Annotated in this window: 55 protein-coding genes (1 of these 55 cut by a window edge); 18 read left to right on the forward strand and 37 right to left on the reverse strand. The window is 60.9% G+C overall.

Annotated features, from left to right (window positions below; translation table 11 throughout):
• Positions 1 to 104: 104 nt before the first annotated feature.
• The 4 genes from PZ897_RS00330 to PZ897_RS00345 form a co-directional block, all read right to left on the reverse strand.
• The gene (locus PZ897_RS00330; RefSeq protein WP_275748863.1) at positions 105 to 257 is read right to left on the reverse strand and encodes a hypothetical protein; all 153 of its coding nucleotides are present in this window, start codon (positions 255 to 257) and stop codon (positions 105 to 107) included.
• Between the two features lie 120 nt (positions 258 to 377).
• Entirely contained in the window at positions 378 to 767 is a 390-nt protein-coding gene (locus PZ897_RS00335) for a VOC family protein (RefSeq protein ID WP_275748864.1), read from the reverse strand.
• 255 nt (positions 768 to 1022) lie between these two features.
• The gene (locus PZ897_RS00340) at positions 1023 to 2951 is read right to left on the reverse strand and encodes a DUF2207 domain-containing protein (protein ID WP_275748865.1); all 1929 of its coding nucleotides are present in this window, start codon (positions 2949 to 2951) and stop codon (positions 1023 to 1025) included.
• 41 nt (positions 2952 to 2992) lie between these two features.
• Positions 2993 to 3553: a LemA family protein gene (locus PZ897_RS00345; RefSeq protein ID WP_275748866.1), complete on the reverse strand. Its 561-nt coding sequence runs from the start codon at positions 3551 to 3553 to the stop codon at positions 2993 to 2995.
• A 304-nt stretch (positions 3554 to 3857) separates the two neighbouring features.
• Between PZ897_RS00345 and PZ897_RS00350 the strand changes: the two genes are divergently transcribed.
• Positions 3858 to 5345: a sensor domain-containing diguanylate cyclase gene (locus PZ897_RS00350; protein ID WP_275748868.1), complete on the forward strand. Its 1488-nt coding sequence runs from the start codon at positions 3858 to 3860 to the stop codon at positions 5343 to 5345.
• Positions 5346 to 5533: 188 nt separating this feature from the next.
• Here PZ897_RS00350 and PZ897_RS00355 read toward each other — a convergent pair whose 3' ends face one another.
• The 5 genes from PZ897_RS00355 to PZ897_RS00375 form a co-directional block, all read right to left on the reverse strand.
• Positions 5534 to 6487: a glycine--tRNA ligase subunit alpha gene (locus PZ897_RS00355; protein WP_275748870.1), complete on the reverse strand. Its 954-nt coding sequence runs from the start codon at positions 6485 to 6487 to the stop codon at positions 5534 to 5536.
• 141 nt (positions 6488 to 6628) lie between these two features.
• Positions 6629 to 6820: a hypothetical protein gene (locus tag PZ897_RS00360; protein WP_275748872.1), complete on the reverse strand. Its 192-nt coding sequence runs from the start codon at positions 6818 to 6820 to the stop codon at positions 6629 to 6631.
• A 124-nt stretch (positions 6821 to 6944) separates the two neighbouring features.
• Complete coding sequence (locus PZ897_RS00365; RefSeq protein WP_275748874.1) at positions 6945 to 7802, reverse strand: S49 family peptidase; 858 nt, start codon at positions 7800 to 7802, stop codon at positions 6945 to 6947.
• Positions 7803 to 7909: 107 nt separating this feature from the next.
• Entirely contained in the window at positions 7910 to 8656 is a 747-nt protein-coding gene (locus PZ897_RS00370; RefSeq protein ID WP_275749293.1) for a methyltransferase, read from the reverse strand.
• Between the two features lie 85 nt (positions 8657 to 8741).
• Positions 8742 to 8981, reverse strand: coding sequence for a DUF2007 domain-containing protein (locus tag PZ897_RS00375; protein ID WP_275748876.1), 240 nt, complete (start codon positions 8979 to 8981; stop codon positions 8742 to 8744).
• 132 nt (positions 8982 to 9113) lie between these two features.
• On the opposite strand from PZ897_RS00375, the gene PZ897_RS00380 reads away from it, so the two are divergent.
• The 3 genes from PZ897_RS00380 to PZ897_RS00390 all read left to right on the forward strand — a co-directional run bounded on the left by PZ897_RS00380 (position 9114) and on the right by PZ897_RS00390 (position 12983).
• A complete protein-coding gene (locus tag PZ897_RS00380) occupies positions 9114 to 10130 on the forward strand; it encodes a polyprenyl synthetase family protein (RefSeq protein ID WP_275748878.1) in 1017 nt (338 codons plus the stop codon).
• Between the two features lie 146 nt (positions 10131 to 10276).
• Positions 10277 to 12127: a tetratricopeptide repeat protein gene (locus PZ897_RS00385; protein ID WP_275748879.1), complete on the forward strand. Its 1851-nt coding sequence runs from the start codon at positions 10277 to 10279 to the stop codon at positions 12125 to 12127.
• On the forward strand, positions 12114 to 12983 hold the full coding sequence (locus tag PZ897_RS00390) for a 4-(cytidine 5'-diphospho)-2-C-methyl-D-erythritol kinase (RefSeq protein ID WP_275748880.1): 870 nt from the start codon (positions 12114 to 12116) through the stop codon (positions 12981 to 12983). Before PZ897_RS00385 ends, PZ897_RS00390 begins: the two co-directional genes overlap by 14 nt.
• A gap of 90 nt (positions 12984 to 13073) precedes the next feature.
• Here the strand turns inward: PZ897_RS00390 and PZ897_RS00395 are convergent, their stop codons facing one another.
• Positions 13074 to 13592 (reverse strand): glycosyl transferase, encoded by a 519-nt coding sequence (locus tag PZ897_RS00395; RefSeq protein ID WP_275748882.1) that lies wholly within the window; start codon positions 13590 to 13592, stop codon positions 13074 to 13076.
• Positions 13593 to 13764: 172 nt separating this feature from the next.
• Between PZ897_RS00395 and PZ897_RS00400 the strand changes: the two genes are divergently transcribed.
• Together PZ897_RS00400 and PZ897_RS00405 are read left to right on the forward strand one after the other, a co-directional pair.
• Positions 13765 to 14922, forward strand: coding sequence for a PA0069 family radical SAM protein (locus tag PZ897_RS00400; protein WP_275748884.1), 1158 nt, complete (start codon positions 13765 to 13767; stop codon positions 14920 to 14922).
• Between the two features lie 182 nt (positions 14923 to 15104).
• Positions 15105 to 15749 (forward strand): ribonuclease HII, encoded by a 645-nt coding sequence (locus PZ897_RS00405; protein WP_275749294.1) that lies wholly within the window; start codon positions 15105 to 15107, stop codon positions 15747 to 15749.
• 155 nt (positions 15750 to 15904) lie between these two features.
• Here PZ897_RS00405 and PZ897_RS00410 read toward each other — a convergent pair whose 3' ends face one another.
• The 9 genes from PZ897_RS00410 to PZ897_RS00450 all read right to left on the reverse strand — a co-directional run bounded on the left by PZ897_RS00410 (position 15905) and on the right by PZ897_RS00450 (position 23325).
• Complete coding sequence (locus PZ897_RS00410) at positions 15905 to 16384, reverse strand: F0F1 ATP synthase subunit B (RefSeq protein WP_275748885.1); 480 nt, start codon at positions 16382 to 16384, stop codon at positions 15905 to 15907.
• A gap of 15 nt (positions 16385 to 16399) precedes the next feature.
• Entirely contained in the window at positions 16400 to 16984 is a 585-nt protein-coding gene (locus PZ897_RS00415; protein ID WP_275749296.1) for a F0F1 ATP synthase subunit B, read from the reverse strand.
• Between the two features lie 66 nt (positions 16985 to 17050).
• The gene (locus PZ897_RS00420) at positions 17051 to 17278 is read right to left on the reverse strand and encodes a F0F1 ATP synthase subunit C (RefSeq protein ID WP_045648097.1); all 228 of its coding nucleotides are present in this window, start codon (positions 17276 to 17278) and stop codon (positions 17051 to 17053) included.
• A gap of 65 nt (positions 17279 to 17343) precedes the next feature.
• The gene (locus tag PZ897_RS00425; RefSeq protein ID WP_275748888.1) at positions 17344 to 18093 is read right to left on the reverse strand and encodes a F0F1 ATP synthase subunit A; all 750 of its coding nucleotides are present in this window, start codon (positions 18091 to 18093) and stop codon (positions 17344 to 17346) included.
• A gap of 37 nt (positions 18094 to 18130) precedes the next feature.
• A complete protein-coding gene (locus tag PZ897_RS00430) occupies positions 18131 to 18484 on the reverse strand; it encodes an AtpZ/AtpI family protein (RefSeq protein WP_275749297.1) in 354 nt (117 codons plus the stop codon).
• A gap of 430 nt (positions 18485 to 18914) precedes the next feature.
• Complete coding sequence (locus PZ897_RS00435; protein WP_275748890.1) at positions 18915 to 20096, reverse strand: cell wall hydrolase; 1182 nt, start codon at positions 20094 to 20096, stop codon at positions 18915 to 18917.
• A 280-nt stretch (positions 20097 to 20376) separates the two neighbouring features.
• Entirely contained in the window at positions 20377 to 21882 is a 1506-nt protein-coding gene (gene der, locus PZ897_RS00440) for a ribosome biogenesis GTPase Der (RefSeq protein WP_275748892.1), read from the reverse strand.
• 49 nt (positions 21883 to 21931) lie between these two features.
• Positions 21932 to 22603 (reverse strand): tetratricopeptide repeat protein, encoded by a 672-nt coding sequence (locus PZ897_RS00445; protein WP_275748894.1) that lies wholly within the window; start codon positions 22601 to 22603, stop codon positions 21932 to 21934.
• A 131-nt stretch (positions 22604 to 22734) separates the two neighbouring features.
• Complete coding sequence (locus PZ897_RS00450; protein ID WP_343217431.1) at positions 22735 to 23325, reverse strand: NnrU family protein; 591 nt, start codon at positions 23323 to 23325, stop codon at positions 22735 to 22737.
• A gap of 129 nt (positions 23326 to 23454) precedes the next feature.
• Here PZ897_RS00450 and PZ897_RS00455 point away from each other — a divergent pair, with 129 nt between their 5' ends.
• Both PZ897_RS00455 and PZ897_RS00460 read left to right on the forward strand, forming a co-directional pair.
• On the forward strand, positions 23455 to 23790 hold the full coding sequence (locus PZ897_RS00455) for a TraR/DksA C4-type zinc finger protein (RefSeq protein ID WP_275748896.1): 336 nt from the start codon (positions 23455 to 23457) through the stop codon (positions 23788 to 23790).
• Between the two features lie 183 nt (positions 23791 to 23973).
• Positions 23974 to 24987 carry a polysaccharide deacetylase gene (locus PZ897_RS00460; RefSeq protein ID WP_275748897.1) on the forward strand — a complete coding sequence of 338 codons (1014 nt, stop codon included), beginning with the start codon at positions 23974 to 23976 and terminating at the stop codon, positions 24985 to 24987.
• An 11-nt stretch (positions 24988 to 24998) separates the two neighbouring features.
• On the opposite strand, the gene sbmA is transcribed toward PZ897_RS00460, so the two are convergent.
• The 3 genes from sbmA to PZ897_RS00475 all read right to left on the reverse strand — a co-directional run bounded on the left by sbmA (position 24999) and on the right by PZ897_RS00475 (position 29515).
• Positions 24999 to 26327: a peptide antibiotic transporter SbmA gene (sbmA, locus tag PZ897_RS00465; protein ID WP_275748899.1), complete on the reverse strand. Its 1329-nt coding sequence runs from the start codon at positions 26325 to 26327 to the stop codon at positions 24999 to 25001.
• 187 nt (positions 26328 to 26514) lie between these two features.
• Positions 26515 to 28125, reverse strand: a complete 1611-nt coding sequence (locus PZ897_RS00470) for a BCCT family transporter (protein WP_275748901.1) — start codon at positions 28123 to 28125, stop codon at positions 26515 to 26517.
• A 166-nt stretch (positions 28126 to 28291) separates the two neighbouring features.
• Positions 28292 to 29515: a YbfB/YjiJ family MFS transporter gene (locus PZ897_RS00475; RefSeq protein WP_275748903.1), complete on the reverse strand. Its 1224-nt coding sequence runs from the start codon at positions 29513 to 29515 to the stop codon at positions 28292 to 28294.
• 143 nt (positions 29516 to 29658) lie between these two features.
• Here PZ897_RS00475 and PZ897_RS00480 point away from each other — a divergent pair, with 143 nt between their 5' ends.
• The 5 genes from PZ897_RS00480 to xdhC all read left to right on the forward strand — a co-directional run bounded on the left by PZ897_RS00480 (position 29659) and on the right by xdhC (position 36300).
• Complete coding sequence (locus tag PZ897_RS00480) at positions 29659 to 30432, forward strand: 3-hydroxybutyrate dehydrogenase (RefSeq protein ID WP_275748905.1); 774 nt, start codon at positions 29659 to 29661, stop codon at positions 30430 to 30432.
• The gene (locus PZ897_RS00485) at positions 30429 to 31538 is read left to right on the forward strand and encodes a patatin-like phospholipase family protein (RefSeq protein WP_275748906.1); all 1110 of its coding nucleotides are present in this window, start codon (positions 30429 to 30431) and stop codon (positions 31536 to 31538) included. The genes PZ897_RS00480 and PZ897_RS00485 overlap by 4 nt, the downstream gene beginning before the upstream one ends.
• A gap of 98 nt (positions 31539 to 31636) precedes the next feature.
• Complete coding sequence (gene xdhA, locus PZ897_RS00490; RefSeq protein WP_275748908.1) at positions 31637 to 33121, forward strand: xanthine dehydrogenase small subunit; 1485 nt, start codon at positions 31637 to 31639, stop codon at positions 33119 to 33121.
• A 2-nt stretch (positions 33122 to 33123) separates the two neighbouring features.
• Entirely contained in the window at positions 33124 to 35481 is a 2358-nt protein-coding gene (gene xdhB / locus PZ897_RS00495; RefSeq protein WP_275748910.1) for a xanthine dehydrogenase molybdopterin binding subunit, read from the forward strand.
• A gap of 3 nt (positions 35482 to 35484) precedes the next feature.
• Positions 35485 to 36300, forward strand: a complete 816-nt coding sequence (gene xdhC / locus PZ897_RS00500; RefSeq protein ID WP_275748912.1) for a xanthine dehydrogenase accessory protein XdhC — start codon at positions 35485 to 35487, stop codon at positions 36298 to 36300.
• Between the two features lie 127 nt (positions 36301 to 36427).
• On the opposite strand, the gene ugpC is transcribed toward xdhC, so the two are convergent.
• From ugpC to ugpB, 4 genes are all read right to left on the reverse strand, one after another.
• Positions 36428 to 37450 carry a sn-glycerol-3-phosphate ABC transporter ATP-binding protein UgpC gene (ugpC, locus tag PZ897_RS00505; RefSeq protein WP_275748914.1) on the reverse strand — a complete coding sequence of 341 codons (1023 nt, stop codon included), beginning with the start codon at positions 37448 to 37450 and terminating at the stop codon, positions 36428 to 36430.
• Between the two features lie 6 nt (positions 37451 to 37456).
• Positions 37457 to 38293: a sn-glycerol-3-phosphate ABC transporter permease UgpE gene (gene ugpE / locus PZ897_RS00510; protein WP_275749301.1), complete on the reverse strand. Its 837-nt coding sequence runs from the start codon at positions 38291 to 38293 to the stop codon at positions 37457 to 37459.
• Between the two features lie 8 nt (positions 38294 to 38301).
• Positions 38302 to 39183: a sn-glycerol-3-phosphate ABC transporter permease UgpA gene (gene ugpA / locus PZ897_RS00515; RefSeq protein ID WP_275748916.1), complete on the reverse strand. Its 882-nt coding sequence runs from the start codon at positions 39181 to 39183 to the stop codon at positions 38302 to 38304.
• Positions 39184 to 39245: 62 nt separating this feature from the next.
• Complete coding sequence (gene ugpB, locus PZ897_RS00520; RefSeq protein WP_275748918.1) at positions 39246 to 40556, reverse strand: sn-glycerol-3-phosphate ABC transporter substrate-binding protein UgpB; 1311 nt, start codon at positions 40554 to 40556, stop codon at positions 39246 to 39248.
• Positions 40557 to 40843: 287 nt separating this feature from the next.
• Between ugpB and PZ897_RS00525 the strand changes: the two genes are divergently transcribed.
• Positions 40844 to 42082, forward strand: coding sequence for a urate hydroxylase PuuD (locus PZ897_RS00525; RefSeq protein WP_275748920.1), 1239 nt, complete (start codon positions 40844 to 40846; stop codon positions 42080 to 42082).
• A complete protein-coding gene (gene guaD / locus PZ897_RS00530; RefSeq protein ID WP_275748921.1) occupies positions 42079 to 43404 on the forward strand; it encodes a guanine deaminase in 1326 nt (441 codons plus the stop codon). Before PZ897_RS00525 ends, guaD begins: the two co-directional genes overlap by 4 nt.
• A gap of 188 nt (positions 43405 to 43592) precedes the next feature.
• Here the strand turns inward: guaD and uraH are convergent, their stop codons facing one another.
• From uraH to PZ897_RS00555, 5 genes are all read right to left on the reverse strand, one after another.
• Positions 43593 to 43967, reverse strand: coding sequence for a hydroxyisourate hydrolase (gene uraH, locus PZ897_RS00535; protein ID WP_275748923.1), 375 nt, complete (start codon positions 43965 to 43967; stop codon positions 43593 to 43595).
• A 27-nt stretch (positions 43968 to 43994) separates the two neighbouring features.
• Entirely contained in the window at positions 43995 to 44492 is a 498-nt protein-coding gene (locus tag PZ897_RS00540) for an ureidoglycolate lyase (RefSeq protein ID WP_275748925.1), read from the reverse strand.
• Between the two features lie 5 nt (positions 44493 to 44497).
• Positions 44498 to 44995, reverse strand: coding sequence for a 2-oxo-4-hydroxy-4-carboxy-5-ureidoimidazoline decarboxylase (gene uraD / locus PZ897_RS00545; protein ID WP_275748926.1), 498 nt, complete (start codon positions 44993 to 44995; stop codon positions 44498 to 44500).
• Positions 44992 to 45915 (reverse strand): allantoinase PuuE, encoded by a 924-nt coding sequence (gene puuE / locus PZ897_RS00550; RefSeq protein ID WP_275748927.1) that lies wholly within the window; start codon positions 45913 to 45915, stop codon positions 44992 to 44994. Before puuE ends, uraD begins: the two co-directional genes overlap by 4 nt.
• A gap of 96 nt (positions 45916 to 46011) precedes the next feature.
• On the reverse strand, positions 46012 to 47196 hold the full coding sequence (locus PZ897_RS00555; protein ID WP_275748929.1) for an FAD-dependent oxidoreductase: 1185 nt from the start codon (positions 47194 to 47196) through the stop codon (positions 46012 to 46014).
• Between PZ897_RS00555 and mnmD the strand changes: the two genes are divergently transcribed.
• The gene (gene mnmD, locus PZ897_RS00560) at positions 47195 to 47950 is read left to right on the forward strand and encodes a tRNA (5-methylaminomethyl-2-thiouridine)(34)-methyltransferase MnmD (RefSeq protein ID WP_275748931.1); all 756 of its coding nucleotides are present in this window, start codon (positions 47195 to 47197) and stop codon (positions 47948 to 47950) included. The genes PZ897_RS00555 and mnmD overlap by 2 nt on opposite strands.
• Here the strand turns inward: mnmD and PZ897_RS00565 are convergent.
• Entirely contained in the window at positions 47937 to 51452 is a 3516-nt protein-coding gene (locus PZ897_RS00565; RefSeq protein WP_275748933.1) for a PAS-domain containing protein, read from the reverse strand. The two genes, mnmD and PZ897_RS00565, sit on opposite strands and share 14 nt — an antisense overlap.
• A 162-nt stretch (positions 51453 to 51614) precedes the next feature.
• On the opposite strand from PZ897_RS00565, the gene PZ897_RS00570 reads away from it, so the two are divergent.
• Together PZ897_RS00570 and PZ897_RS00575 are read left to right on the forward strand one after the other, a co-directional pair.
• Positions 51615 to 51947 carry a hypothetical protein gene (locus tag PZ897_RS00570; protein WP_275748934.1) on the forward strand — a complete coding sequence of 111 codons (333 nt, stop codon included), beginning with the start codon at positions 51615 to 51617 and terminating at the stop codon, positions 51945 to 51947.
• 354 nt (positions 51948 to 52301) lie between these two features.
• Entirely contained in the window at positions 52302 to 53900 is a 1599-nt protein-coding gene (locus PZ897_RS00575; protein ID WP_275748935.1) for a trimethylamine methyltransferase family protein, read from the forward strand.
• Here PZ897_RS00575 and PZ897_RS00580 read toward each other — a convergent pair whose 3' ends face one another.
• The 5 genes from PZ897_RS00580 to PZ897_RS00600 all read right to left on the reverse strand — a co-directional run.
• The gene (locus tag PZ897_RS00580) at positions 53901 to 54788 is read right to left on the reverse strand and encodes a DMT family transporter (protein ID WP_275748937.1); all 888 of its coding nucleotides are present in this window, start codon (positions 54786 to 54788) and stop codon (positions 53901 to 53903) included.
• Positions 54789 to 55230: 442 nt separating this feature from the next.
• Positions 55231 to 55416 carry a hypothetical protein gene (locus PZ897_RS00585; RefSeq protein ID WP_275748938.1) on the reverse strand — a complete coding sequence of 62 codons (186 nt, stop codon included), beginning with the start codon at positions 55414 to 55416 and terminating at the stop codon, positions 55231 to 55233.
• Between the two features lie 158 nt (positions 55417 to 55574).
• Positions 55575 to 55994 (reverse strand): lysozyme inhibitor LprI family protein, encoded by a 420-nt coding sequence (locus PZ897_RS00590; RefSeq protein ID WP_275748939.1) that lies wholly within the window; start codon positions 55992 to 55994, stop codon positions 55575 to 55577.
• A 237-nt stretch (positions 55995 to 56231) separates the two neighbouring features.
• Complete coding sequence (locus PZ897_RS00595; protein ID WP_275748940.1) at positions 56232 to 57047, reverse strand: cyclase family protein; 816 nt, start codon at positions 57045 to 57047, stop codon at positions 56232 to 56234.
• Between the two features lie 186 nt (positions 57048 to 57233).
• Positions 57234 to 57253: the end of a hypothetical protein gene (locus PZ897_RS00600; protein ID WP_275748941.1), read on the reverse strand. It continues 439 nt past the right edge of the window; the window shows 20 of its 459 coding nt (coding positions 440–459); its start codon lies beyond the right edge, outside the window; the stop codon is at positions 57234 to 57236.

Genomic DNA, 57253 nt, shown 5'->3' on the forward strand with positions numbered 1-57253 from the left:
GCGCATGCGGTCTATGGTTTTGCCCGTCCTCGCGGTTGCACCGCTGCGGGCGAGCCGGCGGGCTGGCATCTCTTCGGAGCGGAGCTCAAGCAACAGGTCGGGCCTCAGGTCAACTCCACAAAGGTGCTGCGCATGCGGTCTATGGTTTTGCCCGTCCTCGCGGTTGCACCGCTGCGGGCGAGCGGGCGGGCGGGAATTTCCTCGGAGCGGAGCTCAAGCAACAGGTCGGGCATCAGGTCGGAGATCAGGTCGGGCATGGGGTCTCGCGCGGTCAATGGTGTGCTGAGCGCGGCTTAGCAAGGGCCGCGCGAAAAGTCACCTTCCATCGCCGCAAAAACAGCCACTGACGGGCATCACCGGCCCGTCACCTGGCAATCTCAGCCATCAAGGGTCTGACCAAAGGCAATATCGTGGCCGTCAAGATCCTGAATGCCGAACTCGAGAACGCCATAGGGCTTTTCGCCGAGGTGGTAATCAATGTCGGCTCCGGATGCCACCAGCTCGTCGTAGATCGCTTTTGCGTCATCGACCCAGAAATAGGCATCCCAGAGGAAGTCCTTGATTTTCCAGTTGGGTACGATGGCGTGACCAGCCGGCTTCTGGCTCAGCATCAACGCCACACCATCGCGGCGCAGGATGGCAAAATCGACCGGATCGCCCCATAAATGGGCCGAAAACCCGACCTTTTCAGTCCAGTAGGACACACTTGCAAGAATATCCGAGACCAGCAGCACCGGTGCCTGTCCGATCAGTTTGGCCTTGTCCATCAGCTTGCAACCGTCGTGCGCAAGCCGTCGCAAAACCACTGCTTGCCGGGCCGCCCGCGGGCGCTCTGGTCACAGCGTTTTCCGGTCAGAGCGCCGGTGCGATAGGGGGCAATTGCGGCCCTATGATCCTTGTTCATCGCGGGTCCTCAGTGGCTGGAGCACAGGCAACCACGATACAGGCCGGACCGACAACCGCAAGTGCGCAGGCCGGCAGCATCGTGGGAGTGTTTGATACAGCCTGGCCGGCGGTGCTGCCTACCAGCCGCCACCGCCACCGCCGCCACCGCCGCCGCCGGACGATCCGCCGCCCGACGATCCCGAAGAGCTCTTGGGTTGCGGCATCGAGGCTGCCATCGCCGCCGAAACTGCAGCGACCGAAGACGCCGCCGCCGCTCCGATGTTGCCGGGCGACCAGGAATTGCCTTGATACCAGTGCGGCTGGTAGTCCCGCTCACGATCGGGGGCGATCCGCGCCAGCTGCGCCGCCCAGGCTTCCGACCAGGGCTTTTCCACCCCAAGACCCGCGGCATAGGGCAGAAAGCGTTCAAACAGCTTTTCCGTCATTTCAGGCGCATCGCGCAGATTGAGACGATTGGTTTCGGCGGTCTCGAGATAGAGCTTGAATCCCTTGATGTCGGCGAGCACCTTGGCGCCTTTTTCCGTCGGCGCGCCCAGAAGGAACAGCATCAGGATCATGATCGCGATCCCGCTTATCAGCAGGGCACCCGCAATCTGGTAGACCGGCACGTCTCCAGGAACCAGAACGACGAGAACGCCGACCAGAAACACAACGCCGCCAAGCAGGGCCAGCCCTGCGCTGCCGATGCGGTTGATCCAGCCTCCGCCCGGCTTGTTCCAGAGCGAGCGGCCGGCAATCCACAGGCCGCCGCCAAACAGCGAGGTCATCAGGATCGGGATCAGATAAAGCAGGCCGTCGTCCGGCGGATCCTGAAGGATCAGGCCGATGATGAAGGTGGCAATGCCGAGCACCACGCCGGGGATGTACCAGCCGATGTTGGCCCGGTAGAACCTGCCTTCATATTCGGAGGTAATGGCCTTGCGCAGACCAGCCACCGCAGATTGCAATGCAGGCCCATTGTGCTTGTCGAGAACCATCTCCGCACGTGACGTCAACAGTCTGGAGAACAGGGCATTTTCTCCGCCAGGCAGCGGTTGGCGGGCTTTCTTGTCAGCCGCCTCCCCGCGCCGCAATGTGACGGTTCCACCCGGTGTCTCGTCAATCCGCAGAAATCCCTTCACCCCCAGCGACAGCAGGGCTGCGATGAAGGGAAGACCGACGCCCTTCTTGCCGGTCCGGAAGCGGTTGAAATGGGCATAGGACAGGGCTGCGGGCGACAGGTTTTCAGGCGGATAGAACAGCGGAATGACCGGTGGCGATGGCGGATCACGGCCAACCCTGTTCCAGGCATAAAGATAGTAGACCGGGACACCGAGCCAGCCGAGGATCAGCAGAAAGATGCCTGCATTGCTGGTCCACATTCCGGCGCCACCGGCATCCGGAGTGACCGCGCCCTTGGTGAAACCGACTGCGATGGTCATGCCCTGTTGCGGACCGAGCGGCCTTGTCAGATCGAAGCGGACTTCCGAGCGGCCTTCGCCGGAAGCCGCATAGTCTTCGCCCTGGTCGCCAAATCCGCCCGTGTAGGCGGCGAGCTGCTCGGCGCGGGCGCCCTCGGGCAAGGTTACCGTGGCGTCGGCGGCGAGGATCGGAAAACTCCAGAAATTGCCGGTGACGTTCCAGTAAAGTTCGTCGTAGCCATCAAAGAAGCGCAACTGCCCGGTGGTCACATAGCGGATCGTGTAGGTGTGTTGCCCCCGCGAAATCAAGGTCTCGGCGTCGCCGATCCTGATCCGGACAAAACGGCCCAGCCATTCGGTGACATAGGTCGCCGGCTGGCCATTGTGCAGAACCTCGATCAAATCGAAGCCGTTTTCCGCCCAGAGACCCCAGTCATCCAGTGCCCGCATGGGAATGTCGCGAAAGATACCGCGGCGGATCTCATTGCCCTCGGCATTGACGGTGATGGTCTCGGTGACGTCGAGCGAGGCATCCGTGCGGACCTCGATCTCCGCGGCAAAGGAGCGTATTTCCTCGCGCGCAGTCGCCGCCTGCGGGGCTGACGCTGCCAGACAGATCAGAATCGCGAAAAGCCAATGCCTCATTGTTCGTCCATCCGATTGGTTTCTTGCCCGACTCGACCGGCCTACTGGAAGGAAACCTTGGGAACCGCGCGATCGGCCTCGTCCTCGATCTCGAAATACTCGGCCTTGACGAAGCCGAACTGCCTGGCGATGAGCGTCGAGGGGAAGGTTTCCACCGAGACATTGAGATTGCGAACGGCGCCATTGTAATAGCGGCGCGACATCGAGATCTCGTTTTCGGTTTCCTCCAGAGCCTGCTGGAATTCCCTGAAGTTCTCGTTCGCCTTGAGATCAGGATAGCTTTCGGCGACAGCCATCAGCCGTCCCAGCGCGCCGCTCAGAGCGCCCTCGATCGATGCCCGCTGTTCCGGCGAACCGGAGCTGCCGGCCACGGCCTGGCTGCGCAACCGGGTGACTTCTTCGAGCAGCTCCTTTTCGTGAGACATGTAGCCCTTGACGGCTTCGAGAAGATTGGGAATGAGGTCAGCGCGGCGCTTGAGCTGCACATCGATGCCGCTCCAGCCTTCGCCCGCCATCTGACGGTTCTTGACCAGCGTGTTGTAGAGTGAAATCGCGTAAAGCACGATGCCGACCAGCACCGCCAAAAAAATCCAAGTCCCCATGCGTCTGCTCCCGGCTTCAATAAATATTTCTTGTGTGCAGATCCGTCCCGGCTGCGCCACGACATTACGCATAGCGGCTGCAAAAAGCCACGGCAAAACATCGCTTCCAACGGTCTGAATCGGTCAGATATGCCAGCCGGCTGGTTCCCACCGGCAGGCGGCGAGGTCGACAGCACAGCGAGATCTGTCCTTGTCTATCAATCAATGGTTTACCATTCTCAGCCCATACTCAAAACAATTGCTAGAATACATTTGCGGCCCCTGAACGCGCGGCGGCATTGATCAAATCAGGAACCATCCGCTCATGACCCATCTCGATACGACCATTTTCGATCTCGCGCCTGTCGCCATGTGGATCGAGGATTTCAGTGTGGTCAAACAGATATTCGACCAGTGGCGCGCCGAAGGGGTTAAGGACATCAGGGCCCATCTCGCCGCCGACCTGACGCGGGTTGCCGCATGCGCCAAAGAGATCAAGGTGGTTGATGTCAACGCCAAGACGCTGGAGATGTTTGAAGCCGACAGCCTCGATCATCTGGTCGACAATCTTTCCATTGTCTTCAACAACGAGATGTTCGAGAACCACATCAACGAACTGGCCGAACTGTGGGATGGAAAGTCTGAATTTTACAGCAACGCTGTCAATTACTCCCTCTCCGGCCGGCGCATGGACATCCAGCTCAAGGGCACGGTTCTGCCTGGTTGCGAGCAGACGCTTGAACGCATCCTGCTGACCACGGAAGATGTGACCCAACGCGAAGACGCCCGGCGCAAGGAAATCAAGAGCCGGCGATATGCCGAAGGGCTGTTCGACAATTCACCCGTCTCTCTGTGGGTGGAGGATTTCAGCAAAATCAAAGTCCTGCTTGAGGACGTCCGCTTCCGCGGGATCGAAGATTTCCGCGTCTTCATGGATGTGCATCCCGAATTTGTACTCCAGTGCATGAGTGAAATCCGCATCATCGACGTCAACCAGGCGACGCTTGATTTGTTTGGGGCTCAGGATCTGCAGACGCTTCTGCATCACCAGGGCGACATCTTCCGTGGTGAAATGGAAAAGCCGTTCAGAGAGCAATTGATGGACCTGTGGGAGGGCAAGCTCTTCCACCATCGCGAGGTGGTCAACTATGCGCTGGATGGAAGCGTGCGCCACATCCTGCTGCATTTTTCGGTGCTGCCTGGTCATGAAGAAGACTGGGCGCTTGTCCAGGTGGCGCTGACCGACATCACCGCGCGCAAGAAGGCGGAGGCCTATCTCGAATATCTCGGCAAGCATGATGTGCTGACCAAGCTGCACAACCGCGCTTTCTATACCGACGAACTCAACCGGCTGGAACGCAAGCCGCTGCGGCCGGTCTCCGCCATCGCGATGGATCTGAACGGCCTCAAGGAAGCCAACGACCAGCTGGGCCACGACGCCGGAGACATGCTGCTGCGGCGGTTCGGCGAAGTGCTCAACGGCGTCACCACACAGCCCAATCACGCATGCCGCATCGGCGGCGACGAATTCACCATTCTGATGCCCGGCGCCGACAAGAAGGCCGCCGAAACCATGGTCGAGATGATCCACGAATTGCTGCATATCAACAACCAGTTTTATTCCAACGCGCCTTTGAGCGCGTCCATCGGCATTGCGACCAGCATGGACGGCGAAACCATGGAAGAGATGATCAAACGCGCCGATCAGCACATGTACGAGGACAAGCGGTCCCATCATGCGGCGCGCAAATCCAGTTCGCAGCGCCAAGACGCTCGCGCAACCGGCAGCGCACAGCGAATTGTCACCGTTTGATGCGGGTCCGAGGGCAGCATGCCGCTTTGTCCGCGCAGACGGGTCTTCGGCGGGCCTTGGATCCGTGCGGAAGGTGACCCACAGATCAACCCGGCCGGAGCATGCTGCATTCAAAGACAGGATCGGGGTTTTGTCTCAGGTCAGCCGGCGGCTGCCAAGATGACGCCTGCTGCTGCCTGCGAGACTTGTTAGCCGGCGGCCTGCAGGGCATGTGCCCCGCCGGCATCGGTCATCAGAAAGGCTTCGCCACATTGGCGCGACAGGTTGCGCACCCGCAGAATGTAGCCTTGCCTTTCGGTGACCGAGATCACGCCACGGGCATCGAGAAGATTGAAGACATGGCTTGCCTTGATGCACTGGTCATAGGCAGGCAGCACACATCTGTGCAGCGAACCGGGCTCAGCCGGCGCGCCGGCCTTGAGAATGGCTTCGCATTCCTGCTCCGCGTCCTCGAAATGCTTGAGCAGAATGGCAGTGTCGGCGATCTCGAAATTGTAGCGTGAATATTCCTGCTCGGCCTGCAGGAAAACATCACCATAGGTGACCTTTTCAGCGCCTTCGCGGCCGTTGAAATTGAGGTCGTAAACATTGTCGACGCCCTGGACATACATCGCAAGCCGCTCGAGACCGTAGGTCAGCTCGCCCGCCACCGGGGCGCACTCAAAGCCGCAAACCTGCTGGAAATAGGTGAACTGGCTGACTTCCATGCCGTCGCACCAGCATTCCCAGCCCAGGCCCCAGGCACCCAGCGTCGGGCTCTCCCAGTCATCCTCGACAAAGCGGATATCATGCAGCAACGGGTCGATGCCGATGGCAGCGAGCGATCCGAGATAGAGTTCCTGCAGGTTGGACGGATTGGGCTTCAGGATCACCTGATACTGATAGTAGTGCTGGAGCCGGTTGGGGTTTTCGCCGTAGCGGCCGTCGGTGGGGCGGCGCGACGGCTGGACATAGGCCGCGTTCCACGGCTTGGGGCCGAGCGCGCGCAAGGTGGTTGCCGGGTGGAAGGTTCCGGCGCCGACCTCCATGTCGTAGGGCTGCAGCACGACGCAGCCATAATCGGCCCAGTAGCGGTGCAGGGCAAGAATAAGGCCCTGAAACGAACGGCTGGGCTGCATATGGTCTGGAAGGGCTTCGGTCATGGCTCTGGGTCCGGATGGCGCATCAAGGGCTGGCAGCCGCCCTGAAAGCGGCCTGGAATCTGCGGCGACAGGTGCCACGGCTCATCTTCATGGTCAAGAGCGGGATCAGCTTGCCGAATCTGGAAGCGATGCGGTAGACGTCTATTCGTCGGGTTTTCTCAGCCGGTACTCGCCGGTTTCAGGATCTTCGATCAGGGTGCCTTGCGCGCCGGTCCGGGTTTCCTTTTCAGCGTCGCGGACGCGAGCGTTGACGCGTTCGGCCTCAGAGATGAAACGCTTGTACCCGAGCCAGGCAATCGCCCCCACGGCAATGAGCAGAAGAAGTTGCGGCATCGTGTCGGTCCTTTCCTCAGCCCGGGTCCGGGCGCTCACTCAACGGGCATGCGGGGAAGCCCGCGGCTTGCCTGAATCGGCACGTCGACGATCCGCCCCCTGCCCGCGCCCTTTTGCTGCCGGGTCAGAGACCGTACCGCGCCCAAAGCGACCGATCATCCAGCGCATTCAATCCTGCTTCGCCGATGCCTGCAAGCGCGCCCATGGCCAGGCCGGTGCTCACACCCGGCGCGCGGCGGCCGAACAGGCCGCGCTGGGCGGCAATCAACCGTGTCCTGACCTTGTCGCCATAGCGTTCACGCAGGGTCGAACGGAGATCTCCCAGACCATCGACCAGGCCCATATCCGCGCCACGGATGCCGGTCCAGAACCGTCCGGTGAACATGTCGGGATCGTCCTTGAGGCGGGCGCCGCGGCTGTCCTTGACCAGGTCAATGAAGACCTTGTGAATGTCGAGCTGCAATTCCTTCAGGCGGGCAACGTCTTCTGCATTTTCCGGCTGGAACGGATCCAGCACCGACTTGTTTTCGCCTGCGGTGTAGATCCGCCGCTCGACACCAAGCTTGTCAATCAGGCCGGTAAAGCCGAACCCGGCCGAAACCACGCCAATCGACCCGACCACGGACGACGGATCAGCAAAAATCTCGTCTCCGGCGCAGGCTATCATGTAGCCACCCGACGCCGCGACATCCTCGACAAACATCAGAACCTTCTTGTTTTTCTCAGCCGCGAGATCCCGGATACGCTTGTAGATCAGCCGCGACTGGACCGGAGAGCCGCCGGGTGAGTTGATCATGATCGCCACCGCAGGGGCTTTCTTGTCGGCAAAAGCCCGGGACAGCAGTGGCGCCACCGTGGCAATATTGAGGTTCTGGCGAAACTGGTTGCCGCCGGCCATGATGGTCCCGTGCAGTCGCACCACTGGAATGGTGATGGCATCCTTGCGGAATCGGGCGGGATAGAAAGAACTCAAAGAGACCATTACGGGCATTCCTGTTGCAAGCGGCGCAGAGGTACCGGGACAGGTCCCGGCGCTGATCCATGTATGTCTTTTCTGGCCCAGTGCAATGGCAGTGCAGCAGGGCGGCTTTATTTTGACGAGCGGTTTTCCGGCCGCCGCGGCCAGCAGCCAAGACCATTGTTGAGGTCATTCATCCGGGGTGAAACCCCCTGTCCAGCGCCCTCATGCATGACAAGGCTGTCGCGCAGACGCAGGCGCGCCCGGCTGCCCTTGATGGCGGTAACGAGAATGCGGATGGCGTCGTCACCCCGGCGCGGGCACAAGGGCGTGATTTCGACGCCGCCAAACCGCTTGCCCAGCGCCTCCAGAACATCCCTCATTGATTGAGGCCGGGCGATGACCGAGACCTGGCCACCGGGCTTGAGGATGGCGGCGGCCGTGCGAAGCCAACGCTCGAACAGATCATCTGTCTGCATGGCATGGGCTTCGGCCTTGAGCTGATCGGGTGTTGTGCGGTCGCGTGCAGCGTTGAACGGCGGGTTCATGATGACATAGTCAAAGGCGCAGTCCGGCAGTCCGGCATCCCGGCGTCTGGTTCCGTGAAGCGAAACGTCGGCCTCGACAATTCGGGCCCGGCCAGCCAGATGCGCGTTGCTGTCCAGGGCCAACGAGCGGCGTGCATACTCGGCCATGACGGCAGACCGCTCGACCAGAACCACCGACAGGCCGGGCAGCCGCGTGGCCGCCGCCAGTCCCGCAGCCCCCGCCCCCGCCCCCAGATCAGCGAGCACGCCGGTGGCGGCTTCAGGAACGGTTGCCGCCAGCACCATCGCGTCCATGCCGGCACGATGGCCTGCCTCCGACGGCTGCACCAGGAAGAATCTGCCATTGTGGAAGGCATCGACCGTATGGTCCGGCCCGGAATGCCCGCAGGGCGCAGCCGGGGCTTTGTGATCCGGGTCAGGCGTCACGGGCGATCCAGGGCCTCAACTCTTGCTCGAGCCCGGCGTCACTGACAATGCGCCGGGCCTGGCTTGCCCTGTCCGGATCAACAAGGATTCGCCTTGGAATGACGCCGACCGACCCCTCGAGGATGCTCATGCCGCTATCGGCGACGAGGCAGCCAATGCCGGCGTCACGCATCAGGCTTTCGACAAAAGAAATCAGGACCGGGTCATTGGTATGGATGAGATCGTGCATAAGTTCTCCCTGAGGGCCTTTGTTTCATCCGAAGGTATCGGTTATCAAGCCCTCTCCGCGCCAAATCGCCGCTTGCCGAGGCTGCTGGCGCTGAATAATGTGCAGAAAAAGACATAACAGGAGTCCGTACCCGTGGGCGTAGTCATATCACTGGAAGATGGAAATCACAGAGACGCATCAGTCAAGCCGCTGGTAGAGACCACCAGGGCCGACATGGAGCGCGTCAACCAACTGATTCTGTCCAAGGCCGGTTCCGACGTGGCGATGATCCCGGAGGTCGCAAACCACCTCATCTCTTCTGGCGGCAAACGGCTTCGTCCGATGCTGACGCTCGCCGCGGCAACGATGTTCGGCTACGCCGGCGAGTACCATATCAAGCTCGCCACAGCCGTCGAATTTATGCATACGGCAACCTTGCTGCATGATGATGTGGTGGATGAAAGCGACCTCAGGCGCGGCCGCTCCACCGCCCGGATGATCTGGGGCAACCAGGCCAGCGTCCTGGTCGGTGATTTCCTGCTCGGTCAGGCGTTCAAAATGATGGTCGAGGTCGGCTCGCTTGAGGCGCTGGACGTGTTGTCCACGGCAGCGGCAGTGATCGCTGAAGGCGAAGTGCTTCAACTGTCCGTCGCCAAGAACATGGAAACGACGGAAGATGACTATCTCTCCGTCATCCGTGCCAAGACTGCGGCGCTGTTCTCGGCGGCCTGCGAGGTCGGGCCGATTGTCGCCGGCGTCAGCAAGGCCGAGCGCAGTGCGCTCAAGTCTTACGGTATCAATCTCGGCCTGGCGTTTCAGTTGATCGACGACGTGCTCGATTATGGCGGATCGGCCCGCGATCTGGGCAAGAATGTCGGCGACGATTTCCGCGAAGGCAAGATTACCCTGCCGGTGGTGCTGGCCTATCGCCGCGGCTCCGAATCAGAACGGGCGTTCTGGAAGGAGGCGATCGAAGGCGGCATCAGCGACGAAAAAGCGCTTGAAAGGGCGTTGGGGCTGCTGACCAAATACAATTGCCTGAAAGACACCACCGCGCGCGCAGAGCATTATGCCTCGATCGCGCGCGACGCGTTGGCGCCATTGCCGGAAACGGACGAAAAATCCGCGCTGCTGGACGTCATCGCATTCTGTCTCAATCGGGTCAGTTGACCACCCCCGTCAAATGCCGAACATTGGGCCTTTGCTGACTCTTGCTGCCCTGCGCCAAAAAAGCCATTGTGTTGGGTAGTAATGTTGCGGCGATTGGCCGGCGCGCGGCCAGAATGAACAAGAGGCAGGACTTGATGCGGCGAAATATGACAGCCCGATACACAGCCAGCGTTGCTCTTGGCGCGTTTCTTTGCTTGAGTGCGGCAACGGCAATCCTGACCGGTCAGGCTGCAGCCGCAACCGCCGAAGTACAGGAGCAGCAGCCCAATTTCCTCGGCTTTGCCGGCGCCTATCTGGCCGGGCGTACCGCCGACATTGACAATGACACCGGTCGCGCCATCGAGTTCTATCGCAAGGCGCTCGAGTTTGATCCGCAAAACCTTGACGTCAAAGAGCGGCTGATGGTGGCTCTGTTCAGCGACGGGCGCTTTTCGGAAGGCGTCGTTCTGGCGCGCGACATGAAGGAAAATCCTGCCGTGGCCCAGGTCTCACGGCTGGCGCTGATGGTCGAAGCCACCAGCAAGCGCGAGTACCGCAAGGCCGCCAGTCTGCTTGACCCGGAAGACAGCAATCCGATTGACCGCCTGCTCAACACACTGATGAAGGCGTGGGCGGAATTTGGTGACGGCAAGGGCGACAAAGCACTGGCCTCGATTCTGGCGCTTGATGGACCGCCCTGGTACCCGGTCTTTACCAGCTACCATGCCGGTGCGATGGCCCAGGCGATGGGCAAGAAATCCGTGGCACGCAACCATTTCATCGATGTGATTGCCGATCCCCAGGCAGGGGCTGCGGCGCCCGACACCTATATCCGCACGGTCATGGCGCTGGCCAGTCTTGAAGCCCGCGCAGGCAACAAGCGAGCCGCGTTCGACGCGCTGTCGGCGGGCGAGGACTTTTCTCCCGGCTACGCCCCACTTGCAGCGCTGCGGCAGCTCATCGTTGATGACGCAAAGCCCGAAGCGGGCGTGACGACCGCGCAGCAGGGTGCTGCCGCCGTGCTGTTTACGCTTGGAAGCGCGCTCAACCGTGAGGGGGCGGAAGAAACCGTCGCAGTCTATCTTCAGTTTGCCCGGGCGCTTGATCCCAACAATGCGGCGACGCTGGTGATCTTGGGCGGGCTCACGGAACGGCTTGGCAAAGCCGAGGAGGCCATCAAGATCTATGAGTCGGTCCCCACCGCATCACCGATGCGCCGTGTCTCGGAACTGCAATTGGGGCTGGCGCTTGCCGATCTGGACCGCAACACTGAGGCCAAGGATCATCTCAAGGCGCTGATCGCCTCCGATCCGAGAGATATCCGCAGCTACCTCGCCTATGGCAGCGTCCTGTCGCGGGACAAGGACTATGTCGAAATGGCATTGACCTATGAGACGGCGATTTCGGTGGCGGGGCCGACCCCGACCCGCAATGACTGGAATTTGTTCTTCCAGGCCGGCATCGCCAATGAAAGGCTGAAGAACTGGCCAAAGGCGGAAGCACATTTCAAGCGGGCGCTTCAGCTTTTTCCCGACCAGCCACAGGTGATGAACTATCTCGGCTATTCCTGGATCGACATGAACATCCACCTCGAAGAGGGGATGGACCTGATCCGCGCCGCCGTCGATCTGCGTCCGAATGACGGATATATCGTCGATTCGCTGGGGTGGGCTCATTACCGGCTCGGACAATATGAAGATGCCGTGCGTGAACTTGAACGCGCTGTCGAACTCAAGCCCGCAGATCCGACCATCAACGATCATCTCGGCGACGCCTATTGGCGCGTTGGACGCACACTGGAAGCCAGCTTTCAGTGGAAGCGCGCCTTGAGCAACGAGCCGCCGGAAGAGCTGTTGCCCGAACTCGAGCGCAAGCTGCTTGAAGGCATGGATGAAGCGGAACCGGTCGTGCCTGCAACCGCCAGCGGCGGAGCCGGGGACGGCGGGGCAAAACCGCTCGACAAGGCCGGAGCCGACAAGAAAGGTGCGCTTGCACCTGGGACCGATGCGCGCAACTGATGCGCCGGCCAAGATAAATCTGGCGCTGCATGTCACCGGACAACGGGCGGACGGATATCACCTGATCGAGAGCTTCGTGGTCTTTACCGAACTCGGTGATCGGGTGATGGCTGACCTGTCCAGTGCCGACGGCTTTCATCTGGAAGGCCCGGAATCGGCGGCCTTGTCCCGCGACGCTGACGGCAGCAATCTGGTGGTGCGGGCGCGGGACGCTCTGCGCGAGGCCGCACGGCAATCCGGCCGCGACGCTCCTCCGGTCTCGATACGGCTCGACAAGCGCGTTCCTGTGGCCTCGGGCATCGGTGGCGGCTCGGCGGACGCTGCGGCGACGCTGAAGGCTCTGAGCCAATTGTGGGACTATCGGCCGACCGACGAGATCCTATCGGGCATTGCGCTCGATCTGGGCGCCGATGTGCCGATGTGCCTGAACGGCACGCCCCTGATTGCCCGCGGCATCGGTGAGGTTCTGCAGCCGGTCGAGCTGGGCTTCGCGCTTGACCTTGTCCTGGTCAATCCGCGTATCGGGGTGTCGACGCCGGAGGTGTTCTCCCGGCTCGGCCGCCGGCACAACCCTCCCCTCCCCGCCCCCAAGGGCATGACGGACAGGGATCAGTTCATCGACTGGCTGGCCAAGACCCGAAATGATCTCGAAGCACCGGCACGCAATCTGGTTGCGGACATTTCGCAATGCCTGTCGCTGCTTGAGGAGTCCGGCGCCCGGCTGGCGCGGATGTCGGGGTCGGGCGCAACCTGCTTTGGACTGTATGCTTGCCGCGATGCCGCCGCCGAGGCGGCGGCGCGACTGAAGCACGGCAGGCCTGACTGGTTCATCGCCGCCACCTGCACTGTGGCTTGAGCTGCGGGCTTCGAGGGGGACGCTCTGTCTCACCTTGGCAAAATGCATGGGTGTCACCGTTCCGGTGAATGCATTTGAACGCGACAGGCTTTACCCCGACGCCAGGACCGATGCAGGAATGATTTCGCAATCGAGCCGGGTCATCGCAAGGCCACGGCCAAGGCTCTCGAGCCGGTGCCCTGATTTTGCATTGGCGATCGCCTGAGGCTTGGGCATCAACACCCCGTGTTCCAATGCCGACACCCGGCCACGGAACCATCTCTTGAAGACCGGCAGCCGGTAGTTTCGCGACGGGCGCATGCGGGCAGCTTGCCGGCCAGCAGCCATATGCTGGCCAATATGATCGATCCAGCCCAGCAAGGGCCGCGCGCCCGGCTCGATCAAAAACACCCAGTCACCGCGAACCGCGCCCACGACATCGCGCAAATCGGGATCAACCAGAAAACGGCAACCGGCGGCTTCGGCCAGCTGTTCGGTGCCATCGCTCGAGCCCCGGTCCAAAATCACGACCTCGGCCACCAGCCCCTCAACCGCCCCGGGGACAAGCGCCGCCAACGTGACCGCCAACGCATTTTCCTGGTCTTTGCACTCAATCAAGACAGTGATCATGGCTCCTTCTAGAGCACGCCAGAGCGATAGGCCAGCACGGCACGGATCAATCAGACACATCCCTGCACCACCTCGCCAATTCATTTTGTTCTTGTTACGTTCCGTTTTTTCGTATAGGAATAAAATCACGATCCCCGAATGATTGACCCTAACCCGTGCGGATGGAGGTTGCATGCCAAGCCTTTCGACACTGAAACAAGCCGCTTTTGCTCCCGGCCTGCAGGCGGCGGAGGCCGATGCGATGATGGCGGCAAGCGGCCTGCGGGTGACCGACGACCGTATCCGCGGCCGCGGCGCCGGGCTCAACATGTCGGGCCGTTACGAGATCAACAGCCGGGAAGCCTTTGACGACGGCTGGGGCAGCCTTGAGGATCTGGCACCGTTCAAGACCGAGGTGCAGATCGAAAAACCGCGCACCATCATCTCGCGCAATCAATCGCCCGACTTGTCCTTCGACCGGTCCATCAACCCCTATCGGGGCTGCGAGCACGGTTGTGTCTATTGTTTCGCACGGCCAACCCACGCCTATATGGGCCTGTCGGCTGGCGTCGAATTTGAAGCACGGCTGTTTGCCAAGCCGGATGCGCCGCGGCTGCTGGAACGCGAATTGTCGCGCCCCGGCTACAAGGTGCAGCCGATTGCCATCGGCACCAACACCGACCCCTATCAACCTGTCGAGAAGACATGGCGGATCATGCGGCAATTGCTCGAAGTGCTCGAAGCCGCCGGTCACCCGGTCGGCATCGTCACCAAATCGGCGCTGGTGGTGCGTGACATCGACATCCTGTCGCGCATGGCGTCGAAAGGTCTGGCGCGGGTTGCGCTGTCGGTGACCACTCTCGACCGCAAGCTGGCGCGCACCATGGAGCCCAGGGCGGCAACGCCGGAAAAGCGGCTGGAGACGGTGCGGGCACTGTCGGAGGCCGGCATTCCGGTCTCGGTGATGGCAGCGCCGGTGATTCCGGGCCTGAATGACCACGAGCTCGAGCGTATTCTGGATTCGGCCAAGGCAGCCGGTGCCGACGCCGCAGGCTATGTGTTGCTGCGGCTGCCGATAGAGGTAAGCCCGCTGTTTCGGGACTGGCTGCTGCGGCACTATCCGGACCGTTACCGGCATGTGATGTCGCTGATTCGCTCGATGCGCGGCGGCAAGGATTATGATGCCGAGTTCGGCAAGCGGATGCGCGGAACCGGGCCCTATGCCTGGCAGATAGCCCGCCGGTTCGATCTGACGGCAAAACGGCTCGGCCTGAATGTGAGGAAGGCGCCGTTGCGGACCGATCATTTTGTCCCACCCCACGGCGAAGGCGTTCAACTGAGCCTGCTGTAGCAGGCTTTGCCCGGCCGCGTTGGGGCCTCAACTACCGGTCCTGCGGTCTTTCGAGCTGCAGGATCTCAACAGATCCGGACCGCCACCCGCCCCGTCATGGCGGTCCGGCGCCCGCGCGGCATCCCGTCCCCAGCCGCCGGGCCTTGCAGAGGATCGGGCGGGTGTGCGAGCTTCGCCGCAACATGGCTCGTACCCCGCCCGATTCGCTGTTTCCCGACTATCCTGCGATGCCCGATTGTCGCTTCGAGACGCATCTTGTCCAAACCGGTTTTCCGCTGGTGGCCGGCCTCGACGAGGCCGGACGCGGGCCGCTGGCCGGACCGGTGGTGGCTGCAGCCGTGATCATCGATCTTGCCTGTTTGCCTGAAGGACTCAATGATTCAAAAGCCGTGAAGCCGGCCATGCGGGAGCAGTTGTTCGAAGCCATTCTGGCCTCGTGCCTGGTGGCGGTCGGCAGTGCGTCGGCGCGCGAAATCGAGGCAACAAACATCCGGGCGGCAAGCCTGACTGCGATGCGGCGGGCGCTGTCCGCTCTGGCCGTCAGGGCCGATTACGCCCTGGTTGATGGCCGCGACCTGCCCCCTGGCCTGTCGTGCCCCGGCCGGGCCTTGATAAAAGGGGACGCGCGCTCCCTGTCCATCGCCGCGGCCTCGATCATCGCCAAGGTGACCAGGGACAGGATGATGACACGGGCCGCGCACATCTATCCTGCCTATGGTTTCGAGCAGCATATGGGCTACGGCGCGCCCAGGCACCTCCGGGCAATTGCCGAGCACGGCCCGTGCCCGCTGCACCGGATGACGTTCCGGCCGCTGCGTCAGGACTGAACCGGACCCGCCGGCAGATCAGCCCGGCAGATCAGCAAAGGCCTCCTGGCCACACACCCACCAGGCCGACCGGTGGCCCTGTTGCGGAGCATCGTGAGACAAAAAAAAGGCCGGGACATCATCCCGGCCTTCAAATTCAATGCCTCAGTTCGATCTCAGTTGAGACGAGACTTCAGCTCGCCAAGCGAGGCCTTGAACAAGCCGTTCGAGGCCTTGCTGTCAATCTTGGCTCCGATCAGCTTTTCAGCCGCAACAATGGCCAGATCAACTGCCGAGGCGCAGACCTCGTTGATTGCCTGGGATTCGGCCTGCTGGATCTTCTGCTCAGCCATCGCAGTGCGGCGGCTGACATATTCCTCGGTCCTGGTCTTGGCTTCTTCGCGCAGGACCGCGGCTTCCTTCTCCGCGGCGCTGAGAATGCTCTCGGCTTCGGAGACGGCTTCCTTGCGCTTGCGCTGATACTCGGCCAGCAGTTGCTGGGCTTCCTCGCGCAGCTTCTTGGCTTCCTCAAGTTCATTGCGGATCTGATCGGCGCGCTTGTCGAGTGCGCCGGTGATCATTGCCGGCACCTTCACATAAGCGACGATGGCCAGAAAGATGACGAGACCGGCAAATGCCCAGAATGTAGCGTCCATGATCGTCTTCCCTGCTTATTTGCCCGACGCGGCACGGATCGCCGCTGCGATCTCGGCTTTTGTCACGGTACCGCCCAGAAGATGCTGGACCACATCGGATGCGGCATCCTCGGCAATGGTGTCAACGTCTGCCAGCGCCTTGGCCTTGATGGCGGAAATGCTCTTTTCCGCCTCAGCCATCTTGGCACCCAGCTCGGCCTCGGTCGACACCCGCTCTGCTTCCGCAGCAGCCTTGGCCTTTTCCCGAGCGGTTTCGGCAATGACTGACGCTTTCTTGCGTGCGTCCGCCAGTTCCTGCTCGTAAGCAGCAATGGCGGCGTCACCCTCTTCCTTCAGGCGATTGGCTTCGTCGAGATCCTGTGCGATCCGGTCACGCCGGTGCTCCAGAATGCTGCCGATGCGCGGCACGATGACCTTGGACATGAACAGATAGAACAAGCCGAAGGTGATCGCCAGCCACAAGAGCTGCGATGCGAAGGTCGATGAATCAAAGGGCGGGAACACGCCGCCACCCTGGGCATCGCCCTCATGTGCGCCGGTTTCCGAAATGGTCCCTTCGGTGGGGTTGGACTCGGCATAGGCCGGGGTCACAACGAACATGGTCACCTCCAGATGAAATGCCACGCCGGGACTCCGGCGTGGCAAGCCTAACTCTTCAATCGTCGATTAGACGGCGAAAAGAAGAAGGAGAGCAACGAGCAGCGAGAAGATGCCCAAGGCTTCGGTCACGGCAAAGCCGAAAATCAGGCGGCCGAACTGGCCGTCCGCTGCCGAAGGATTGCGCAGGGCGCCTGCCAGGTAGCTGCCGAAGATGTTGCCCAGGCCAATGCCTGCGCCGCCCATGCCGAGGCATGCGATGCCGGCGCCGATGTACTTTGCTGCTTCTGCTTCCATGATTAAACTCCTTTGGAATGGGATAGATGCGATTTTTCTGGCGGCGAACCGCCGGTGATCTGTTCCTAGTGGCCCGGATGCAAGGCGTCGTTGAGGTACATGCATGTCAGCACCGCAAAGACATAGGCCTGAAGGAAGGAGACGAGAAATTCGAGACCGGTCAACGCCACCGTCATTATCAGCGGCAGAATGGCGGTACCAACGCCCAGCGCACCCATGCTGCCGAGCGACACGACGAAGCCGGCGAAGACCTTGAGCGTGATATGGCCGGCCAGCATGTTGGCGAACAGACGCACCGACAGGCTGATCGGACGTGAAAGAAAGGAGATGACCTCGATGAAGACCACCAGCGGGATCAGCACGCCCGGCACACCCTGGGGAACAAAGACCTTGAGGAAATGCAGGCCATGCTTCCAGAAACCATAGACCACCACGGTGCCGATGACGAGCATGGCCAGCGCGAAGGTGACGATGAGATGGCTGGTGATGGTGAAAAAGTAGGGGAACATGCCGATCAGGTTCGCCACCAGAACGAACATGAACAGCGAGAACACCAGCGGGAAGAACCGCATGCCCTGCGATCCGGCCCCGTCGCGCAGCATGGCGGCGACAAATTCATAGGACATTTCTGAGATCGACTGGAGCCGTGAGGGAACCAGGCCGCGATTGGCCGTGGTGAGAAACAGGAATCCGGCGGCCACAGCAACTGTGCCGACCATGAACAGCGAAGAATTGGTGAAAGACAGATCCATCCCGCCGATTTCGATGGGGAGGAGATTCTTGATCTGGAACTGGCTAATCGGATCGTTTGACACCTAAAACCTCTTTCTCGCCATCCGGTCGAACCGGATATTACTTCCCGTCGTCTTCATCGCGCGTTCCCGACCGTCCAGCCCGGCCCGAACCCGGCTGGGCTACCGCGCCGGTCGAGCGCAGAACATTCAGCACCCCGGCACAAAACCCGAGTAGCAGAAACACGATCAGTCCCCAAGGCGACGTGCCGAGAAACCGATCGAACAGATACCCCAGCAGCACGCCAACGACCACGCCGGCGATGAACTCGCTCGACAGCTTGACCGCAAGCGCATAGCCCTTCGAAGCTTCCCTGTTGGCGTTTGCATCCGGCTCCACCTTGCGGCGGGCGTTCAGCTGTGCATCCAGGCGCTCACGACGGGCTTCCAGGCTTTCCGACCGTTCGACTTCCATGTCATCGCTCCGGCTCGGCTTTTCCGAACCTTCAGAACCGCGCTTTTCATTCATGATGCGCTCCCCTGACTTGCCAGCGACGACCCGAAAATGACCGTATCGAAGTCGGGCGCAACATAGTTTTAGGTCAGTTCATAGTCAAGGCGGACAAAGGCCTTAGTGTGTGAGGTTTTTCCTCATAAAATTCAATTGTTTACGAAGCCGGATCCACCACCCGCGACAGAAGTATCAGAAAAACTTGGCGGACAGCGTCAGACTCACGCAGACCGCGACGCTGCCAACAGCTTGCAAACCGCAATGCTCGGCACGGCAAAGAAGGCAGGCCAAAACACCCCTGCCGGTCCGACATTGGAGGAAGCTGCAGGCAAACATGGTGGGCAAATCCGGCAGCACCCGGGTCACGAGGGTCAGCGGTTGTCCTGCTGTCGCCTCAGGACCAGCCGCCACCATAGGTGATATAGAAGATGTGGAGACCTATCTGGCCGACCTTGCGCATTTTGCGCGCCCAGGGCGGGCTGACATAGGTGGCGTGATAGTGCGTGGAGGAACCGACTTCCTCGAGCCAGATCTTGCCGGCGGTGGTCGCCAGGGCGATCTCTTCAGCCATGTTCCAATGCTTGGGCGAACGGACGCGGTCCTTGATCCCGTCGCACGCGAATGAAAACTGGCACCGGTTGCGCCAGGATTTATTCTGGTAGACAACGCCGCAAATGGTGTCTGGATAGGTTGGATTGCGGACCCGGTTGAGAACCACCTGCGCAACAGCCGCCTGCCCCTTGACCGATTCGCCCCGGGCCTCGAAATAGATGCCGGCGGCGAGACACCGCTGCTCGGCTTCCGAGAAGGCGTTTGCCGGCAGAGCCGTTCCCGCCCATTCATGGTCGTATTTGCCTATCGGCGGAATGAACCGGCCGCGCTTGGTCTCCTCGCGCAGCACGGAACTGAACGGGGATTGCTTGGCATAATCCGGCGTTGGCGGCGCATAGGCGGTGGCGAGAATGTCTGGATTGTCGTTGGTCACCAGGCTTGCCAGCATGGCGGGCAGCTGCTGTTGCTCGCTCTTGTGCTTGCCCTTGGCATAGAACGCGGTGGCGATCTCCAGCTCCTTGCCGCGAATTTCAGGCTTGAGGAAGGCCATGGCGTTCTTGATATCGATGGCGGGATCGAGAAGGTTTGATTGCCGCTCGAGCACAGAGCCTGCGGAAAAATCCTTCGGCGGCTGCATCGGCGCCACGGTGATGACGCGGCCTTGCTTGAGATGACGGGTCACACGCTCGGCATCCGGACGAGGATCCGCAGCACCGATTTTTCCCATGAAAGCGATCTTGTCGCCATTGGGCAGGGTGACCCCGGCTCCGGATGCGGTCGAAGACGTCAGGATCGGATCGGCAAATTCCAGCTCAGCCGCCTGAATCGAACCCGCCGGAGAAGCGGTGAGAAAAGTTTTCCATCGCGCATCGGCTCCCTCGCTGCCAGCCAGCATGGTGGCCATGTCGGCATGAGAGGTGACCGTTGGTGTGGACAAGAATGCGGCCAGGCCGAAAGCTATGGGCGCAGACAGACGGCACAGCAGGGAATGGCCGCTGCCCGACAAATGACGTTTCTGACGCAAAACAACAACTCCGCAACTCAAGACGCTTACAAGGTACTAAGCTTGAGAATGGAGGATTAACCTTGATGGAGCGTTAATGGGCGGCCGGGCAGCGCTGCTTGAGTGAGCAACGCCTAATTTAGACGGGATGGAAACCGGAGCCGAGGCTCGATCAGCATAAGACAAGCGCGTCGCATCAAACCGGCTCCGGGTGACGCACTTTAGGCTCTTTGTTTCTGCATGTCGTTGTCGCAAAACCGCTGCACACTTTTGCGCGTCAGGCATTTTTGCGCGTCAGGCATTAGGAGCGCTTCTTCGGACCAAGTTTTCCCGAGGCCAAGCGTCTGGCTGACTTTTTCGGCATCACCGAAGCCCGCTTGGGTTTGCCATCCTTGGACGCATAGGGATTGTCGCCTTTGCGATAGACCACCCGCACCGGAATTCCGGGCATGTCGAAATCCTTGCGCAGCGAATTGACCAGATAACGGGTATAGGATTCAGGCACCGCTTCAGGCCGGGTGCAGGAAATCATGAATCCGGGCGGCCGCGACTTGATCTGCGTCATGTATTTGAGCTTGAGGCGCCGTCCCGACACGGCCGGCGGCGGGTGATGGCCCTGGGTGTAATCAAGCCAGCGGTTGAGCTTGGCGGTCGAAACGCGCTTGTTCCAGGTCTTGTGGACGAAGGTGATGTTTTCCATCAGCCGGTCAAGTCCATCGCCGGTCTGACCGGCAACCGTGACGGCGCGAATGCCGCGTATCTGCGGCAACAGACGTTCGGTCATTTCCCGCAACTCAGCGAGCTTTTCCTGGCGGTTCTCGATCAGATCCCATTTGTTGAAGGCGATGACCGGCGCCCTGCCCTCGCGGACAACCAGGTCGGCAATCTGCAAATCCTGCTTTTCAAACGGAATGGTCGAATCCAGCACGATCACCACCACTTCGGCAAAACGAATGGCGCGCAAGGCGTCGGCAACCGACAATTTCTCCAGCTTTTCCTGGACGCGCGCCTTGCGGCGCAATCCGGCGGTGTCAAACAGCTTGATCTTGCGGCCCTGCCACTCGAAATCGACGGCGATCGAATCACGGGTGATCCCTGCTTCCGGCCCGGTCAGGAGCCGCTCTTCGCCCAGGAACCGGTTGATCAGCGTTGACTTGCCTGCGTTGGGGCGGCCGACAATGGCCACGCGCATCGGCTTGGATTCGTCATATTCGGGGCCTTCATCCTCATCATCGGCGTCGCCGGGAATCGGAATGTCGACATCGGTAATGGCCTCGCCCAGCGAGTCATGGCTGGATGGAAAGCAGCGCTCTTCGCCGAAAGCCGCGACAATCGCATCACGCAGGTCAAGCATGCCGCCGCCATGCTCAGCCGAGATCGGGCACGGTTCGCCCAGCCCCAGCCGGAAGGCATCGTACATGCCTGATTCAGAGCCCTTGGCTTCGGCCTTGTTGGCGACAAGAACCACCGGCTTGCCACGTTTTCTCAAGATATCGGCCAGCAATTCGTCCGCAGGTGTCAGGCCGGCCTTGGCGTCGATCAGAAACAGCGCGCCGTCGGCTTCGTCCATCGCCGCCTCGCTTTGCGCCCGCATGCGGCCTTCAAGCGTTTCGGGGCCGGCAACTTCCAGTCCGGCGGTGTCAATCATGCGGAAGCGCAGATCGACCAGCTTGGCGTCACCTGGACGGCGATCGCGGGTCACGCCCGGCGTGTCGTCAACCAGCGCCAGCTTGCGGCCGGCCAGCCGATTGAACAATGTGGACTTGCCAACATTGGGGCGTCCGACGATAGCAAGCGTAATGCTCATGAGTGATCCTTGCCCGAAGGCGTCGTCAGGGTCGACGTGAACGGCGCGGTCAGGATGCGCCGCCCTTTGCGGCGATCATGTCGAGCATGAGGCCGGCACGTGCCTTGATGCCGTTTGGTGTTTCACTGTCTGCGGCGATATCGCCAAACCACTGCGAAGCCTGTTTGAGCTCGCCGGCCTTGTAGGCGGAAATGCCCAGCGCTTCACGCGCGGAATGGCGCGCCGGATTGCCCGGAACCGCCAGCACTTCGACCTCCGCCGACACTTCGGCATAGGTGCCGTTGTCGATCAGCAGGTAGGCAGCACGCAGACGGGCCGCGTCGCGAAGGGCGACAGGCTGCGACGCATCCTTGCCGATCGTGGAAAAGACCGAGATTGCCGCTGCGGTATCCCCCTTGTCGGCCTGGACCGTCGCGGCACGCATGCGCGCCAGCACCGGATAGGAACCATAGCCGGTCTTCTCCAGGTCCTGAAACTCAGCCAGCGCTGCATCGGCATTGCCGCCGCGGGCCTTCTCCAGGGCTGCAAGGAAAACATCCCCAGACCTGGCTGCGGTGGTTTCCTGCCAGTACTCCCAGCCGCGCAAACCGGCCGTGACCGCCACGATGCCGACCGCAGCGGCGAGGATGAGGAAACGAAACCGCTTCCACAACGCCTTCATGTAATCTGAACGGAGGTCTTCATTGACCTCGCGGATGAATGTTGAATTGTCGTCAGCCATGGCGTCACCGGCAGGAGCCGGCCCTCTCGAATTCTTGCCGCAAGCGGCGTTGTGTGGGGCCTTCTAGCCGATTTTGCGGCTTCTGTAAGGGGGGGCGGCTTGGAAAGCGCGGCGCCACCCCGCCAACCCGCTCAGATTCCGAGAATCGGCGGCACCCCGATGAGCCATTTGTGCAGCACTGTGATGAACAGCAGATAGAGGATCAGACCACCCGCTACCGCGATGACATCCCATTTCACCGGCCCGGCGACGGGATTGCTGGTGATTCCGGCCCGCAACCGCTTTTTCTCCGAGATCCGGTCAACGACGGCCCAGGCCAGCAATGCGCCAAACAGCACGATCGACGCCAGATCGCCATTGACCAGCAGATGGGCCAGTGCCCAGATTTTCACGCTGAGCAGCATCGGATGCTTGACGGCAGCCTTGATACGGCCGGGCGGCACTTGCGACGCCACCAGAAGGATCATCGCCGGAAGCATCAGCAATGCCACGACATGGCTCATCCAGGACGGCGCGAGCCAGAACACCAGCGGATCCTGCCGCGCCATGCCGTAGCCCCAGACCAGAATCACGAATCCGACGATGGCAACCAGCGAATAGATGCCCTTCCAGAGGTTCAGCCCCCGGGCGTCAATCTGCGCGGCCCGGAACTCCGGCGCCACAATCCGAACCGAGTGAATGCCCAAAAACAGCACCAGTCCCACAACAAGCCAGGTCATCATTCGTCTCCCCTGTTGCCGCCGGGCTTACCTCGTCGGCGCGTTTGGCCAACCATAGCCCGGACCCGCCCGGATGAGAAGCGACCCGCTTGCGCATTTGTACTGGGGCTCGATCTCGGTCATCATGGCTTGATGGAACCCGATCTTGACGCCGCACGACGACGGCTGAGCGAAAAGAAGCTGGATCTTGAACGCATGTCGGTGATGAGCGAAGCCGCGCGTGCGCCGGTGGCGCTTGACCAGCAATCGGTTGGCCGGCTGTCGCGGATGGACGCCATGCAACAACAGGCTATGGCCGAGGCGCAGGAACGGGCCCGCAAACGCGATCTGGTTCGCATCGAGATGGCCGAACGGCGGCTGGCCGACGGTGAATATGGCTGGTGTGCCGACTGCGGCGAGGCGATACCGGACAAGCGGCTGGAGATCGACCCGATGGCGGAAAAATGCGTTCGTTGTGCGTCTGCCTAAAACGCGTCGCATCAAAGCGGTTCCGGGTGACGCCCTTTAGGCTCCTTGTTTATGCATGTCGTTGTCGCAAAACCGCTGCACAGTTTTGCGCGACCCGCATTAGATGCTTCACACCCGTGCCGCATTTGACGGGCACAGGATCGCAATCTGTTTTCAGTCAAGCGTAAAACCGGGTTGCCAGACATGATGAACCGCTCTGCCCTTTTCGGGCGCACCACACCCTCGCTCTTGTGTGCCGCAGTCCTGCTGACACCCGCGACCGGCCTGGCAGCCAGTCCGGCAGCAACAGCCACGGACGGTGCCGAACAACTGGTGGTGATTTCCTTTGATGGCGCTCATGACAACGCCCTTTGGCAGCGGAGCCTCGATTTGGCCGAGCGCAGCGGCGCGCGGCTTACCTATTTTCTTTCCTGCACCTTTCTGATGACCAGGGCGGACCGCAAAAACTACACCGCGCCGGGGCATTCGCCGGGCCGCTCGAATGTCGGGTTTGCTCTCAATCAGGCCGATGTACAGACCCGTCTCGGCCACATCTGGTCGGCCTATCAGGCAGGTCATGAGATCGCCAGTCACGGTTGCGGACACTTCGATGGCAAGGCCTGGAGCAAATCCCAGTGGCTGTCCGAATTCGCCCAGTTCGATGCCGCCCTTGCAGATGCGTGGCGCAACAATGGCGCCGTGCAGCCGCCGGGCTGGTCCCGGTTTGCCAGGTCCGGGATCAAGGGATTCCGCGCGCCCTATCTGTCAACCGGCGACGGGCTGTATGCGGCCCTGGCCGAGCATGGCCTCGCCTATGACGCCAGCGGCGTTTCCAACGGCGTCGCCATGCCGGACACCAGCCGGCCGACCGCCCGTTTCGCGCTGCCGCTGATCCCGGAGGGGCCCAGAGACCGCCCTCTCATAGCAATGGACTACAATCTGTTTGTCCGGCACTCGGCCGGCATTGAAACCCCGTCGCACGCAAAGCAGTTCGAGGCGCGGACGATGGATGCCTTCAGAGCCGCGTTCGAGGCCGAGTACACCGGCAAGAGGCGGCCGTTGCAGCTCGGCTTCCACTTCGTCGAGATGAATGGCGGCGCCTACTGGAATGCGCTTGAGCGCTTCGCCCTGGAGACCTGCGGGCGTCCAGGGGTTGCCTGCGTGACCTATCAGGACGCCCTGCGCCGGCTGAACAACGCCGGCGATTCGGCGAGCTGAACCCGGCGCTGCTATCTTTTCGGATCTTCCAGCGTCTGCACCGCGTCGGGACCGCCGTGGCCGGGGGCAGGATTCGGCATCGACTGGGCAAAACCATTGCCCTGGCTCGAAAGATAGTTCTTCTCGATATCCGACAGATCCTGGCCCCTGAACACGGCTTCGAAGGCGTGCAGACGTTTGTAGATCGAGATCAGCTCGACAATCGTGGTCCAGGAGCTGACCAGAAACTGGAACGAGCTGGACACCTGACCGAAAGCGGTGAGGATCTGCTGCCAGATCCCGAGCGTGATCTTGCCCGCAACAATGGTCGGCACCAGAAGGACACTCACATAGATATTGTCGGCCTGGAAATAGAGGCTGCGCGCAATGTTGAAATACATATAGTGGAAATAGAGCCGGAAATAATTCTTCCGGACATTGTCAAACAGCTCGACCACGGTGGCCGGCTGGGCGCGATCCGCATTGTCTTCGCCATAGACCAGTTCCTTGCGGTAGGCGGCCTCGACGCGCTGGTTCTTGAACTCGAGTCCCGGCAGCTTGATCCCGACAATAGCCAGCAACCCGGTTCCGAAGGCCGCCCAGAACAGCAATGCGGTGAACAGGGCGTGCGGGATTTCGCCGACCAGCGGCAGCTCCGTCACATATTGCGACAATCCCCACAGCACCGGCAAGAACGCCACCAGCGTCATCAGCGCATCGACAAAGGCCACGCCGAGACCTTCCATGATCGAGGCGAAGCGCATGGTGTCTTCCTGCACCCGCTGGGATGCCCCCTCGATGTGGCGCACACGGGTCCAGCGTTCCATATAGAAATCATTCATCGCGGTGCGCCAGCGGAAGACATAATGACTGACGAAAAAGCGGGTAATGACATAGACGCCGAGGGAGACAAAGGCGATCTGGGCGAAGATCAGAAGCAGGCCATAGAGATCGGCCGAACTCACCGTACCGTCCCCGGTCAATGCCTGCTGGAACTGGTCGAAAAACGGGCGGCGCCAATTGTTGATGGCGACCGAGACCTGCACGCCGAAATAGGTGCTGAAGAGAATGAAGATCGAGCCGGGGATCGACCAGAGCTGCCATTTATGGGGTGAAAATCTGAACCAGAAGGCCGTGAAGATCAGCGACCAGACGGCGTAGAAGCTATAGAACCAGAGAAATGACGGGGTGTAGAAATAATACAGACCGACAATCGGTTCGCCTTCGGCCGCCGGCAAGTCAAAGCCCAGGGCTGCGCCGACGGAATCACCGATCGTGTACCAGATCAAGATACCCAGCCCGGCCCATATCAAAACTGACGGAAAGAAAATTTTCGGCTTCGGAAAGAATGATTCGAACACTGGGCGTGGATCCTGTGTATGGGCCTGCCTGACAGGCCATGATTCGTCAGCAATAGGGCGAATAGGTAGGGCACCGCGAGAAATACGGCAATCCGAACCGCATCCCGTTCACACCATTGTGCAAAAACAATGGCCCGCCCCCGGCTGGACGGGAGCGGGCCAAAGATACCAGCGTGATCTCTCGGGTTTACTTGCCCTTGAGCATCCGGTGCTCTTCCATCAGGCCCTTGTAGGTGGACCATATCATCAGCAACAGCAGGGCCGCGAAGGGAACGCCCGTCGCCACGGCCGCCGCCTGCAGCGCGCCGAGACCGCCGCCGATCAGCAGAACGATGGCGACAAGACCTTCGAACGTTGCCCAGAACACACGTTGCGCCACCGGTGCGTCGACCTTGCCGCCGGCAGTGATGGTGTCAATGACCAGCGAACCGGAATCCGACGAGGTGACAAAGAACACGATCACCAGCACGATGCCGATGAAAGACGCGATCTGCGTCATCGGATAGCTTTTGAGCATCTCGAAAAGCATCACTGCCTGATCGGAATTGGCAACAACTTCATTGCCCTGGTTGATGACCTGATCGATGGCTGCGCCACCAAAGGTCGACATCCAGATGATGGAGACAATCGTTGGCACCAGGATCACGCAGGTGATGAATTCGCGCACAGTGCGGCCGCGCGACACGCGGGCGATGAACATGCCGACAAAAGGCGACCAGGAGATCCACCAGGCCCAATAAAAGGCGGTCCAGCCATGCATGAAGTTGGTATCTTCACGCCCGAACGGATTGGACAGCGGGATGATTTCCCTGACATAGGCGGCCGTGTTTTCAAGTATCCCGGTGACGATGAACACGCTTGGACCGGCGATCAGAATGAAGCCCAGCAGAATGAAGGCCAGCACCATGTTGATTTCCGACAGCCGCTTGACGCCGGCATCGAGACCGGCCACCACGGAAACCAGCGCCACGGCGGTGATCGCCAGAATCAGAATAATCTTGGCAGTGTCGGTGATTTCGATCCCGAAAAGAAAATTGAGACCGGCCATCGCCTGCTCGGCGCCGAAGCCGAGCGACGTGGCAAGACCAAACAGCGTTGCGAAAACGGCCAGTGTATCAATGACGTGACCGGGCCAGCCCCAGACACGTTCGCCGAGCAACGGATAGAATGCTGAGCGCAGGGTGAGTGGCAATCCACGATTGTAGGAAAAGAACGACAGAGCCAGCGCGACCACGGCATAGATAGCCCAGGGATGAAGGCCCCAATGGAAAATTGTCGCCGCCATGGCGTTGGATCGGGATGCATCCGCATCACCGAGCGCACCGGCAAGCGGCGCCCAGTCGGTCCTGACTCCATTCTCAACCACGACGCCGCCAAATGAGCTGGCATAGTGCGAAAGCGGCTCGGAGACGCCGAAAAACATCAGGCCGATGCCCATGCCGGCTGCGAACAGCATCGCAAACCAGCCCATATAGGTGTAGTCCGGAGAGGCATCGACGCCGCCCAGACGAATGTTGCCCAGCGGCGTGACGATAAGTGCCAGACTAACCAGGACGAAGATGTTTCCGGCCATCAGCAACGGCCAGTCGAACATGTTGGTCAGGGCCGGACGAAGCCAGCCGAAGAACGCCGTGGACGCCTCGCCGAACATCAGTGTCAAAATCACAAATGCCACAATGACGACCGCGGACACAAAAAACACTGGATTGTGGACGTCCAGTCCCAGAACTTGAACGTTGTCCTGGCCGGCCTCAAAATCAGAAATCGGCTCCGGGATTGTTGTTTCACTGTCGGACATATGCATTCCCCCTTTTTTGCTGATGCCACCGTGACCGGTGCATCGGCTCCTCAATAGCATTAGGACAGCCAGAAGATAAGGTGTTGTGGCGACCGACCAGCAATCAATGGCTCATCTGCGCCATTTCAGCTCAAAGGCTCGCTGTTGCATGTGGAAAACCTGCGACTCAGGCGGTAGATTTGCCAAATACCAGCACAATAGCCCCCGAGACCAGCAAGCCCGCGGCTGCGGCCAGGCTGGCCCAGGTGTAGCTGCCGGACCAATCAGCAAGGTAACCGGCAACGACCGGCCCGAGTATCTGGCCAGTGCCGAACGCTGCGGTCATCAGAGCCAGTGCGCGGCGCGGACTTTCGCCGGCAAGCTGGCGACCGAGCTGAAGCCCGAAGGCGGTGACCATGATGAAGGTGGCACCCAGCAGCACCCCGCCGATGACAGGGCCGGCGGGCAAGGGCACCAGAACGCTGGCCGCGACACCGAGCGCTTCGACCAGGCAGCCGGCCGCAAACACATTGCTCAGGCCGATGCGGCGGACAACCGGCCACCAAGCGGCAACCGAGGGCGCGGCAGCCAGACCCGCCACCAGCCAGACACCGGCTTCAAACAGCGACGTGCCGCCGCCATCGCGGACTATAGCGACGAGAAAGGTCGCCGTGACGATGTAACCAAAGCCGAAAACGCCATAGGCGAAGGTCAATGCCAGAAGCGCCGGTGTCCAGAGCAGCGGCGGCTCCTTCTTGGCCGGCCCGATTCGCACCACGTCGCGCGGCAGAGAGCGGTGGATGACGAACAGGCTGGCGAAAGCCAGCAGCGCCGCCATGATCCAGGCCGCACGCCAGCCACCATCGGCCAGAATGATCGCCCCGAACATGATGGCCGAGATGATGATGCCGACACCGACACCACCGAAGTGGGAAGACTGGACCCAGGGCTTGCCTGCCGCCAGACCATGCGACAGCACGATGGCCGAGGTGAAAACCATCACAAAAGCGCTGGCGAGGCCCGCAAGGAAGCGGATTGCCGCCAACATAATGACATTGCTCGCCAGCCCCATGGCCAGCAGCAGCAGAGCTGTGGCCAGCAACCCCAGCAGCGCCACCTTGCGCTCGATGCCTTCCGCCCAGCCATAGGCCGCCAGCACAGCGCCAAGCAGATAGCCGGCATAATTGGCCGAAGCGATCCATCCGGCCTCGGTTGGTCCAAGCCCCAGACCAGCCATCATCGCCGGAAGCACCGGAGTATAGAAGAACCGGCCGAGCCCCATCGCAACCGCCATCGCCAGCGCGCCGGCCAGAGCGGCGGGCAATGCGGGCGTGACGCCGGGATTTGCATCGGTTCGGAAGCGCGGGGAATCGGGCATGCGGACACTGGCCGTGGCTTGGTCAAAGATCATCCTGCATGAACCGGAAATGCCGGACTGGCAAGCACGGCCGTCCGTGGGCCGTGCCGATTTGGTGTTCCTCTCCAGAAATTGATTGGAACTTTTTGCCCCTGCGGCTATTTTTTGCATTGCAACATCAACCAAAGGACGTTCCCATGAAAACCGTGATCGTGACCGGCTCCACCAGTGGCATCGGTCTTGGAATCGCCGAAGCGTTTGCTTCTGCCGGGCACAATATCGTTCTCAACGGCTTGGGAAGCGCAGCCGAGATCGAAGCCACCCGCAGCCGGCTGGCCGGCCTCGGCGCGGGCGATGTGCTGTTTCATGGCGCCAACATGCTCAAGCCCGATGAGATTGCCGATCTTGTCACAACCGCGGCGGCGAAATTCGGCAGCGTCGATGTGCTCGTTGCCAATGCCGGCATTCAGCACGTCGAGAAAATCGAGGATTTCCCGCCCGAGAAATGGGACGCGATCATCGCAATCAATCTGAGTTCGGCATTTCACCTCATCCGCGCGGCGATGCCGATCCTGAAAGAGCAGAAATGGGGCCGGATCATCTCGATCGCATCGGCCCACGGGCTGGTGGCTTCGCCCTACAAAAGCGCCTACGTGGCCGCCAAGCATGGCATGCTGGGCCTGATCAAGACCGTGGCGCTGGAAGGCGCCGAATGCGGGATCACCGCCAACGCGATCTGCCCCGGCTATGTCGAGACCCCGCTTGTCACCGGCCAGATCGCCGACACGGCGAAGGCCCGCGACATGAGCGAGGAGGACGTGATCAACGAGGTCATCCTCAAGGCACAACCGACCAGGCAGTTCGTCCAGGTGAGCCAGATTGCAGCGCTGGCTGTCTATCTGGCCTCGGACCAGGCTGCCCAGATCACCGGAGCCGCCTTGCCGATGGACGGCGGCTGGACCGCCCAATGAGCAGCAAAGAGCAAAGACCCACGGCCAAGACCAAAGGCAGTTCCCTCAGCACGATCAACCTGGCGCTTCAGGGCGGAGGCTCGCACGGCGCCTTTGCCTGGGGGGTGATCGACAGATTGCTCGATGAGCCCGACATCGAGTTCGAAGGCCTGTCCGGCACCAGCGCCGGCGCCGTCAATGCGGTGGTGCTGGCGCATGGCCTGATGAACGGTGGCCACAAGGGTGGGCAGGCAGCGCTGGAGGATTTCTGGCACAAATCGAGCCGTTCCGGCTCCGGCTGGTCGCCATTCGGACCGATGCCCAAGTCCGGCCTGCCCGGCATGGATATGTTCGCGGCGGCAACCCATGCCATGCTCGACACCATGACGCGGACCTTTTCGCCCTACGACCTCAATCCTTTCAACATCAACCCGCTTCACGACCTGCTGGCCGACAGCGTCGACTTTGAGGGATTGCGCGCGCACAGCGCCACCAAGCTGTTTGTCAGCGCCACCAATGTGCGCAGTGGCCGGGTCCGCGTGTTCCAAGGCAGCGAAGTCAGCGCCGACGCCGTGATGGCGTCGGCCTGCCTGCCGTTTTTGTTCAAGGCCGTGGAAATTGATGGCGAGCACTACTGGGATGGCGGCTACATGGGCAATCCGGTGCTCTATCCGTTCTTCTATCAGTGCGAAAGCCGTGATGTGATGATTGTCCACGTCAATCCGATGGAGCGCCAGGACGTGCCGATGACGGCGCCCGACATCATGAACCGGATCAACGAAATCTCGTTTAACTCTTCCCTCGTTGATGAAATGCGGGCGATCAACTTTGTCACGCGGATGATCGAGCAGGATTGGCTCAAGGATGAGCACAGGAACCGGCTGCGGCAAATTCTGATCCATTCGGTGCGCGCCGACGCCGCCATGGAAGGGCTTCCGGTGTCGTCGAAGTTTGACGTGAGCTGGCCGTTCCTGACCGATTTGCGCGATCGCGGGCGCAGCGCTGCGGACACCTGGCTCAAGATCAACCGCGACGATCTGGGCAAAAAGTCGACTGTCAACCTGGAAGGTCAGTTTCTTCGCATGCACAGTTCAACGCCCGTGGATCCGCTTGTGGTTTCTGATTGACCGGCTTTGCCTGAAACAGCTGAAAGTGTGGACCGCTCTTCCCCCTGCTGCCACGGTGGGCTAAGTTTTGTCCAATTGGTCCAGTTTTTAGAGGCGACATGGCGCAGTCCCACCGTACATTCATCCGATTCCTGCTCAACGACCGCCCGGTGGAGCTCTCAGGCTTTGCGCCGGACCTTTCGTTGCTCGACTGGCTTCGGATCAATCAGCGCCTCACCGGCACGAAGGAAGGGTGCGCCGAAGGCGATTGCGGTGCCTGTACGGTGCTGGTCGGCCGTCTCGACAACGGCATCCTGACCTATGAGACGATCAATGCCTGCATCCGCTTTGTCGGCTCGCTTGACGCCACCCATGTGGTGACCATTGAGCACCTCAATCGCCCCGATGGCGCGCTCAGCGCCGTGCAACAGGCGATGGTCGACAATCACGGCTCGCAATGCGGTTTCTGCACGCCCGGAATCGTGGCTTCGCTGCACGGCCTGTGGCTTTCCGATCCTGAACCGACGGAAGCCGACATCGAGCGGGCGTTGCAGGGCAATCTGTGCCGGTGCACCGGCTATGAACCCATCGTCAAAGCCGCGGTTGCGGCGGCGAAAACGATTCCCTCCGAAGACAATGACCGGCTGGTCGCCGGCTATGCGACGACGATTGCAACGCTTACGGATTTCGCCGATGGCGCCCGCGTCACCATCGACAGCGAGCGCGGAACGACGTTTCTGCCCGCCGATGTGGACGACCTGGCAGATATTTACGACGCCAACCCGGATGCCACGATCGTGGCCGGGTCGACGGATGTCGGGCTGTGGGTGACCAAGCACATGCGCGAGATCGCGCCGGTGATCTTCATCGGCCATCTTGCAGGGCTGCAGCAGATATCGTTTGACGAAACCGGCGTGACGCTGGGAGCCGGAGTGTCCTACACCGCAGCCCGCGGCGCACTGATTGCAGCGTTTCCGCAGATGGCCGAGATCTGGGACCGGATCGGCGGCGAGCAAGTGCGCAACATGGGCACCGTCGGGGGCAATATCGCCAATGGCTCGCCGATCGGCGACACCCCGCCGCCGCTGATCGCGCTCGATGCCTCGGTGACCCTGCGCAAGGGCAAAGCCCGCCGCACGCTGCCGCTCGAAGCCTTCTTCATCGAATATGGCAAGCAGGACCGGCAGCAGGGCGAGTTTGTCGAAAGCATTGCCATTCCGGCACTGGATGAGGACGCCTTTTTTGCCGTCTACAAGATTTCAAAGCGCCGCGACGAGGACATTTCGGCCCTGTGTGCGGCCTTTCATGTCACAACCGATGCGCAAGGGCTGGTGGTTTCAGCCCGGCTCGCCTTCGGCGGCATGGCCGGCACGCCCAAGCGGGCGCCGACCGCGGAAGCGGCACTGATTGGCCAGCCCTGGTCGTGGGACACGATCCAGATCGCGCGGGCAGCCCTGGCCGAGGACTTCCAGCCGCTGTCGGACTGGCGGGCAAGCGCGGATTACCGGATGCTCTCGGCGCAGAATCTGATGATCCGTTTTTTCCTTGAAACCTGCGGCGCACCGGTTCGCATCGAGCGCCACCCGGCACTGGCGGAGGCCTGACCATGGACGCACCCGCACCCCGCAGCAAGGCCGAAATTTCCGGCGGCGCACACACCAAGCGCGAGCATGATTCGGCGCACAAGCATGTCACCGGCAGCGCCGACTACATTGACGACATGCCCGAGCCGGCCGGCACCCTGCACGGCTATCTCGGCCTGTCGGACCGGGCGCATGCGAAGATCACCTCACTTGATCTCGATGCAGTCCGGTCAGCCGACGGCGTGATCGCCGTTCTGACCGCCGAAGACGTTCCCGGCGCGAATGACATCTCGCCCTCCGGCCGCAATGACGAGCCGGTTCTGGCGACGGGTAAAGTTCTGTTCCACGGACAGCCGCTGTTCGCCGTCATCGCCGAAAGCCGCGACCAGGCCCGCCGCGCCGCCAAGCGCGCCATCATCAGCTATGAAGACCTGCCGCATGCCATCGACGTGCGCGCGGCGATGGACGCGGGCTATCGGATGGTCACCGAGCCCATGAAACTCGCACGCGGCGATGTCGATGCGGGCCTTGCCGCTGCACCGCTCAGGCTCAAGGGCGATATGCGGATTGGCGGGCAGGATCATTTCTACCTCGAAGGCCATATCGCCATGGCTATTCCCGGCGAGGATGACGAAGTCACCGTCTGGTCGTCGACCCAGCATCCGAGCGAAGTGCAGCATATGGTGGCGAATGCGCTCGGCACGGTGTCGAACGCCGTGACCGTGCAGGTGCGGCGCATGGGCGGTGGCTTTGGCGGCAAGGAAACCCAATCCAACCAGTTCGCTGCCATTGCTGCAATCGCGGCGAAGAAGCTCAACCGCGCGGTGAAGCTCCGGCCCGACCGCGACGATGACATGATCATCACCGGCAAGCGGCATGATTTCGTTGTCGATTACGATGTCGGTTATGACGAGACCGGCCGCATTCACGCGCTGGACGCGTGTTTTGCGGCGCGGTGCGGCTTCTCCTCGGACCTTTCGGGGCCAGTGACCGACCGGGCGCTGTTTCACGCCGACAATTGCTATTTCTACGAAAATGTCCGCCTGGTCTCGAAGCCGATGATGACCAACACGGTTTCCAATACCGCCTTTCGCGGCTTTGGCGGACCGCAGGGCATGCTCGGTGGCGAGCGCGTCATCGAGGAAATCGCCTATGCGCTGGGGCGTGATCCCCTGGAAATCCGCAAGGTCAATTTCTATGGCGGACCCGGCCGCGATGTCACGCCCTATCACCAGACGGTGGAAGACAACATCATCGAGCGGATTGTCGACGACCTGGAAACCTCGTCAGAGTATCAGACGCGCCGGGCGGAAATCATCGCCTTCAACCAGACCAGCCCGGTGGTCCGGCGCGGCATCGCGCTGACCCCGGTCAAGTTCGGCATCTCCTTCACGGCCACCTGGTTCAACCAGGCCGGGGCTCTGGTGCACGTCTACCAGGATGGCTCGATCCACCTCAATCACGGCGGCACCGAGATGGGCCAGGGGCTCAACACCAAGGTGGCGCAGGTGCTGGCCGAAGAGTTCCAGGTCGATCTCGACACCATCCGGATCACGGCGACCACAACCGGCAAGGTGCCCAATACATCGGCCACCGCCGCGTCATCGGGCACCGATCTCAACGGCATGGCGGCCGCCAATGCGGCGCAGCAGATCAAGACCCGGCTGATCGCCTTCGCCGCGGAGAAATTCCACATTCCGGAAGATCAGGTGGTGTTCGAACCCAACCATGTGCGGGTGGGCAACGAGTTGATGCCGTTTGGCGATTTCATCAAGCTTGCCTATCTCGAACGGGTTCAGCTTTCCGCCGCCGGGTTTTACAAGACCCCCGATATCCATTGGGACCGCGCCAGCGGCAAGGGCCGGCCCTTCTACTATTACGCCTATGGCGCAGCCGTGTCGGAAGTCTCCATCGATACGCTCACTGGTGAGTACCAGGTCGACCGGGTCGACGTTCTGCATGATGCCGGGCGCTCGCTCAATCCCGCACTCGATATCGGCCAGATCGAAGGCGGGTTCGTCCAGGGCATGGGCTGGCTGACCACCGAGGAACTGTGGTGGGACGACAAGGGCCGGCTCCGGACCCATGCACCCTCGACCTACAAGATCCCGCTCGCCTCGGACCGGCCCAAAATCTTCAATGTCAAGCTGGCTGAGTGGGCCGAGAACCGCGAGTTGACGATCAGACGCTCCAAGGCGGTGGGCGAACCACCGTTCATGCTGCCGATTTCCGTGCTCGAGGCGCTTGGCATGGCCGTGGCCTCGATCGCCGACTATCAGGTGTCGCCACGGCTCGACGCGCCGGCAACGCCCGAGCGGGTGCTGATGGCAGTCGAACGGCTCAAGGCCCTGGCTGCTGACGACGAAACGAGCCGGATCTGAGCCATGGCGCGTCTCGCCGCCTATCTCGATTTTGCAGCACGGGCCGGCACCCCTTACGTGCTGGTCCGGGTCGTCGAGGCCAAAGGCTCGACGCCGCGCGACACCGACGCCTGGATGCTGGTTTCGGCCGGCGACAGCTTCGGCACGATTGGCGGCGGCCGGCTGGAACTCGAAGCCATCGACCAGGCCCGCAAAATCCTGGCCGGGGGGACCGTCACACCGATGGCGCTGCCTTTGGGCCCGGCTATCGGTCAATGCTGCGGCGGGCATGTGACACTGTCTTTCGACATTATCCCTGCTTCCCGGTCTGGTGAGATCGAGGCTCTGGTCGAGGCCGAAGACGCCGGCAATCCCGAGGTCTGGCTGTTCGGCGGTGGCCATGTCGGCCGGGCGCTGGCCAGCGCTTTGCTGCTGTTGCCGGTCAAGCCGCATGTGGTCGAGTCACGGGCGGACGAGCTCGACAGAACACCGCACGGCGCCAAACGGCATTTGACCGCCCTGCCCGAAAGCCTGGTGGGCACCATCGCGCCGGGAAGTGCTATCATCGTGCTGACCCATGATCACGCGCTGGATTTCCTGATTGTCTCGGCAGCCCTGGCGCGCAACGATCTGGCCCAGGTGGGCATGATCGGGTCCGACACCAAACGGGTCACCTTCGAGCATCAATATGTCCGCGAAGGCGGTGAAAAGGCCCGGCTTTCAAGGCTGGTCTGCCCGATCGGCCGCAAGATCGCCGACAAGCGGCCGGAAGTCATCGCCGCCACAGTGGCTGCCGACATCATCGCAGCGCTTGCGGACTGGCAAGAGACCAACCCTTAAGCGACAGGCCTGAAGCACAGGCTCCCGCGCCCGTCGTGCGCCGGGGTGACAGCGCAGTTCTGTGGCGGAACGGCTAATCAGCCGCCAGCAAAGAGTGGCCACGACAGGGCCCCCTCACCACCGGTGATCATGTGTCGACACGGCGGCCAGAGGCATCGAACCCCATAATGCGCTTCGGGTCGATCTTCAGACCAACGCGGCTGTTGTCAGCGGGCAGCCTGGTCTCGCCATCAATCCGCACCACCAGCTGGTCGCCCGCCGCGGTCACGCCATGGACCAGGGTTTCGGCGCCGAGCGGCTCGCAGAAGGCGACATCGAAGTCGATCAGGCCGGCGCCGGGGGCTACGAGGTCGATGTGTTCGGGCCTGACACCGATGACCGCGCCGGGATCGAGCGGGCCGCTGCCAGGCCGAATGTCGTGGCTCAACACATTCATTGGCGGCGAGCCGATGAAGCCTGCGACAAACAGGGTCGCCGGATTGGCGTAGACTTCGAGCGGCGCTCCGACCTGTTCGGCGACGCCGTCATTCATGACGATCATGCGGTCAGCCAGGGTCATGGCCTCCACCTGATCGTGGGTGACGTACAGCGCCGTCACGCCAAGCTTGCGCTGCAGCGCCTTGATCTCCAGACGCATCTGCACCCTGAGCTTGGCATCGAGATTGGAGAGCGGTTCGTCGAACAGGAAGACAGCAGGCTTGCGCACAATTGCCCGGCCCATCGCCACGCGCTGGCGCTGACCGCCGGAGAGTTGCCGCGGCTTGCGATCGAGATAGGGCTCAAGCTCCAGCATCCGCGCGGCCTCATTGACCCGGGAGACTATTTCGGACTTGGGGACACGGGCGATCTTGAGGCCATAGGCCATGTTGTCGAAGACGCTCATATGCGGATAGAGCGCGTAGTTCTGGAACACCATGGCGATGTCGCGTTCCCGCGGCTCGAGCTTGTTGACGGCACGGTCGCCAATGTAGATGTTGCCCGAGGTGATGGTTTCGAGGCCCGCGACCATGCGCAGAAGCGTTGACTTGCCACAGCCCGACGGCCCGACAATGACGATCAACTCGCCATCGGCGATTTCCGCGTCGATGCCGTGAATAACCTCGGTGCGACCGTAGCTCTTCCTGATCGCTTCAAGTTTGATTTCAGCCATGGGAACTCATTTCTCGCTTTCGACCAAACCCTTGACGAAGAGTTTTTGCATGCCAAGCACAACCAGCACCGGCGGCAGCATGGCCAGCATGGCGGTTGCCATGATCACCGGCCATTCGACGGTCTGATCGCCTGTCGGCAACATTTGCTTGATGCCCATGATCACGGTGTTCATGGACGGATCGGTGGTGATCAACAACGGCCAGAGATACTGGTTCCAGCCATAGATGAACAGAATGACGAAGAGGGCTGCGATGTTGGTGCGCGACATCGGCAGCAGGATATCGAAGAAGAAGCGGACCGGGCCAGCGCCATCGACACGGGCGGCCTCGGTCAGCTCGTCGGGAATGGTCATGAACAGTTGCCGGAACAGGAAGGTTGCCGTCGCCGAGGCGATCAATGGCAGAATAAGCCCGGAATAGCTGTTGAGCAGACCCAGGTTTGCCACCACCTCGTAGGTCGGCACGATCCGGACCTCGACCGGCAGCATCAGGGTCATGAAAATCAGCCAGAAGAAAAACATCCTGAAGCGGAACTTGAAATAGACGATGGCATAGGCCGACAGCAACGAAATGACGATCTTGCCAATGGTGATTCCGAGCGCCATCACCAGCGAGTTGACCAGCATCTGCCAGACCGGGGCAACGCCACCGGTCATCAGCGCCTCAAGATAGTTGTCGAACAAATGCGGTCCGGGCAACAGCGGCATCGGTGGGCGGACCAGTTCGTCCTGGGTCACGGTGGAGGCGACAAAGGCGATCCAGATCGGAAAACAGATCACCGCAATACCCAGAATCAACCCGCCATGGGTGAGCCAGGTTCCAATCCCTCGTTTTTCAACCATGCCGCTCATCAGTAGTGCACCCGTCGTTCAATGAAGCGGAACTGAACCACCGTCAGGACCCCCACAAGCACCAGCAGCACCACAGACTGAGCCGCTGACGAGCCCAGATCCTGGCCCACGAAGCCATCGGCGAAGACCTTGTAGACAAGGATCGTGGTCGATTGCTGCGGGCCGCCCTGGGTAATGGTGTGAATAACACCAAACGTGTCAAAGAACGCGTAGATGATGTTGACCACAAGCAGAAAGAACGTCGTCGGTGACAACAGCGGAAAGATGATCGTCCAGAACCGGCGCCAGAAGCTGGCACCGTCAATCGCCGCCGCCTCGATGACGCTTTTCGGAATCGCCTGCAGGCCGGCGAGGAAAAAAAGGAAATTGTAGCTGATCTGTTTCCAGGCCGATGCGGCGACGACCAGGGCCATGGCCTGGCCGCCATCAAGATTGTGGTTCCAGACATAGCCTACCTGGAACAGCATCCAGGCAATGATGCCGGTGAACGGGTTGAACATGAACAGCCACAATACGCCGGCGATCGCCGGCGCCACGGCATAGGGCCATATCAGAAGGGTCCGGTATGCACTTGATCCCTTGATGACACGGTCGGCCAGCACCGCCAGCCACAGTGCAAACGACATCGAGGAAACGGTCACCAGCACCGAGAAGACCGCCGTGGTGAGGAAGGATTCGCGATAATAGCGATTGCCGAACAGATACTCGAAATTGCCCAGTCCGACGAACTGGGTCTTGAGACCGAAAGGGTCCGGGATGAAGGCCGACTGGTAGATCGCCTGCCCCGCCGGCCAGAAAAAGAAGACAAAGGTGACGAGCAGCTGCGGGGCGACCAGCAGATAAGGCAGCCAGCGGTTGCTGAATACGACACGCTTTTCCATGAATCACCGAACCGGAAGAGTAAGACCGGCGGAGCAATGGATGCTCCGCCGGGTTAACGATGTTAGCGGTTGGCCTGTTCGAACCGGCGCAGCAGTTCGTCGCCGCGGGAGACGGCTGAATCAAGCGCGTCCTTTGCCGATTTCGATCCGTTCCAGACGCCTTCGAGTTCTTCATCGATGATGCCACGGATCTGGTCGAAGTTGCCCAGACGAATACCCTTGGAATCAGCAGTCGGAGCCTTGCCGGTCATCTGGATGATGGAGATGTCGGTGCCGGGGTTTTCGTCATAGAAGCCCGACGCCTTGGTTGCCTCGTAAGCGGCCATGGTGATCGGCAGGTAGCCTGTATCCTGATGCCACTTGGCCTGGATTTCCGAGCTCGAGAGGAAATTGAAGAACGCGGCAACGCCCTTGTATTCCTCAGCAGTCTGACCTTCCATGACCCACAAGGATGCGCCACCGATGATGGTGTTCTGCGGCGCCCCTTCAACATCGCTCCAGTAAGGCAGAGGCCGGATGGCGAAATCGAACGTGGCTTCGTTCTTCACACCGGCGTAGCCAGCCGATGATTCGGTAAACAGCGCACATTCGCCAGCGCGGAACGGTGCGCCACCTTCGTTGCGACGGCCCGAATAGATGAACTTGCCATCCTTGGCCCACTGGCCAAGCGTTTCGATGTGCTTGACCTGAACGTCGCCGTTGAAGGTCAGTTCTGTGTCAACGCCGGCAAAACCGTTCTCTTTCGAAGCGAAAGGAACGTTGTGGTAGGCGGAAAGTGTCTCGAGATGGACCCAGCTCTGCCAGGCAGTCGTCAGCGGGCACTTGTTGCCCGATTCCTTGAGCGCATCCAGAGCTGTTCCGACCTGCTCCCAGGTCGACAGATCCATCTCCGGATCAAGACCGGCAGCCTTCAATGCGTCCTTGTTGACGTAGAGAACCGGGGTCGACGAGTTGTAGGGCAGCGACAGCATCTGACCGTCGGTGGTGGTGTAGTATCCTGCCACGGCTGCAAGATAGGCCGACTGATCGAAGGGCAGGCCCGATTCGTCCATGACTTCGTAGACCGGCTTGATCGCGCCCTTGGCGCCCATCATCGTGGCAGTGCCGACTTCGAAAACCTGAAGAATGTCAGGCTGTTCGCCGGCACGGAATGCGGCGATGCCGGCATTGAGAGTCTCGGAGTAGTTGCCCTTGTTGGTGGCGACCACGACGTACTCGTCCTGCGACGCATTGAACTTGGAGACTTGCTCGTCGAGCAGCTCGCCGAGACGTCCGGTAAAGGCGTGCCAGAAATCAACCTGAGTGGCGGCGCTGGCTGGTGCAACGCTTGACATGAGTGCGGCGAGAACGCCGGAGGCGATGATTTTTTTCATTTGAACTTCCTTTCAAACTGGGAAACGCATGGAAACGAACGTCACCCGAAAGCGAAACGTAACCTCAGCAGTTTTAATGCGCAATTGGAAACAGCTATGTGACAAAGGATGTGGATAAGCCACCTTACCATCAATTCCGCGGTCCATCCAACCAATCAACAGGATTATCAGGAAAATCCGGTAACTGATAAATTTCCGGCAAGCAGACGCCGGGCTTTCCATTCTGCCCGGCATTGCGCATCATGTGCGCTGCAAAAACCGATACCAACAACGTGCGAGGGGCACCGATGTACGAATATGCTCTCCTGTGGGAATGGCTCAGCTTCGCGGTGCGCTGGTTGCATGTCATTACGGCTATCGCCTGGATCGGTTCATCCTTCTATTTCATCGCCCTTGATCTCGGCCTGGTGCAGCGGCCCGGTCTGCCGGAAGGCGCGCACGGGGAAGAATGGCAAGTGCATGGCGGCGGCTTCTACCATATCCAGAAATATCTGGTGGCGCCCGAGCGGCTGCCCGAGCATCTGACCTGGTTCAAATGGGAGAGCTACGTCACCTGGCTATCAGGCTTCGCCATGATGTGGGTGGTCTATTACGCCGGTGCCGAGCTTTATCTGATTGATGCAAATGTGCTTGATGTCACCGCACCCGTGGCAATCGCCATCTCGCTGGCTTCGATCGTGCTGGGCTGGATCATTTACGACCTGCTGTGCAAATCGCCCATCGGCCAAAACACCACCGGGCTGATGCTGGTGCTGTTTGCGGTGCTGGTGGCGATGGCCTGGGGCTACACCCAGGTGTTTACCGGACGGGCCGCATTGCTGCATCTGGGCGCATTTACCGCGACGATCATGAGCGCCAATGTGGCGATGATCATCATTCCCAACCAGAAAGTCGTGGTGGCCGACCTGAAGGCGGGGCGCACGCCCGATCCGAAATATGGCCGCATTGCCAAGCAGCGCTCGCTGCACAACAACTACCTCACCCTGCCCGTCATCTTCCTGATGCTGTCCAACCACTACCCGCTGGCCTTTGCCACGCAGTGGAACTGGCTGATTGCGGCCCTGGTGTTCCTGATGGGTGTCACCATCCGGCACTGGTTCAACACCGTGCATGCGCGCCAGGGCAAGCCGCACTGGACCTGGGCGGCGACAATCGCCCTGTTCATCGCCGTGATCTGGCTGTCGAGCCTGCCTCGCAGCGATGAAGTGATCGAGGAGGCCACGCTGGCCCCGATCCACCAGCGATTTGTCGCCAATGCCCATTTTGAAGCGGTCAGCGAAACCATGATGGTCCGTTGCTCGATGTGTCACACGGCTGAGCCTCTCTGGGAAGGCGTTGCCCGGGCGCCGAAGAATGTACGGCTTGAAACCGACGCCGACATCGCTCGTCATGCCCGTGACATCTATCTTCAGGCCGGACGCAGCCACGCCATGCCGCCCGGCAACATCACTTTTGTCGAGCCGGAAGAACGGGCGCTGATTGTCGCCTGGTACGAATCCGCGATCGCTGGCGGAACTGATCAATGACAGCCAGGATTCTGCGCGGGCGCACGCTCAGCTTCACGTCGCGGCCGCAAGCCCGCGACGATCATGCCAGTTATGTGTTTGAACAAGACGGCGCGCTGCTGATCGAGAACGGACAGATTTCAGCAGCCGGTCGCTATGCCGACATCGTGGCAATGGCCGCCGGCGATATCGAGATTATCGATCACCGACCGCACCTTCTCATGGCCGGGTTCATCGATCCGCATCTTCATTTTCCGCAAATGCAGGTGACGGCAAGCTATGCGGCAAACCTGCTCGAATGGCTCAACACCTACACGTTCGTCGAGGAACAGCGCTTCGCCAGTGCTGAGCATTCCGCGCGTTTTGCCACGCTGTTCTTCGATGAATTGCTGCGCCACGGCACGACGACCGCCGCAGCCTATTGTTCGGTGCACAAGGGCTCGGCCGACGCCTATTTTGCCGAAGCCGAGCGCCGCAACCTGCTGATGATCGGCGGCAAGGTGATGATGGACCGCAATGCGCCGGCTGCGCTGACCGACACGGCGCAATCGAGCTATGACGACACCAAGGCGGTGATCGAGCGCTGGCAGGGCACGGGTCGCAATCATGTGGCGATCACGCCGCGGTTCGCCATCACTTCGACGCCGGCACAACTGGACGCCGCGGGCACGCTGGCGCGCGAGCATCCGGATCTCCTGATCCAGACCCATCTGTCCGAGAACGACGCCGAGATCGCCCTGACACGGGAGCTCTATCCCGATGCCAGGGATTACACCGATGTCTATGCGCGCTATGGGTTGCTGACCAACAGGATGTTGCTTGGTCACGCCATCCATTTGTCGGACCGGGAGATGGCGGCCATCGCCGAAGCCGGATCGGTGGCGGTGCACTGTCCGACGTCGAACCTGTTCCTCGGCTCGGGTCTGTTTGACCTCAAACGGCTCAAGGCGCACGGCGTGCGCACCGCGGTTGCCACCGATATCGGCGGCGGCACCAGCTACTCCCTGCTCAAGACACTCGACGAGGCCTACAAGATCCAGCAAATGCGCGGCAACCGTGTTCCACCAATCGAGAGCTTCTGGCAGGCCACACGCGGCAATGCCGAGGCGTTGGGACTGGCGGACCGGATCGGCACGCTGGAGACTGGCAGTGATGCGGACATTATCGTGCTCGACGCCGCGGCAACCCCGGCCATGCAGATCCGCATGGAGACAGTCGGCACCCTGGAAGAGGAGCTTTTCCTTCTGCAAACGCTGGGAGACGATCGGGCGATTGCGGCGGTCTATGTGGCCGGCGAAGCGATTTGCTTGACGGAATCGGGCACTGTCACAATTTCGTCTTAACTCTTCGTTAACACTCTTCCTGCAAGCTGTGTATCAGCAGCGGTCTTTTCGAAGATCGTTAATAAGGTCGCGTGAGCACGGATGTACTGCCACGCGGCTTTTGCTTTTCCCGGGGTAATGAAAAATCCCCTGAGCTACTCCTTCCAGACAAACCGGCCGTTGAGCGCACGCAGACCAGCGCCTGGCAATTAGCTGCCGCGATAGGTCGAATAACCATAGGCCGAGATCAGCAGCGGCACGTGGTAGTGCGCTGCCGTGTCGGCGATGCCGAAGCGGATCGGGATGATGTCGAGAAATGCCGGGTCCGGCAAGGCATCGCCGCTCGAGCGAAGATAGTCGCCGGCATGAAACCGCAACTCGTAAACCCCTTGCTCAAGCTCGGCGCCGGAGAGCAGCGGCGCATCGATACGGCCGTCATCATTGGTTCGGAAAGACTTGACCGGGTGGTGCCCGGCACCGTCGATGCGAACCAGTTCGATCACCATCTGAGCTGCCGGCCGGCCACGCGCGGTATCAAGCACGTGGGTGGTCAGGCGTCCTGAGCTAAGCGGTTGGGCGGACATTGGCGTCTCCTTGATTGTATGTTTGGATCAGGTTGCCGGGTCGGCAATCAGGTAAGCCGTATCATAATCGACTTCCTCGAGATTGTTGCCTTCGCCTTCGCGATCCATCACCAGAAAATCACACGGCTCTCCCACAGCGATCAGCGGGTGATGCCAGACATTGCGGGCGTATTGAACGCCGATATGACCGGGCACCAGAAAGGCGCGCGGCGCGCCGGGGCGACCGTTCGCATCCGGGGCTGCCACGGCGATCCAGGCGCGTTGCGTCACCGGAAAGAAGGCCTGGCTGCCGAGCGGATGGCGTTCCATCATCTCAACCGGATAGGGAAAGCTGCGCGGCTGGCCGCGAAACAGCGACAGGATGGTGCGGCCGCCCGACGTTTCGGTGTCGGCCATGGCCAGCGCATGAAACCGCTCGGTGGTGCCGCCATTGATCATCCGCCTTTCGGCTTCGGCACTATCGAGTACGGTGCCAAACGGGGCAAAAGCGTCGGCGGTCAATGGTTCGAGTGTAAGCATCTGCATCGGGTTCAGGCTTCCGGCAGGAGGGAAGAGAGGCGGAATCCGGCGATCTTTTCGACTTCGCCGCAAGCGGTTTCGAATTCGGTTTCCGGATCATTGCCGATGCGGGTCTCGAAGGCTGCCAGAATGCTGTTCTTGTCATGCCCCTTCACCGCAATGATGAAGGGGAAGCCGAATTCGCGCAGATAGCGTGTATTGAGGTCGGTGAAACGCGCATGTTCCTCCGCGCTCAAACGATCAAGACCAGCACCTGCCTGCTCGGATTTCGAGTCCGCCGTGAGCTCTCCGGCAATCGCCAGTTTGCCGGCCAGGTCCGGGTGCGCCCGCAGGACTCCCATCCGCTCGTCACGGCTTGCGGCGCGGAACTCGGCACACATTGCCCGATGCACCGGCCCGGCCAGCAGCGGCGGGGTGATCGCGCCCTTGTCGAAAGCCCGTTCAGCGATCCACGGCGAATGCTCGAACACGCCGCCATAGGCAGCAATGAAACCGTTGCGATCGCTCATGACGTCTTCTCCGAAAGGTGATGGGCATGCCAATGGTTGGCGATGTCGATGCGGCGCGTCACCCAGGCCTTGTCATGCGATAGGACGTAGTCAAGAAACCGTGCCAGCGCCGCAGCCCGGCCCGGTCGACCGACCAGGCGGCAATGAAGGCCGACCGACATCATTTTCGGGCTGCCTGCGGCCCCTTCGGCCATCAGCACGTCAAATGTGTCCTTGAGATAGGTGAAGAACTGGTCGCCCGAGTTGAAACCCTGGGGTGTCGCAAACCGCATGTCGTTGGCATCAAGCGTATAGGGCACGATCAGATGCGGCCCGTTGGGGCCTTCGATCCAGTAGGGCAGCTCATCGGCGTAGGAATCGGCGGAATAGACAAAGCCGCCCTCCTCCATCACCAATGGCAAGGTGTTGACCGAGGGCTTGCCCTGGTAGATCCCGAGCGGCCGCGATCCGGTGACTTCGGTGTGGATGCGGATGCAGTCGGCAATGTGCCTGCGCTCGTCGGCTTCGGAGAAATCCTTGTATTCAAGCCAGCGCAGCCCGTGGCTGGCGATTTCCCAGTCGGCTTCCTTCATCGCTGCCACAGCGTCCGGATTGCGTTGCATGGCAAGCGCCACGCCAAAAACCGTGACCGGCATCTGGCGCTCGGTGAACAGGCGCCAGAGTCGCCAGAAGCCCACGCGCGCACCGTATTCGTAAAGCGATTCCATATTGGAGTTGCGCTGGCCCGGCCATGGCTGGGCACCAACGATTTCCGACAGAAGGCTTTCCGACGCCGCGTCGCCGTCCAGGATACAGCTTTCGCCACCTTCCTCGTAATTGACCACAAACTGCACAGCGCAATTGGCGCCCTTCGGCCATTTCGGGTCCGGTGGTGTGCGGCCATAGCCAATCAGGTCGCGGGGATAGGATGTGGTGCTCATTGCTCAGTCCGATTCAATTTCGCCAAACGGTAGCAGCGCCACTCCAAATGTCGAGAGCCCCACTTTGAAGAAAAACCGCAAGCTGTTGCGGTGATATCAGGTGGCGGTGCTGCTCCTTGCCGCCTTGGCAGCGTGCCATTCGATGGAGAAACTTTGCGGCGTTTCCGGACCATCGATGCCAGTGATGCCGGCAATGAGGCAGTCGGCCATGCGATGCGCGATCCCAAAGCTGATCTTGAAGCCGCCGGCCATTGCCAGGACAGCCGGCGCGCCGGGAACAGGGCCGAGCATCGGGTCGCGGCCGACGGCGCGCGGGCGCAATCCGGCCCAGCGGCGGATCACCGCCGCGTGCTTGATCAACGGGCACAGCTTGCGTGCGCGCGCGACGACGTGCTCCAGTCGTTCGTCGGTGCCGTGGGCATCCTCAAAATCACGCTCGCTGGTGGAGCCGACGGCGACATGGCCGTTTTGGTGGGCGATCACGTAGACACCGTCATCATAAACAAGCGGCAAGCCGGGATCGACCTTCGCATCCAGAAGTGCTGCCTGCCCCTTCACCGCACTGCCGAGCGACGTCTCCGGCAAACCCGCAGCGCGCGCAATCAGCGGAAAGGCGTCGACGCCATTGGCCAGAGCGATATGTCCGAAACTGACCGACGACCCATCCGTCAGACGGGCCATCCGGTGATGCGGGGACACATCCTCGACGGCGGTCCCAAAGCGCAGCTCGATGCCCGGCATCACGGCAAGCCTGGCGAGCAAAGCGCCGATCAGGCCGGTTGGAGAAATCCTGGCTGACAGGGTTTCGCGGACCACGCCGTGCGAGGTGTGCAGGATATCGGGCCATCTGGTGTGGTCGGAGGCGTGATTGACGTCAAAATCATATCCTGCACCCCAGTTCATCCGGGCCTCGGGGACCTGTTCAAGTGCTGCCTTCCGCGCCCGCTCGGTTGTCAGCGGCAAGAGCCGGCCGACCCGGCGATACGCACAAAACTGCCCGGTTTCGGCCTCGAGGCGGGTGATTTCGGCTTCGAGATCCACAAGTGCACGAAACTGGAAATCCTTCTTCGCATTCCAGCGCTCGGGATTGTGCGGCATCAGCGCGCCCAGAAAGCCGCCACTGGCGCCGCCGCCGGGATTCCCGCGCTCGACCAGCATGACCGACAGGCCGGCCCGCGCAGCCTTGACCGCCAGCCACAGGCCCGCAACCCCGGCTCCGGCGATCAGCAGGTCCGGCACGGCTTGACCGCCGCGTATTGCGCCGCTATCGGCACGGGCCATGAACACTCCTTCCGACGCTGATGACTCCGCTGCCCGACAGCTTCCGCCACTGTCCTGGCATGAGGGCGATATGCCCTATTCGGAGGAATTTGGCGACTTCTATTATTCCCGCGCCGATGGCCGCTCCGAATCCCGGCATGTGTTTCTTGCCGGAAACCGGTTGCCCGACCGCTTCCTCGCCAGCCGGCACTTTGTCATCGCGGAGCTTGGATTTGGCACCGGGCTCAATTTTCTCGAAACCTGGTCAGCCTGGGAGGCCGCAGCCACAGAAGATGCCCATCTGGAGTTTCATTCCTTTGAGTTGCGGCTGCTTGATCGAGCTGACATGCAGCGTGCGCTGGCCGCATGGCCGGATCTCGGCGGAAAGACCGCGCGCCTGATGCAAGCCTGGCCTGACCATCCTGACGGCGACATCTCTGTTTCGTTGGAGAGCGGCAAAGGATCAATCACCCTGCTTGTCCATGCAGGACAGGCGCTTGAACAGCTTGCAAAGGCGGAATTTGCGGCTGACGCCTGGTTTCTTGACGGCTTCTCGCCTGCCCGCAATCCCGACATGTGGTCCGCCGAGCTGATGCGGAACGTGGCCGAGCGAACGGCTGAGGGCGGAACATTTGCGACCTACTCCGCCGCCGGCTGGGTGCGGCGAAACCTTCAGGCTGCGGGCTTTGTTGTCAGCAAGCATCCCGGCCACGCCAACAAACGAGACATGAGCGCCGGTCTTCTGGCAAGCAGCGGCCCGGTCAGCCCTGAGTGATCCTGGCGGCAATGTCCGCGGGCAGCCACTCGCGTATTTTCGCCTCGAGCTTTTCCGGACTGATCGGCTTGGAGAGATAATCGTCCATCCCGGCAGCCAGGCACCGCTCCTTGTCACCGGTCAGGGCGTGGGCTGTAACGCCAATCACCGGTGTGCGTCCCAGCTCCGGAGCCTCGGCTTCGGCCTGGCGGATTGCTTCCGTGGCCTGGTGACCATTCAACACCGGCATCGAAATATCCATCAGCACCAGCGCCGGACGATGGCTGTTCCACAAATCGACAGCGCTGCCGCCATTGTCGGCAATCTTGTAGTGCACGCCAAGCCCATCGAGGATCTGGCTGAACACGATCTGATTGACCTCATTGTCTTCAGCGACGAGGATATCAAGCTGGCTCTCAGGCACATCGGTCGCGGCCGAAACCGGCCGCAATTGCGGCTTGGCGGCGGGGCGCTGGATTTGAGCAGGGTGCGAATCCAGGCTCGCATCATCTGCCTTAGCCCCCTCCTCAGCGCGAGCGTTGGGGATCGCTTGTGCAGCTCCGCCCGACGACTGAGCGGCAACCTGCAGAACCTCGACGATGGTCTCAAGCAACAGCGATGAGCGCGCCGGCTTCATCAGCGTTGCCTGCACCGCACTCTGCCGAAGGTCGATTTCGGAGGATTTGATGTCCATCGAGGTCAGCATGACAATCGCCGGCGTTGTCGTGCCATAGGTCTTGTGAATGGCACGCGCGGTCATGACTCCGTCCATGCCGGGCATGTGATAGTCAAGGATGATCGCATCGACCGGCACCCCCAACTTGGTGGCTGCGGCGAGGACATCCAGGCCCTCCTGGCCCGAGACCGCGGCACAGCTGTCAAATCCCCAGGCGCTCAACTGCTCGATCAGGATCGCGCGGTTGATGGGATTGTCGTCGATGACCAGGATTCGGGCCCCGGTGACATCGTAGGGCAAGTGCTGCGCGGGAGTGGCGCCATTCTCGACCGGCATCGACAGTTCAATGATGAACACGGAGCCCTGGCCGCCGGAACTTTCAACCCAGATGCGGCCGTCCATCAGCGAAACCAGCCTTGATGTGATAGCCAGGCCCAGACCCGTGCCCTCGTGACGGCGGGTGGAAGAGTTATCGACCTGGGAGAATTTATCAAACACCGCGTCCAGCTTGTCCTGCGGTATGCCGATGCCGGTATCCTGAACCCGTATTGTCAGATCCAGCCTGTCGCTGGAGCCAACCGAGCCGGTCAGTTCAATGAGCACATAGCCGGTTTCTGTGAACTTGATGGCGTTGCCGGCAAGATTGGTGATGATCTGACGGATGCGGCCCGAGTCACCGACGACGGATGGGGGAAGTTCCGGATCGACCCGGACAATCAGCTCGATGTCCTTTTCGGCTGCGCGGCTTGAGACCAATGTTGCCACATCCTCAACCGTTTCCCGCAAATCAAACGGCGCCTTGTCCAGCACCAACTGGCCTGCGTCGATCTTCGAGAAATCCAGGATGTCATTGATAATGGTAAGCAGGGCATTACCGGATTTGACTATGATGTCGGTGAATGTGCGCTGGCGGGTATCGAGTTCTGTCCGCGACAGAAGCTCGGCCATGCCCAGAACGCCATTCATGGGCGTGCGGATCTCATGGCTCATATTGGCCAGGAACTCGGATTTCGCACGATCGGCGATTTCGGCCTTGCCCAAGAGCTGCTGCAGGTCATCCTCGCGCGCCTTGGCGTCGGTGATATCGGTGTAGGTGACGATCATCGAGTTGCTGGCGCCGGGCTTTGCATCAATCCTGAGCCACCGGCCCTTGGCTGACTGACGTTCCAGCGAATGGGCTATGCCTTTTTCATGGCACTCCATGATCCGGGTGCGCTTGCTGACCGCATTTTCCCGCGTGCCATAATCCCCACGCTCCTCGCAGTAATCGAAAAACTTCTCCATGCTGGCGCCTTGCGCCACCAGGTCTTGCGGCACATCGAGCATTTCAAGAAACGCATCGTTGACGAACTGGAACCTGTTCTGGCTGCTGACCATAAGCCCCTGCGCCATCGCGCCGGCTGCGCCGCTGAGCAATCCGCTTGCCCGCTCGATCTCGGCTTTGGCCTGATCAAGCTCTTGCTCGCGTTGCTTGAGCTCGGTGATATCGAAATAGGATATCATGCGCTTGCCTTCGGACAGCGTGCGAACCGAGTAAATCATCGTCTGGCCGTCTGCCCGGGCGAACTCGCGCGGCTCGACATATCCTCCGGCGATTTCCTTCAATCGCTCTTGGGAATAGTCCTCAAAGTCTTCGTCTGGAACCGAATAGACCCCATTGTGGCGATTGGCATCAATCAACCTGCGAACTGGTGCTCCGATAAACTCGTCGCTGGCCTGCAATTTCCAGATCCTGAAGTATGCGCCGTTGACCAGTTCGACGTTGAGGTCCTTGTCAACGACCACCAAGCCCATTTGCATGGCATCGATAACGCTTTCGAGATCTGACCGGGTAAGTTCGGCGAGGCGCCGCGCCTCGAAGACTTCTTCCTCCCGGCGCCGGATATCGGTGACGTTGATTGTCGTTCCCAACAGGAACCGCCGGCCAACGGGATCGGTGAATCCGACCTTGCGGTCGAGCAATTTCAGCGCCTCGCCAGCGGAACTGGTGAGTTCAATTTCACCTTCGATAACGCCTTGGCCACCCATGACACGCGCATCGGCCTGACGCAGGAGCTCTCCGTAGTCACCGAATATCTCAAAATCGTCCTTGCCGATCATTTCGGCCTTGGAAAAGCCGGTCAGCTCCCCGTGGGCTCGATTGACATAGGTGTAGCGGTATTTCTCATCCTTGACGAAACTGGAGACCGGCATCTCATCCAGAATGGTGCGGAACAACAGATTTTCCGCGGCTTTGCTTTCCAGCGCGGCCTCGCGTTGCTTCAGGTCCGTCACTTCAATCCGCAGGCCAAGGATGCAGCCGTCTTGCAGGACGCGGTTGACGATGCGGATCCATCGGCCGTTCTTGAGCCTCTCGACGGTCGGATTGCCGAAATTGCGGTGGGCCTGGATGCGCCTGTCGATCCACGCTTTGCGCGCCTCAAGGTTCTCTTCTGCGCTGATTTTGCAGGTGGTCTCGAGAACTGCGCGGAGCGATTGCCCGACTTCCAGCCTGTAATCGGGTGCGGTGAGGCAATCCATCTCGGGATTGACATAGATAAGAACATCGTTGGGATCATACAGCACGATACCGACGTTCATGCTGTCGAAAATCTCGTTGAACCGGTTCACCAGCGTTTCTTCGATTGGATTATAACCGGCGCTGCCCAGCGGCTGTGCACGCCCACTTTCCGCGGAATTCCGGTCTGACTGGGGACGCTCGGCCCAGCGCATGACCCCGCCCATCGGCAATCGAGTCTCATTCCAGACATCCACCGAGCTTTTGTCACAGCAGCTTTCGGCGACAGTCCTGCCATCGGCGTCCAGAATCAGCATGGGATGCGGGGACAATTCGATTGCTGCTCGCATCAATGCATCGTGCTCCACGGTCGCCGCGTCCGGCGCAGCACAGCCAGGCAACGGCTCCGATTGTGCATCTGGCGGGGCCTGAACGGGCTCCCCGGTCTCAATGCGGACTCCGGCTATCGGCTCGAAATGGCCGACAATGAACGTCTTGTCCGGTGACCGGCGGTGACGCTGTATCCGGATCTTGTAGCGCCCTCCCTTGAGCGGATGAGCGAAAAACGCGACCTGATCCTTGCCGAAAACCAGGCTGCGGCGTTCCTTCTCATCCCGATCATTCTGCTCGGCAGAATCAAAATGCTGATGGCTTTGCTGACCAACGAGCGCGCCAGGCAGGCAATCCCACAACTCGGCATAGGCCTTATTGACCGCTACATAGCGGAGTTCGGAATCCTTGACGAAAGCAGGATTGCTGTCGCCAGCGACCTGTGCGCATGCGGCAGCAAGCGAATCTTCACCATCGATGCTTTCCACGTCAACCACCCGGCAGCCCCCAATTGATGCCTGCATTCGTCCGGCATTCTGCATGGCGCCTTTGAATAAAGCGTTAACCATCAATTACCTAATAGGCCGATCGGCTTTCGCGAAGCTGTCGTGGCCATCGCAGCGGAGCACAGTGTCATGAAGATGCTCTTCAGACCGGCTTGCGGGATTGGCCGGTCCGGCATAGCGTCTCGCTGTGCAATGCATGGCGCGCTCAACTGGCTTCACTTGAACGACACCGTCGATGCATCGAAACAAAGAGGGACAGCGTCCGTCGCCTATCCTGCTGGATGCGCGGCGCCGCAAAGACGGCAGACAAACCCAATGTGACCGCTCCGGGTGGAGCAAATGACCAGACGGGACCAGAGCCAAATGAGCAAAACCGAGGACATCATTGCCACCGCAATCGAGAACACGGCAGGTGCGCCGGAGCGGCGCAGGCGGGCTGGCGGCGGACGCGGCGGAGACCGGGGCAAGGGCCGAAAGGGGCCGGAAACCTTACGCTACCGGTCCATCCTGAACACGCAGGATCCGTCGCTGATCCTGTCGGACGAGGGACTCGAGGCCATCCATGAGGCTTCCCTGACCGTGCTCGAGCAGATTGGAATGGATTTCATGCTCAAGGAAGCGCGGGAATTGCTTCAGGCGGCAGGCGCGCATGTTGCGGCGGGCTCGGAGCGTGTGCGGTTCGACCGCGACATGGTCATGGACCTGGTTGGCCTGGCACCCGGACCGTTCACACTTCACGCCCGAAATCCGGCACGCAACATCGCCATTGGCGGCCGCACCCTGGCGTTTGCCCAGGTTGCCTCGGCGCCCTATTGCTCGGACCGCGACAATGGCCGCAGAACCGGGACCCAGGAAGACTTCCGCAATCTGGTCAAGCTGGCGCAGTCCTACGATATCATCCACATGAGCGGCGGCTATCCGGTTGAGCCAACCGATATCCATGCCTCGGTGCGGCATCTCGATTGCCTGTCTGACATGGTCAAGCTCACCGACAAGCCGTTTCATGCCTACTCACTGGGCAAGGAGCGCAATCTGGATGCGCTTGAGATCATGCGCATTGGCCGCGGCATCAGTGCACAACAGCTGGATGCAGAGCCGTCGCTGTTCACGATCATCAACGCGTCCTCGCCACTGCGCTATGATGCTCCAATGCTGCAAGGCATCATCGAGATGTCGGCGCGCAATCAGGTGGTCGTGATCACGCCCTTCACACTGGCAGGCGCCATGGCTCCGGTCACGATTGCCGGCGCGCTTGTGCAACAGAATGCCGAAGCGCTTGCGGGAATAGCCTTCACCCAGGCCGTTCGCGCCGGTGCACCGGTGGTGTATGGCGGCTTCACCTCCAATGTCGACATGAAATCCGGCGCACCAGCCTTCGGAACGCCCGAATACATGAAAGCGGTCATCGCAGGCGGTCAACTGGCGCGAAAATACGGCGTGCCCTACAGGACCTCCAATACCTGCGCCGCCAATACGCTGGACGCCCAATCGGCTTATGAATCGATGATGTCGTTGTGGGGGCTGGTCCAGGGCGGCGGCAATCTCATCATGCATGCCGCGGGCTGGATGGAAGGCGGGCTGACCGCATCTTTCGAGAAATTCGTGCTGGATGTCGACATGTTGCAGATGGTGGCGGAGTTTCTGGTGCCGCTCGACACCAGCCCCGACGCACTGGCCATGGATGCGATCGAGGAAGTCGGTCCCGGTGGCCATTATTTCGGAACCGCCCATACCCTGTCGCGCTACGAGTCCGCCTTCTATTCACCGATGCTCTCGGACTGGCGCAATTTTGAAAGCTGGAGCCTTGCCGGCCAACCCACGAGCTATGATCATGCCAACCGGATCTGGAAAGAAACACTGGCCAATTATGAAGAGCCGGCTCTCGACATTGCCATTTCCGAGGAACTCGACGCCTTTGTCGCCCGCCGCAAGGAAGAGGGTGGCGTCGCGACCGATTTCTGATCAGGCAATCACCCGGCTCTTGCGATTGGTCAGCCAGACGCCGATGACAGCAATCAATGTTCCCAGGATCATCGGGACTGTCAGCGTTTCGCCAAACAGAAACCAGCTTTCAATCGCCACCGCCGGCGGCACCAGATAGGTCAGTGAAGCGGCGCGGGACACCTGACCCCGGCGAATGAGATACAGAAGCAGCATGATGGACACGAGCGAAAGCCCCAGCACCGACCAGCCCATGGCCAGAACGAATTGCAGGTTCCAGTCAATCCTGAGAGGCTCGATCAGCAATGCCAGGGGCGTGACCACCAGGAACCCGCCGACATATTGCAAAGTCGCGATGGCGCGCAGATCGCCTTCCTGAAGGTAGCGTTTCTGGTAGATGGTCCCCGCTGTCACGGACGCCATCGCAGCCACATTGACCAGCAATGGCAGCAGCGCAATCTGCAACATGGGGCTCTCGAGCACCATCAGGCGCGGCAGAATGGCGACGCTCAGCCCGGCAAAACCCAGCAGGACACCAAGGCGCTGGGCTCCAGTCAACCGCTCGCCGACAATGAACGGCGCTGCAATTGCGGTCAGCAGGGGCTGCAAGGCGGCGATCAGGCCGGAGACGGAGGAGGGAACGCCTTGAGAAATCGCCCACCAGACGCCGCCGAGATAGATGCCGTGCAGAAACACCCCGGACACCACCCCATGCACCCAGCCGGCGCGGCTTGATGGCCAGGCCGCCTTGCTGACAAGCACGATGACGCCAAACAAACCCGCGGCGAGGGCAAAGCGCATGCTCAGGAATGTCAGCGGATCCGCATGGGGACTGGCATATTTGGCCACAATCCAGCCGGTTGACCAGAGAAGCACGAACAAGGCCGGCGCGATGCGATCAAGAGTCATTTGTGATGCAACCTGTTTGCATGCCGGTGATGCCGCGCCTGGCAGGCAGAGCGTCTGGGAGCGATACCCCCTGCCTCGACAAGACGCAAGGCCGGCTTCCCGAGGTTGGCTTCAACTTCCGCCGACAGCCCTCAGTTTGCGATCCAACCGCACCGAAGACGACTAAAGCTGCTGCCACGCGACTGGCGTGCGGAACCCGACACGGCGCCGGCAATTTCCGGCACACAAGCGCGTCGCATCAAGCCGGTTCCGGGTGATGCGCTCTAGGCTCTTTGTTTATGCATGTCGTTGTCGCAAAACCGCTGCACACTTTTGCGCGACATGCACCATGCCTTCCCATGAGTAGAAGGAGGAACAATCAACAGGTGGCGTTCGGCGCATTGCTGACTGCGGAATTCCTGCCGCGTTGACCGCCCGCGGCGTCCATTTGCTGCGGCTGAGGTCAGATTCGGCTCATCAGGTCGCGAATTGCCTTTTCGCGTGTGATGCCGCGCGAGCGGAATACATGGTCAGGGGTTTCAATCAGACGGTTGGCTTCGGATGCGAAGCGGAAACTGTCTGCTGCCCCATCAAAAAACCGGCTGACCGGGGACATGAAGGCGCGAAAATTACGTTGCGTGCGTGACATAACTCAATCTCCTTGAATATCTTGATATTTAAAGACATTATACACTTATGCTGCAGCGCAACAATCACCGTTATGTGTGCCCTCCCATGCGCTGGGCGCATAGGTCGAGGCAAATCTGTGCCGCGGGTTGGAGCGGCAGACGCGCAAAGCAGCGGTGATCAGGGCATATCAAGGGTTTGCGACAGGACTTCGATACGTTCGCGCGTCAACCTGGCAAGACAGAGACTGCCCACCATCGGCTGGGCGGTGCCGCCAAACACTTCATAGGCTTCATATTCACATTGCGCATCGCGGTACTTTATCCATGCCCGCTGCGCCGTGCGCAATGCCTCAAGCGTGGTCGGAACGTCACTCCCGGCTATCATGTCGGCCACATATTCGTCGTTGGTTTTGGCCGCAGCGACGATGTCCGGCCAGAGCGCATTGAGATCGGCATCTGCGCTCTCATAATCAACGCTGGCACAATAGGTCAATTCCACTTGGGTTTGCGGATCAAGGCAACTGGGCGGTTCGTCGGCAAAGGCGGCTGCAGTCAGCAAAATTGCGATGCAGCAGCCGGTCAGGGTACGAAGTATCATCGAATCAGCCTCATGGTTCATTGCGCCTGCATGTCGCTTTCGGACAAAAACATACACGCATTGATTGACAGAGTTACAGCGTCGCCCGCGCATCCAATCAGATGCGCGGCGCTGCAGGCGACATCGCATTGCGGATCCCGGATTTGCCGGCATGCCAGATACCGCGCCTACCAAACAGCCGCCTGCCGGCCATCGTCTGCGCTTCTGCCCCCTCAGGGCTTGTCCCTAGCGTGCGGCTCAGACCATTGCCATAACGCGGGCCGGGCCACCGGTGCCATTCCGGTGCTTGGGTGCACCGACAAACAGCGTTGCGCCCGATGCCGGAAGGTCATCGAGATTGGCCAGATTCTCGATGCCAAAGCGGCCGCTCGGGAGCCAGGAATAATGCACCGCGAAATCCGCCGAATTTCCCGGATCAAGCGACAAGGTGTCAACGCCGATTGAGCCGGCACCCATTTCCATCAGCATGTCGGTCGCAGCCTTGGAAAAGCCGGGGAAGGCAAAATTGCCATCCGCATCATTGCGGTAGCTCGGATCGCCAATCTTGTTCTGCCAGCCGGAATTCATCGCCATGCAGGCGCCTTCAGGGATATCGCCATGGGCGCTGACATACGACTCGATGTCCTCGGGTTCGACCATGGCATTGGGTTCGTCAGCGGCCTTGGCCTTGATGTCGATGATGCACAGCGGACAGACCAGATTTTGCGGATCGAGCTCCGCCACCGAGGTTCCATCCTTGGAAAAGTGCAGCGGCGCGTCGACATGGGTACCGGAATGCTCAAAAATCGTCAGTTCCCATATCTGGTAGCCGGATTTGTCGAAATTGACGTTTTCCGTGTAGAGAATTCCCGGCTTCCCATCAAAGGTCGGGAACTTCTCATCAAGGGTGTAGGTCAGATCGACCACTTTGCCTTTCGCCTGAGCAAGCGCCGGACGGGCTGACATGGCGCCGGCTGCGGTGACCGCAAACCCTGCGGCGGCCGTCTTCCTGAAGAAATCACGGCGCGACAGCATTGAGGCTTTCACGTTATCAATGACACACACATGGCACATGCGGGTTCTCCTCCCCTGGTTTTGGCGCTGCGAAAACGTCAGAGTTTCCCCATCACCTTCTGCTGCATTCCATGGTCTACGCGCCCGCCCGCCAGCGGCATGAGCGAGGCATCGCGTTCAGTTTCAACACGCGATAGGCGGCGGGACGATGGCGATACCGGGCCGGAGCGCACACACCTTACATTTTCAGGCACGTGTCTGCGTTT

This window comes from Hoeflea sp. YIM 152468, from assembly GCF_029210485.1.
Taxonomy (GTDB): Bacteria; Pseudomonadota; Alphaproteobacteria; order Rhizobiales; family Rhizobiaceae; genus Hoeflea.

Coding starts and splice junctions, on each gene's coding strand:
- PZ897_RS00345 (WP_275748866.1), bottom strand. CDS start 3,553: ATGGGGACTTGGATTTTTTTGGCGGTGCTGGTCGGCATCGTGCTTTAC.
- PZ897_RS00415 (WP_275749296.1), bottom strand. CDS start 16,984: ATGTTCGTTGTGACCCCGGCCTATGCCGAGTCCAACCCCACCGAAGGG.
- PZ897_RS00450 (WP_343217431.1), bottom strand. CDS start 23,325: ATGATGACCTGGCTTGTTGTGGGACTGGTGCTGTTTTTGGGCATTCAC.
- PZ897_RS00460 (WP_275748897.1), top strand. CDS start 23,974: ATGATGAACCGCTCTGCCCTTTTCGGGCGCACCACACCCTCGCTCTTG.
- PZ897_RS00475 (WP_275748903.1), bottom strand. CDS start 29,515: ATGATCTTTGACCAAGCCACGGCCAGTGTCCGCATGCCCGATTCCCCG.
- xdhB (WP_275748910.1), top strand. CDS start 33,124: ATGGACGCACCCGCACCCCGCAGCAAGGCCGAAATTTCCGGCGGCGCA.
- PZ897_RS00335 (WP_275748864.1), bottom strand. CDS start 767: ATGGACAAGGCCAAACTGATCGGACAGGCACCGGTGCTGCTGGTCTCG.
- PZ897_RS00330 (WP_275748863.1), bottom strand. CDS start 257: ATGCCCGACCTGATCTCCGACCTGATGCCCGACCTGTTGCTTGAGCTC.
- PZ897_RS00340 (WP_275748865.1), bottom strand. CDS start 2,951: ATGAGGCATTGGCTTTTCGCGATTCTGATCTGTCTGGCAGCGTCAGCC.
- guaD (WP_275748921.1), top strand. CDS start 42,079: ATGACAGCCAGGATTCTGCGCGGGCGCACGCTCAGCTTCACGTCGCGG.
- PZ897_RS00565 (WP_275748933.1), bottom strand. CDS start 51,452: ATGCGAGCAGCAATCGAATTGTCCCCGCATCCCATGCTGATTCTGGAC.
- PZ897_RS00540 (WP_275748925.1), bottom strand. CDS start 44,492: ATGCAGATGCTTACACTCGAACCATTGACCGCCGACGCTTTTGCCCCG.
- uraH (WP_275748923.1), bottom strand. CDS start 43,967: ATGTCCGCCCAACCGCTTAGCTCAGGACGCCTGACCACCCACGTGCTT.
- PZ897_RS00360 (WP_275748872.1), bottom strand. CDS start 6,820: ATGCCGCAACTTCTTCTGCTCATTGCCGTGGGGGCGATTGCCTGGCTC.
- PZ897_RS00420 (WP_045648097.1), bottom strand. CDS start 17,278: ATGGAAGCAGAAGCAGCAAAGTACATCGGCGCCGGCATCGCATGCCTC.
- ugpA (WP_275748916.1), bottom strand. CDS start 39,183: ATGGAAAAGCGTGTCGTATTCAGCAACCGCTGGCTGCCTTATCTGCTG.
- mnmD (WP_275748931.1), top strand. CDS start 47,195: ATGAACACTCCTTCCGACGCTGATGACTCCGCTGCCCGACAGCTTCCG.
- PZ897_RS00400 (WP_275748884.1), top strand. CDS start 13,765: ATGCCAAGCCTTTCGACACTGAAACAAGCCGCTTTTGCTCCCGGCCTG.
- PZ897_RS00385 (WP_275748879.1), top strand. CDS start 10,277: ATGACAGCCCGATACACAGCCAGCGTTGCTCTTGGCGCGTTTCTTTGC.
- PZ897_RS00525 (WP_275748920.1), top strand. CDS start 40,844: ATGTACGAATATGCTCTCCTGTGGGAATGGCTCAGCTTCGCGGTGCGC.
- PZ897_RS00395 (WP_275748882.1), bottom strand. CDS start 13,592: ATGATCACTGTCTTGATTGAGTGCAAAGACCAGGAAAATGCGTTGGCG.
- der (WP_275748892.1), bottom strand. CDS start 21,882: ATGAGCATTACGCTTGCTATCGTCGGACGCCCCAATGTTGGCAAGTCC.
- ugpE (WP_275749301.1), bottom strand. CDS start 38,293: ATGGTTGAAAAACGAGGGATTGGAACCTGGCTCACCCATGGCGGGTTG.
- PZ897_RS00595 (WP_275748940.1), bottom strand. CDS start 57,047: ATGTGCCATGTGTGTGTCATTGATAACGTGAAAGCCTCAATGCTGTCG.
- xdhC (WP_275748912.1), top strand. CDS start 35,485: ATGGCGCGTCTCGCCGCCTATCTCGATTTTGCAGCACGGGCCGGCACC.
- PZ897_RS00445 (WP_275748894.1), bottom strand. CDS start 22,603: ATGGCTGACGACAATTCAACATTCATCCGCGAGGTCAATGAAGACCTC.
- ugpC (WP_275748914.1), bottom strand. CDS start 37,450: ATGGCTGAAATCAAACTTGAAGCGATCAGGAAGAGCTACGGTCGCACC.
- uraD (WP_275748926.1), bottom strand. CDS start 44,995: ATGAGCGATCGCAACGGTTTCATTGCTGCCTATGGCGGCGTGTTCGAG.
- xdhA (WP_275748908.1), top strand. CDS start 31,637: ATGGCGCAGTCCCACCGTACATTCATCCGATTCCTGCTCAACGACCGC.
- PZ897_RS00480 (WP_275748905.1), top strand. CDS start 29,659: ATGAAAACCGTGATCGTGACCGGCTCCACCAGTGGCATCGGTCTTGGA.
- PZ897_RS00585 (WP_275748938.1), bottom strand. CDS start 55,416: ATGTCACGCACGCAACGTAATTTTCGCGCCTTCATGTCCCCGGTCAGC.
- PZ897_RS00405 (WP_275749294.1), top strand. CDS start 15,105: ATGGCTCGTACCCCGCCCGATTCGCTGTTTCCCGACTATCCTGCGATG.
- PZ897_RS00390 (WP_275748880.1), top strand. CDS start 12,114: ATGCGCGCAACTGATGCGCCGGCCAAGATAAATCTGGCGCTGCATGTC.
- PZ897_RS00580 (WP_275748937.1), bottom strand. CDS start 54,788: ATGACTCTTGATCGCATCGCGCCGGCCTTGTTCGTGCTTCTCTGGTCA.
- ugpB (WP_275748918.1), bottom strand. CDS start 40,556: ATGAAAAAAATCATCGCCTCCGGCGTTCTCGCCGCACTCATGTCAAGC.
- PZ897_RS00455 (WP_275748896.1), top strand. CDS start 23,455: ATGGAACCCGATCTTGACGCCGCACGACGACGGCTGAGCGAAAAGAAG.
- PZ897_RS00590 (WP_275748939.1), bottom strand. CDS start 55,994: ATGATACTTCGTACCCTGACCGGCTGCTGCATCGCAATTTTGCTGACT.
- PZ897_RS00485 (WP_275748906.1), top strand. CDS start 30,429: ATGAGCAGCAAAGAGCAAAGACCCACGGCCAAGACCAAAGGCAGTTCC.
- PZ897_RS00410 (WP_275748885.1), bottom strand. CDS start 16,384: ATGGACGCTACATTCTGGGCATTTGCCGGTCTCGTCATCTTTCTGGCC.
- PZ897_RS00430 (WP_275749297.1), bottom strand. CDS start 18,484: ATGGAAGTCGAACGGTCGGAAAGCCTGGAAGCCCGTCGTGAGCGCCTG.
- PZ897_RS00375 (WP_275748876.1), bottom strand. CDS start 8,981: ATGCACGATCTCATCCATACCAATGACCCGGTCCTGATTTCTTTTGTC.
- PZ897_RS00555 (WP_275748929.1), bottom strand. CDS start 47,196: ATGGCCCGTGCCGATAGCGGCGCAATACGCGGCGGTCAAGCCGTGCCG.
- puuE (WP_275748927.1), bottom strand. CDS start 45,915: ATGAGCACCACATCCTATCCCCGCGACCTGATTGGCTATGGCCGCACA.
- PZ897_RS00350 (WP_275748868.1), top strand. CDS start 3,858: ATGACCCATCTCGATACGACCATTTTCGATCTCGCGCCTGTCGCCATG.
- PZ897_RS00470 (WP_275748901.1), bottom strand. CDS start 28,125: ATGTCCGACAGTGAAACAACAATCCCGGAGCCGATTTCTGATTTTGAG.
- PZ897_RS00355 (WP_275748870.1), bottom strand. CDS start 6,487: ATGACCGAAGCCCTTCCAGACCATATGCAGCCCAGCCGTTCGTTTCAG.
- PZ897_RS00575 (WP_275748935.1), top strand. CDS start 52,302: ATGAGCAAAACCGAGGACATCATTGCCACCGCAATCGAGAACACGGCA.
- PZ897_RS00365 (WP_275748874.1), bottom strand. CDS start 7,802: ATGGTCTCTTTGAGTTCTTTCTATCCCGCCCGATTCCGCAAGGATGCC.